Source organism: Roseateles chitinivorans (assembly GCF_050632145.1).
In the GTDB taxonomy this organism is placed as follows: domain Bacteria; phylum Pseudomonadota; class Gammaproteobacteria; order Burkholderiales; family Burkholderiaceae_C; genus Roseateles; species Roseateles chitinivorans_B.
The window spans coordinates 3,210,058-3,267,552 of record NZ_CP192577.1; the positions used below are offsets into that span (position 1 = coordinate 3,210,058).

Here is a 57,495-nt window from a genome sequence, read left to right on the forward strand (position 1 = left end):
ACGCGACTTGCCCCTGGCGCAGAAGCGCTCGATCTGGATCGGCATGGGCATGACCGAGAAGCAGGGCGGCTCCGACGTGCGCGCCAACACGACGCGTGCCGAGCCGGCCGCTCACGCGGGCGGGGGCGGCCGCGGCGCCGAATACCGGCTCACCGGCCACAAATGGTTCTTCTCCGCGCCCATGTGCGACGCGCACCTGGTCGTCGCCAAGACGCCGGACGGCGCACCGGGATGCTTCTTCGTGCCGCGCTGGCGGCCTGACGGGACGAAGAATGCCGTCCACGTGCAGCGCCTCAAGGACAAGGTCGGCAACCGCAGCAACAGCAGTTCCGAGGTCGAATTCCAGGACGCCTACGGCGTGCTGATGGGCGAGGAGGGCCGCGGCATCCCGACCATCATTGAGATGGCCACCTATACGCGGCTGAACTGCGTCGTCGGCAGCGCGGCAATGCTGCGGCAGGCGCTGGTGCAGGCGTTGCACTACGCGCGGCATCGCCGGGCCTTCGGCAGGCGGCTCGCGGAGCAGCCGTTGATGCGCGCGGTGCTCGCCGACCTCGCGCTCGAGAGCGAGGCCGCGATGCAGTTGAGCCTGCGACTGGCGCAGGCCTTCGAGCACCAGGACGATCCGCATGAGCGCACCTGGATGCGGCTGGTCACGCCGGCGGCGAAGTTCTGGGTCTGCAAGCGCGCGGTCGAACTCACCGGCGAGGCGATGGAAGTCCTCGGCGGCAACGGCTACATCGACGACGGCATCATGGGCCGCCTGTACCGCGAGGCGCCGGTGAACTCGATCTGGGAAGGCTCGGGCAACGTGATGTGCCTGGACGTGATGCGCGCCGTGGCGCGAGATCCGCAGGCCTTCCTGGCGCTGCTCGACGAGCTTGAGGCGACTGTCGGCGACGACCGCGTACCGCGCGCCGAACTCGACGCGCTGCGCGGCTTGCTGGCCACGCCGCCGCAGCAGTTGGAAGCGCTGGGGCGCCGCTTCGCGTCTCGCCTGGTGCTGCTGGCCCAGGCCGCGCTGCTGCGCCAGCATTCCCCCGGCTTCGTCGCCGATGCGTTCATCGCCAGCCGGTTCGACCCCCAATGGGGGCGGTCGCCGGAGTGCTCGATACGCGTACCGTCGACGTCGACGCCCTGTTGCTGAGAGCCTTCCCCGCGTGACCTAAACTTGCCCGCTTTCGTTGCTCTCTGGGCTTCTGGCCCGTCGCTGTTTTGGACAAGATCCTGCTTCAGATTGCCGCCGAACTGAAGGTTCGCCCGGCTCAGGTCAACGCCGCGGTCACGCTGCTCGACGGCGGCGCGACCGTCCCGTTCATCGCCCGCTACCGCAAGGAGGCCACCGACGGCCTCGACGACATCCAGCTGCGCGAACTCGAGGCCCGCCTGAGCTACCTGCGCGAGCTCGAGGACCGGCGCGAGGCCGTGCTCAAGAGCATCGAGGAGCAGGGCAAGCTCACGCCCGAACTCGCCGCCGCCATCGCCGCCGCGCCGACCAAGCAGGAGCTGGAAGACCTCTACCTCCCGTACAAGCAGAAGCGTCGCACCAAGGGCCTCGTCGCCCGCGAGGCCGGCCTGGAGCCGCTCGCCGACAAGCTGTTCGCCGATCCGTCGCTCGACCCGATGAGCGAAGCCGGTGCCTTCCTCAACCCCGACGCGGGCTTCGCCGACGCCTTCGCGGTGCTGGACGGCGTGCGGGACCTGCTGTCCGAGCGCTGGGCCGAAGACGCCCTGCTGATCGGCAAGCTGCGCGAATGGCTGTGGGAGGAGGGCCTCTTCAAGTCCAAGCTGATGGACGGCAAGGACGAGAACAACCCCGACATTTCCAAGTTCCGCGACTACTTCGACTACGCCGAGCCGATCCGCACCGTGCCGTCGCACCGCGCGCTGGCCGTCTTCCGCGGTCGCACGCAGGAGTTCCTCGACGCCAAGCTGGCGCTGGACGAGGAAGTCGTCCTCGGTCAGCCCTCGCTCGCCGAAGGCCGCATCGCCCGCCACCTCGGCTGGAGCCACGGCAAGCGCGCCGGCGACGAGCTGATCCGCAAGACCGTCGCCTGGACCTGGAAGGTCAAGCTCTCGCTGAGCCTGGAGCGCGACCTGTTCGGGCGCCTGCGCGAAGAGGCCGAGAAGGTCGCCACCAAGGTCTTCGCCGAGAACCTGCGCGACCTGCTGCTGGCCGCGCCGGCCGGCAAGCGCGTCGTCATGGGCCTGGATCCGGGCATCCGCACCGGCGTGAAGGTGGCGGTCGTCAGCGACACCGGCCGCGTGCTGGACACCTCGACCGTCTATCCGCATGAGCCCAAGCGCGATTGGGAAGGATCGATCCACGTGCTGGGGCGCCTGTGCGCGACGCATGGTGTCAACCTGATCGCGATCGGCAACGGCACCGCCTCGCGCGAGACCGACAAGCTCGCCGCCGACCTCATCAAGCGCATCCAGTCGATGGCGCCCGACACGGTCATCGAGAAGGTCGTCGTCAGCGAGGCCGGCGCCTCGGTGTACTCGGCGTCGGAATTCGCGTCGAAGGAACTGCCCGACCTGGACGTGTCGTTGCGCGGCGCCGTGTCCATCGCGCGTCGCCTGCAGGATCCGCTGGCGGAGCTGGTGAAGATCGATCCGAAGTCGATCGGCGTCGGCCAGTACCAGCACGACGTCAACCAGAGCGAGCTCGCGCGCACGCTGGACACCATCGTCGAGGATTGCGTGAACTCGGTCGGTGTCGACCTGAACACCGCCTCCGCGCCGTTGCTGTCGCGCGTGTCGGGCCTGTCGGCGAGCGTCGCCAATTCGATCGTGCGCTGGCGCGACGCCAACGGCGCGTTCCGCAATCGTCAGCAGCTGCTGGACGTCACCGGCCTCGGCCCGAAGACCTTCGAGCAGGCGGCGGGTTTCCTGCGCATCCGCGACGGCGACAACCCGCTGGACGTCAGCGGCGTGCATCCGGAAACCTATCCGGTCATCGAGCGCATCCTGACGCAGGTCCAGCGTCCGATCGCCGACGTCATGGGCAAGTCCGACGTGATCCGCGCGCTGAAGCCGGAGGCCTTCGCCGACGAGCGCTTCGGTGCGATCACCGTCAAGGACATCCTCGGTGAGTTGGAGAAGCCGGGGCGCGACCCGCGCCCCGACTTCAAGGTCGCGCGTTTCAACGACGGCGTCGAGGACCTCAAGGACCTGAAGGAGGGCATGGTGCTGGAAGGCACGGTGTCCAACGTCGCGCAGTTCGGCGCCTTCGTCGACCTGGGCGTGCACCAGGACGGCCTGGTCCACGTCAGCCAGCTGGCCAACAAGTTCGTCAACGATGCGCGCGAGGTCGTCAAGACCGGCGACATCGTCAAGGTGAAGGTGCTGGAGGTCGATCTGGCCCGCAAGCGCATCTCGCTGACGATGAAGCTCGACGCGCAGGCGCCGCGCGGCGGTTCGAAGCCGGACAACAGCTTCCGTCCGGCCGGCCGCAACGAGCGCCCGGGCGGTGCCCGCCCGTCCGGCGCGCGTGACGCCCAGCCGACCGGCGGCAACGCGATGGCGGCGGCGTTCGCCAAGCTCAAGCGCTGAGCGCTGAGCCATCCCGGCTGGGGCGATCAACGCCCCGGTGGTCCGTGATCGGCGCCGTCTGCGGCGCCGATCCGCGTTTGATCCCCCATTTTTCGCGGCTGGTCGCACCTGAGGTGTCGGAGCGCGCGGTGTACGGCTACGCTGCGCGCCGTTGACCGTCAAAGACAAAAGTCGACAGACCTACACGGTGTCGACACCAAATCCTCGGGAGCCCGTTTTGAAGACCCACGCCATCGCCAGGGCCTGCGCCCTTGTCTGTCTGTCCGCGCTCGCGCCCGCGACCGCCGTGCTCGCGCAGGACGCGCCCCCGGATTGGGGAACGAGCCGACGTCGGGCAAGCGGCTGGACCGCGTGGAGATCACGGGCCGCAACACCGATTCCGAGCTGCGCCGCCGCTCGCCGGTGGCCAAGCAGATCTACGGTCGGGACGAGCTCGACAAGTACGGCGACACCAGCGTGGCCGACGTGCTCAAGCGTCTGCCCGGCGTGAACGTCTCCGATGGTGCGCCGCGCATGCGCGGTCTGGGGTCCGGCTACACGCTGATCCTGATCAACGGCGACCCCGCGCCTCCGGGCTTCAAGCTGGATCAACTGGATCCCGCGCAGGTCGAGCGCATCGAGCTGACCAAGGGCCCCAGCGCCGACCAGAGCGCCCAGGCCGTCGCCGGTGCGATCAACATCATCCTGAAGGAAGCGCCGAAGCTCTCGCAGCGCGACCTGCGCGTCGGCGCCGGCTACAACATCAACCACCCGGTGCCGTCGGGCACCTTCACCTACGGCGAGCGCTTCGGGCCGGTCTCGGTGTCGGTGCCGCTGTCGGCGTTCCAGTGGCTGCAGGAGATGAAGTCGACGATCGAGCGCAACGGCACCGACCAGGACGGGGATCCGGTCGTCGCGTCGCAGCACGGGAAGATGCGCAACTGGGGTCACGGCTTCAACTCGGCGCCGCGTGCGAACTGGAAGATCAGCGACGACGAATCGGTGTCGCTGATCGGCTTCGCGCAGAAGGGCTTCTGGAACAACTCGGTCCGGCTCACCCCCGACGCCGCCTACGGCAACACCACGCGACTGGACGACGACGCCGACAACCAGGGCACCTGGCAGATGCTGCGCGCCAACCTGACGTGGAACAACCGGTTCAGCGAGACCCAGAAGTGGGAGCTGAAGGCCGGCGTGCAGGACGCCAGGAACCACATCGAGAACCACACGCTGACGCAGCGGCCGGTCGATGCGCAGCTCGACAGCCGCGACCGCAGCCTGACGCAGGCCGGCAAGTACAGCCACATCCTCGGCGAAGAGCACACGCTGACCGTCGGCTGGGACCTCGAGTTCCGCCAGCGCGACGAGATCCGCAACACCCTCGTCGGCGGCCAGGCGCAGGACCCCAGGCTCAACGGCGAGAACTTCGGCGCCCGGATCCGTCGCCAGGCCTTCTTCGTCCAGGACGAGTGGGAGATCAATCCGCAGTGGTCGACCTACTTCGGCCTGCGTCATGAGCGCATCGTCACCACCAGCCGCGGCATCGACGTCGACGAGCGCAACAGCTCCAGCGTGCTGTCGCCGCTGTGGCACCTGACCTACAAGCTGGATCCGAAGGGGCGCGACATGATCCGCGCCAGCATCACCCGCAGCTACAAGGCGCCGGAACTGACCCAGATGCTGGGCCGCTACACGCCCAACAGCAAGTTCCCCGAGCCCCGCACCGGCGAGCAGAACGAGGAGATCAGTCCCGACCGCATCGGCAATCCGGCGTTGAAACCGGAGCTGGCCACCGGCTTCGATCTGGCGTACGAGAAGTACCTGTCCGGCGGCAGTCTTTTCAGCGTGGGCCTGTTCCACCGCAACATCAGCCAGCTGATCCGCAACGTCGTGACGCTGGAGCCGGCCAATCCGCCGTTCTGGACCGCGCCGCGCTATGTGAACCGGCCGATGAATTTCTCCAGCGCGACCACCAGCGGCATCGAGCTGGAACTCAAGGGCCGGGCCGGGGAGCTGTTCCCGTCGCTGTTCGATCCCAAGCTGCCGTTGAACCTGCGCAGCTCCGTGAGTGTCTATCGCTCGCGGGTGAAGGCCGTGGACGGTCCGGACAACCGGCTCGACCAGCAGCAGCCCTGGACGGCCAACCTGGGCCTGGACTACCGGTTCAGCACCGTGCCGATGACGGCCGGCGCCAACCTGAACTACACGCCGGTCTACACGGTGCGCCAGACCGACACCCAGAGTGCCGAGTACTCACGCAACCGCGGCCTGGATGTCTTCGCCCAGTGGATGGTCAACCCGAAGACCTCGGTGCGTTTCTCGGCCAATAATCTGTTCCCGCTCGACTCGCGGGCCGAGACCACGTTCGCCAGCGGCGATTTCTACGCCTCCGGCCGTGGCATGAAGCCCTGGTTCCAGCTGAACCTGGAAATGAAGCTCTGATTCCCTCGGTCGGAATCGGCTTCGGCTGAGGGTCTGCCGCGTCGGGCGCCTCCGTTTTGAAAGGACGACCCGCCCGATGCAGGCCTTGCAGATCCTCGCCGGACCCCGTGCGCGCCAACGGCTGCGCGACCATGGCCTGCGCGCCGCCGACGTGCGCGTCGTGCCCGGCGCCGCCGGCGGTCCGAAGGGACTGGTGCTCAGCGCGCTCGACGCGCACCTCTTCGGCGAGTTCCTGCCGTCGGGCGGCCAGGAGGTGCACCTGCTCGGCGCCTCCATCGGCGCCTGGCGCATGGCCACCGCCTGCCTGACCCGCGACGCCGCGCAGGCGAATGCGGAGTTCGAGCGCCTCGCCCACGATTACGCCCATCAGGACTACGAGTCGGCGCCCGGCAAGCGGCCGACCGCTGCCACCGTGTCGCGCGCATTCGCCGGGAAGCTCGGCGAGATCTTCGGCGGCCGCGAGGCCGAGGTGCTGTCGCATCCGCAGTTCCGCCTGCATGTGTTCACCTCGCGCGGCAAGCACGTGCTCGGCCGGGAAGGGCGCTTGCGCACGCCGCTGGGTTATCTGGGCGCGTTCGCGGCCAACGCGATGTCGCGCCGCGCGATGGGCGCCTGGCTGGAGCGGGTGGTGTTCTCCGACAAGCGCTCGCCGCTGCCCATGCCGCTGGCCGACTACCGCAGCCGGCAGGTGGCGCTGGACGCGGGCAACCTCAAGCCCAGCATCCTGGCGAGCTGCTCCATCCCGTTCTGGCTGCAGGCCGTGCACGACATCGAAGGCGCCCCCGCCGGCGCCTACTGGGACGGCGGCATCACCGATTACCACCTGCACCTGAACTACGCCGCGATGGTCGGGGACGGTATCGCGCTCTACCCGCACTTCCAGGCCAGCGTCGTGCCGGGCTGGCTCGACAAGGCGCTCAAGCACCGGCACCGGACCAGCGCCTTCCTCGACAACGTCGTGCTGCTGACGCCCAACCCCGAGTGGGTGAAGACGCTGCCCAACGGCAAGCTGCCCGATCGCAACGACTTCCAGCGTTACCTGAACGACGTCCCCGGCCGCGCCCGCGACTGGCTGCGCGCCGTGCGCGAGGGCGAGCGGCTGCGGGACGAGTTCCGCGAGGCCTGCGCCCGTCCGACCCTCGACATCCAGGCGCTCTGAGCTACACTGGATGTCTCATTTTCTTTTTCCAACAAGGACCGGGAAAGGCGACATGGTTATGACACCGCGGACTACCACCTCCACTGCGAAGGTTTGAGCGACCGCGGCTCGTCACGTCTTTCATCAGCTGTCCGGAAAAAGTCAGCACCCCAGAAAAAGCGCGGCACGTGGTCGCGCTTTTTTGTTTTCTGGAGTTCCCCCTCATGTCCAACATCTCCATCCAACTGCCCGACGGCTCCAAGCGCGAGTTCCCGCAACCGGTGACCGTCGCCGAAGTCGCGGCCTCCATCGGCACGGGTCTGGCGAAGGCGGCGCTCGCCGGCCGCGTCGGCTCGGGCGACACCGCCAAGGTCGTCGACACCAGCTTCCTCATCGACAAGGACACGCAACTGGCCATCGTCACGGACAAGGATCCGGACGGGCTGGATGTCATCCGCCACTCGACGGCCCACTTGCTGGCCTATGCGGTCAAGGAGCTGTTCCCCGACGCGCAGGTCACGATCGGCCCGGTCATCGAGAACGGCTTCTATTACGACTTCTCGTACAAGCGCCCGTTCACGCCCGACGACCTGGCGGCGATCGAGGCCAAGATGGGCGAGCTTGCGAAGAAGGACGAGAAGGTCACCCGCTCGGTGCTGCCGCGCGATGAGGCCGTCGAGTACTTCAAGGGCATCGGCGAGGCCTACAAGGCCGAGATCATCGCCAGCATCCCGGCGGACCAGGACGTCTCGCTGTACGCCGAGGGCGCCTTCACCGACCTGTGCCGCGGCCCGCACGTGCCGTCGACGGGCAAGCTGAAGTTCTTCAAGCTGATGAAGGTGGCCGGCGCCTACTGGCGCGGCGACCACCGCAACGAACAGCTGCAGCGCATCTACGGCACGGCCTGGGCGACCAAGGACGACCTGGCGAACTACCTGCGCATGCTGGAGGAAGCGGAGAAGCGCGACCACCGCAAGCTCGGCAAGGACCTGGAGCTGTTCCACATCGACGAGCACGCGCCGGGCGTCGTGTTCTGGCATCCCAAGGGCTGGACGATCTGGCAGGAGGTCGAGCAGTACATGCGCCGCGTGTACCGCGACAACGGCTACCAGGAAGTGAAGGGCCCGCAGCTGCTGGACAAGACGCTGTGGGAGGCCACGGGCCACTGGGACAAGTACCGTGACAACATGTTCACGACGGAATCGGAGAAGCGTGACTACGCGCTCAAGCCGATGAACTGTCCCGGCCACATCCTGATCTTCAAGCACGGCATCAAGAGCTACCGCGACCTGCCGCTGCGCTTCGGCGAGTTCGGCCAGTGCCACCGCAACGAGCCCACGGGCGGCCTGCACGGGATCATGCGCGTGCGCGGCTTCACGCAGGACGACGGCCACATCTTCTGCACGGAAGACCAGATCCTGGCCGAGTGCGTGGCCTACACGGCGCTGCTGCAGAAGGTCTACAAGGACTTCGGCTTCGACAACATCATCTACAAGGTCGCGACGCGTCCCGATGCGCGCATCGGTTCGGACGAGGTCTGGGACAAGGCCGAGTTCGCGCTGATGGAGTCGCTGCGCGCCTCCGGCGTGGAGTTCATCATCGCCCCGGGCGACGGCGCCTTCTATGGTCCGAAGATCGAATACACGCTCAAGGACGCGATCGGCCGCCAGTGGCAGTGCGGCACGATGCAGGTCGATTTCTCGATGCCCGCTCGCCTGGGCGCCGAGTACGTCGCCGAGGACGGCGAGCGCCACACCCCCGTCATGCTGCACCGCGCGATCGTCGGCAGCCTGGAGCGTTTCATCGGCATCCTGATCGAGCAGCACGCCGGCGCGCTGCCGGTCTGGCTGGCTCCGACGCAGGTCGTTGTCGCCAATATCACCGACGCCCAATCGGACTACGTTTCCAGCATTGTGAAATCGCTGCAAAAACAAGGGGTTAGGGTTCAGGCAGATTTGCGCAACGAGAAAATCACGTATAAAATCCGCGAGCATTCACTGCAAAAGGTGCCGTTCATCCTGGTCGTCGGCGACAAGGAAAAGGCGAACGGCGCAGTCGCAGTGCGCGCCCGAGGCAACCAGGATCTGGGCGTGATGTCGCTGGAGGACTTCGTTTCGAAGCTCTCGACCGCCATCGCGGACAAGGCCTGAGTCGGGCGCTTTTTGCGTTGTACTGATCATTAACGGACCCTTGCCAAGGCCCGCCTAAAGGTAACCACCATCGCTACTTTTGCTGACCGTCGTGCGATTCCGGAGCGCAAGCACCGCCTGAATCGCGAAATCATCGCTTCTGAAGTCCGTCTCAATGGCCCCGAGAACGAGCCGATCGGCATCGTCTCGATCCAGGAAGCGCTCCGGATGGCCGGTGACCTGGACGTCGATCTGGTCGAAATTGCCGCCACTGCAGTCCCGCCGGTCTGCCGGTTGATGGACTACGGCAAGTTCAAGTACCAGGAGCAGAAGCGCGCCGCGGAAGCCAAGTCCAAGCAGAAGGTCATCGAGGTCAAGGAAGTCAAGTTCCGTCCGGGCACGGACGAAGGCGACTACCAGATCAAGATGCGCAACCTGCGCCGCTTCATCGCGGAGGACGGCGACAAGGGCAAGGTCACGCTGCGCTACCGCGGCCGCGAGATCACCCACCAGGACATCGGCATGCGCATGCTGGAACGCATCCGCGACGAGTTGTCCGACGTGGCCGTGGTCGAGCACATGCCCAAGCTCGAAGGCCGTCAGATGATCATGGTGCTGGCGCCGAAGAAGCGCTGAGCGTCTGAGAGAATCCCGGCGGGGCCGATGAGGCCCCGTCTCAGTTTCAGCCCGTCGATCTGGTCGTCGGCGGGCTTATTAGTCTCCTGCAGGCCGGTCAAGTACCGCGGTCACCCGCGGTCGCCTGGAGGGACGCCCATAGAAGGAGCAGTCATGCCCAAGATGAAGACCAAGAGCAGCGCGAAAAAGCGTTTTCGCGTTCGTCCGGGTGGCACCGTCAAGCGCGGTCAGGCGTTCAAGCGCCACATCCTGACCAAGAAGACCACGAAGAACAAGCGCCAGCTTCGCGGCGCCACGACCGTGCATGAGACCAACATGGGCCACATCGCTTCGATGCTGCCCTTCGCTGGTCTGTAATCCAGCAGTAGACAAGGAGATACAACATGCCTCGCGTCAAACGTGGTGTAACCGCACGTGCTCGTCACAAGAAGGTCCTGGCTCTGGCCAAGGGCTTCCGTGGTCGTCGCAAGAACGTCTTCCGCATCGCCAAGCAGGCGGTGATGAAGGCGGGCCAGTACGCCTACCGTGACCGCCGTGCCAAGAAGCGCGTGTTCCGCCAGCTGTGGATTGCCCGTATCAACGCGGCAAGCCGTGGCCTGGGTCTGAGCTACAGCAAGTTCGTGGCCGGTCTGAAGAAGGCCGAGATCGACATCGACCGCAAGGTCCTGGCCGACCTCGCCGTCAACGACCCTGCTGGTTTCGCCAGCATCTTCGCCAAGGTGAAGGCCGCTCTGGCTTGATAGCCAAGGTCCACCCGCCGGTGCTCGCCGGCGGGCGGACTGGCCGCTCCGGCCCTGCCGGGGCTGCCTCTTTCAAAGGCCGACACCCCGGTGTTCGGCCTTTTTCATTCCGGCGCAATGGTGCGCGATGGTGCGACGTTCGCCATCCCACCGCTGTGCCATCCGACTTCCGCCAACGCCGCCGACGCCCCGTCGACGCCCCGCGATGAACGACCTCGATCAATTGCTGCATCAGGCGACCGGTGAATTCGCCGCCGCCACGACTCCCGCCGACCTGGAGAACGCCAAGGCGCGTTTCCTGGGCAAGACCGGCCAGGTCACCGAGCTGATGAAGGGCATGGCCAGCCTGCCTGTCGAGGAAAAGAAGACCCGCGGCGCGCAGATCAACCAGCTCAAGCAGGGCATCGAGGCGGCGCTGACCGCGCGCCGCCAGGCGCTGGCGGACGCGGAGCTCGAGCTGCAGCTCAAGGCCGAGGCCCTCGACGTCACGCTGCCCGGCCGCCAGCGCGGCACCGGCGGCCTGCACCCGATCACGCGCGCGATGGAGCGCATCGAGGCGATCTTCGGCTCCATGGGCTTCGACGTCGCCGACGGTCCGGAGATCGAGAACGACTGGTTCAACTTCACCGCGCTGAACACGCCGGAAGACCATCCGGCGCGCTCGATGCACGACACCTTCTACATCGAAGGGGGTCATGTCTTGCGCACCCACACCAGCCCGATGCAGATCCGCTATGCGGTGCAGCACGTGAAGAAGCACCGCGCCGCGATCGACGCCGGACAGCCGATGCCCGAGATCCGCGTGATCGCACCCGGCCGCACCTACCGCGTCGACAGCGACGCGACGCATTCGCCGATGTTCCACCAGGTCGAAGGCCTGTGGGTCGGCGAGAACATCAGCTTCAAGGACCTGAAGTCCGTCTACGTGAACTTCATGCAGCAGTTCTTCGAGACGACGGACATGGAGATCCGGTTCCGTCCGAGCTACTTCCCGTTCACCGAGCCCAGCGCCGAGATCGACATGATGTTCGGCTCCGGTCCGCTGAAGGGCCGCTGGCTGGAAGTCTCCGGCTCCGGCCAGGTGCATCCGCAGGTGATCCGCAACATGGGCCTCGATCCCGAGCGCTACATCGGTTTCGCCTTCGGCTCGGGCATCGACCGCCTGGCCATGCTGCGCTACGGCGTCAGCGACCTGCGTCTGTTCTTCGACGGCGACCTGCGCTTCCTGTCGCAGTTCAAGTGAATCGAGTCCCCGGTCGCCTAGAGAGCAAGAGAGAACTTCATGCAATTCCCTGAGTCCTGGCTGCGGGCCTTCTGCAACCCCGCGCTGAACACCCAAGAACTGGCCGAGCTGCTGACCATGTCCGGCCTGGAAGTGGAAGAGCTGCGCCCGGTGGCGCCGCCGTTCCACGGCATCGTCGTGGCCGAGATCGTCGAGGCCGTCCAGCATCCCGACGCCGACCGCCTGCGCGTGTGCAAGGTCGACGCCGGCGGTCCGGTGCTGCTGCAGATCGTCTGCGGCGCGCCGAACGCGCGTGTCGGCATCCGCGTGCCGCTGGCCACGATCGGCGCCGAACTGCCCCCGGGCGAGGACGGCAAGCCGTTCAAGATCGGCAAGGGCAAGCTGCGCGGCGTCGAGAGCTTCGGCATGCTGTGCTCGGCCCGCGAGCTGAAGCTGGCGGAAGACCACGGCGGTCTGCTGGAACTGGCCGCCGATGCGACCCTCGGCGAGGACATCCGCAAGCACCTGAACCTGGACGACACGCTGTTCACGCTGAAGCTGACGCCGAACCTGGCGCATGCGCTGAGCGTCTACGGCGTCGCCCGCGAAGTGGCCGCGCTGACCGGCGCGCCGCTGCTGTCGCCCGAGATCCAGCCCGCCGCCGTCGCCACCGACGCGACGCTGCCGGTGCGCGTCGAGGCTGCGGACCTGTGCGGCCGCTTCTCCGGCCGCGTGATCCGCAACGTCGACACGACGGCGAAGACGCCGCAGTGGATGGTCGACCGCCTGGCCCGTTGCGGCCAGCGCTCGGTGTCGCCGCTGGTGGACATCTCGAACTACGTGATGTTCGAGCTGGGCCGTCCGTCCCATATCTTCGACCTCGACAAGATCCACGGCGAATTGATCGTCCGCTGGGGCCAGCCGGGTGAACAGCTCAAGCTGCTGAACGGCAACACGATCGAAGTCGATGCGAGCGTCGGCGTGATCGCCGATCGCGAGCAGGTCGAGTCGCTGGCCGGCATCATGGGGGGCGACGCCACCGCCGTGTCCGACGACACGAAGAACATCTATGTCGAAGCCGCGTTCTGGTGGCCGAAGGCGGTCATGGGGCGTTCGCGCCGCTTCAACTTCTCGACCGACGCGGGCCACCGCTTCGAGCGCGGCGTGGATCCTGCCGGCACCGTCGACCACATCGAACGCATCACGCAACTGATCCAGTCGATCTGCGGCGGTGACGCTGGACCGATGGACGACCAGACCACGCAGCTGCCCGAGCGCAAGCCGGTCGCATTGCGCGTCGACCGCGCCGCCAAGGTCATCGGCATGCCGGTGACACAGGCCGACTGCGAAGGCGTGTTCAAGCGTCTGGGCCTGGAATTCACGTCGGCCCCGGGCGTGATCACGGTGACGCCGCCGACCTTCCGCTTCGACATCCAGATCGAGGAAGACCTGATCGAGGAAGTCATCCGCGTGCTGGGCTACCCGAAGCTGCCGTCGACGCCGCCGCTGGCGCCGGTGGTCGGCAAGGTGGGATCGGAATCGCGCCGCGCGACGCACGCCCTGCGCCACGCGATGGCCGGCCTGGGCTACTTCGAGACGATCAACTTCAGCTTCGTCGAGGCGCGCTGGGAGCAGGAGCTCGCCGGCAATGCCAACCCGATCCAGCTGCTGAACCCGATCGCCGCGCCGCTGGCAGTGATGCGCACCTCGCTGATGGGCTCGCTGGTCCAGGCGCTGCGCAACAACCTGGCGCGCAAGTCGCCGCGCGTGCGCGTGTTCGAGATCGGCCGCGTGTTCCTGCGCGACGCGTCGGTGCAGGAAAGCGACACCACCATCGCCGGCATCGCGCAGCCGATGCGGCTGTCCGGCCTGGCCTGGGGCCCGGCCGACCAGCAGCAGTGGGCGCAGAAGGACCGCGCGGTCGACTTCTTCGACGTGAAGGGCGACCTCGAGGCGCTGTTCGCGCCGCGCGTGTTGAGCTTCGAAGCCGCCGAGCATCCCGCGCTGCATCCGGGCCGCAGCGCCCGGGTGCTGCTGGACGGCCAGGCCATCGGCGTGGTCGGCGAACTGCATCCGAAGTGGCGCCAAGGCTACGAACTGCCGAGCGCGCCGGTGCTGTTCGAACTGTCGCTGGACGCCGTGCTGGCGCGCACGCTGCCGCAGGGTCAGGGCGTGCCTCGCCTGCAGGCGGTGCAACGCGATCTGGCGCTGATCGTCAATGAGCAGGTCACCTATGACTCCCTCATCCGGGCGATCGAATCCAGCGGCGAAGCCCTGGTACGCTCTGCGCGTTTGTTCGACGTCTTCAAACCGGCGCAGCCGACGGCGGAACTGAAGGCCGGCGAACGCAGCCTGGCCGTGCGCCTGGCGCTGCTCGACGACGAAAACACGCTGACCGACGAACGCATCGAGCAGGCGGTGGCGAAGGTGGTGGCGCAGCTGGGCGAACGCCTCGGCGCGCGCCTGCGAGGCTGAGGGAGGGGAGGACACCCATGAGTGATGACGATCTGAAGGAGCAGGCGCGCGTGCTGCTCGGCAGCCTGGAGACGCCCACGCTGACCAAGGCCGAGCTGGCGGAACTGCTGTTCGACAAGCTCGGACTGAACAAGCGCGAGTCCAAGGACATGGTCGAGGCCTTCTTCGACATCATTCACAACAGCCTCTCCAGCGGCCGCGAAGTGAAGCTCTCGGGCTTCGGCAACTTCAACATCCGGCGCAAGGCGCCGAGACCCGGCCGCAACCCGCGCACCGGCGAAGCGATCCCGATCAAGGCCCGCAACGTCGTGACGTTTCATGCCAGTCACAAATTGAAAGAAGCCGTCCAAGGCAACACGCCTTCGGGTGGTGACTTCGAGTAGAGTCTGACCCTTCCCGCCGCCGCCGGAGCCGCTGATCCCCATGGACGTCCAGCTTCCCGCCATCCCTGCCAAACGCTACTTCACCATCGGTGAGGTGAGCGAGCTGTGCGGCGTGAAGCCCTACGTGCTCCGCTATTGGGAACAGGAGTTCACGCAGCTCAAGCCGATGAAGCGGCGGGGCAACCGACGCTACTACCAGCACCATGAAGTGCTGCTGATCCGTCGGATCCGCGATCTGCTCTACGACCAGGGCTTCACGATCAGCGGTGCCCGCAATCAACTGATCGATGTCAGCCATACCGGCGCCAGCGCACAGGAGTTCCGCGCTGAAGCGTTGGCGGCGGCGCAACTCGACGCCTACCGTGATCATCGCGAAGCGTCGCGCGCCTTGGCGGCGGACGTCGCGGACAGCGCCGCGCACACCACCGTGTCGCTCGAGAAGCTCACGCTGGAACAGGTCAGGGATGAGTTGCTGGCGATTCGAGAGAGTTTGCTTGCATAGCACTTCAAAATACGTATAGAATCGTAGGCTTAGTCGGGGCGTAGCGCAGCCTGGTAGCGCACTTGCATGGGGTGCAAGGGGTCGCGAGTTCGAATCCCGCCGCCCCGACCATTTATAAGAAGAATCAGGAAGCCCGGTATCGCAAGATGCCGGGCTTTTTGCTTTCCGGGCCCAGCCCCATCCACGGGCGCAGCACGCGGATGCGCATCGCCAGCAGCGCCCCCAGCAGGCAGCCCAGCGCGGTGATCGCGACGAGCGCGGCGGCCTCGACGGCAAGCGGCCATTGCAATGGCGCCAGCAGGTGCCCCGCGATCACTGTGACCGTCTGGTGGACCAGGTAGAACGGGAACACGGCCAGCGTCAGCCAGCGCAGCAGCGGCGAATCGCGGTCGGACAGCCACTGCCGGCCGAATCCCAGCACCGCCACGATCGGCAACCATTGCTTGCCCGCGTTGAGTGCGCGCAGCGCCATCAGCAGCCACTCCGGGAAGTCATCGCCATGAACGAGGCGCCATTCAGCGGTGAGCGTCTGCGAGAGCACCTGCACCACGATGAAGGCGACGAGTGCGATCCAGCGGAGTCGGCGAGCGGCTTCCCACGCGCCATGGCGATCGTCGCGGCTGCCGTAAAGCCCGAAGCCGAGCAGGAACACCGCGAAGTACACGCCGTGCTGGTACCAGTCGTGGACGAGATCGTGGGTGGCAGGGAAGCGCACCAGCAGCTGTTGACGCAGCAGCGCGAACAGGAGCCACGGCACCCACAGCAGGCGCCCGCCGCCCACGACTTGGCGCCAGCCTGGATGCGAGAAGAAGCTGCGCACGAGGGGAAGCCGCAGCGCCAGCAGCACGACCACGGTGTAGGCCCAGAGGTAGGGCAGGAACCACAGGTGATTCCAGGTCGGGAGCTTCAGGCAGTCGTCACCGCGGCAGAAGCCGTGATACGCCTGGAAGTAGAGCTTCAGGAAGTCGCCGTAGCTGCCGGCGTAGCGAAGCTTCTCGACGACTTCCAGATGCGCCTGCGGCGGCACGATCACCGTCATGCCGAACAGCAGCGGCAGCAGCAGCCGTTTGCTGCGCGAGGCGATCAGTCCTTCCGTGCCGTTGTTCCCGTTGTTGCCGTTGTTCCCGCTGGTCCCGTCGAGGCGCGCGGTCATCAACGCGGTCGCCGCGCCTGAGATCAGGAACAGCAGCGACATGCGCCACGGGTTCAGCCAGAGCATCCAGGACTCGAGCGCCGGGACCAGCCGCGGCGACTTCACGTGCCAGTCCCAGCTCACGTAGAACATGCCCGAGTGGTAGAGGATCAGCAGGCCGAAGGCGATGACGCGCAGCCAGTCGAGTTCGGTCAGGCGGGCGGTCGGAGCCGCGCTGTGCGCGGGGAGGGCGGTGGTGTTCATGGCATGCAGCTTCGTTCCCGCCGGGCCCCGCGCGACGTGAATGTGACGAACCGCCCCGTCCCGGTGACGACCCGCCCCGTCCCAGGGGCCGCTCGCGCGCGGCCTCGGCCTCGCGCACGCCTACACTGCGCCGCCATGACCGAGGACAAGTGGCTGGGGATCTATCTGAAGCGACGGCGGTGGGTCGAGCGCGCGATCTGGAGCGCGCTGCTGCTCGGCTCGGCGGCGGCGAACACGATCACGACGAACCTGGACATCCGCCGCGCCGGACTTCCGTTCGACCCCTGGGAGCCGGCGGTCTGGGAGTTCTCCAGTGCCCTCGTCTGGATGGTGCTGATCCCGTGGATCGTCCGCGCGGCGGATTCGAAGCCCTTGCGCTGGGGCCTGCTGCGGCGGCACCTGCCGTGGCACGTCCTTTTCGCGCTGGTGACCAGCCTCGCGCATGTCCTGGGCATGGTGACGCTGCGCAAGCTGGTCTATGCGACGCGGGGCGCCGTCTACGACTTCGGCAACTGGCCGCTCGAACTGTTCTATGAGGCCCTGAAGGACGTCCGCAGCTACGCCTTCATCCTGGTGATCGTCGGGGCCTACCGGCTGTTCGTGTGGCGCTGGCAGGGCGAGGCGAGCCTGCTGGCGGAGCCGCCGGAGCCTGCCCCGGCGCCGCCGGCCGCGTCCCTCCCGCCCGGACCTCCGCCCGGACCTCCGCCCGTCGCGGCGGCGGTCTCGCCCGCGTTGCCCGAGCGACTGCTGGTGAAGAAGCTCGGCAAGGAGTTCCTTCTCCCGATCGAGGAGATCGAATGGGTGCAGGCCTGCGGCAATTACGTCAACCTGCGGCGCCAGCAGCACGACTACCCGTTGCGCAGCAGCCTGGGCGCCTTCGGGCAACGCCTGGACCCGTCCGCGTTCGTGCGCGTGCATCGCGGCTACCTGGTGCGGCTGAGCCTGATCGAGGCCATCGAGCCGACCGAGGCCGGCGACGCCCACCTGCGCCTGCGCGACGGCAGCCGCGTGCCCTGCAGCCGCACCTATCTGGAGCGTCTGCGACAGCGTCTTGTCTGACTGGGCGAACTCCTGTCCGCCGGGTTCACCGGAGCGCCCTTGCGCGGCTATGCTCTGACCCCAATGGATGCTCCTGCGCAAACCCACGACGTCGCCGACCCGTCACCGCGCCTGATGCGCGAGTCCGGCGACGGCGGACGCGTCCAGGTGCGACTGGAAGGCGACTGGACGCTGCTCGCGCTGCGCGAGCGCGTCGAGGCGCTGCGGGGCGAACTCGGCGGCTTGTCGACCGCCAACGTGTCCTGGGACCTGAGCGCGGTGCGCCGGCTCGACCCGACGGGCGCCTTGCTGCTGTGGCAGGCCTGGGGCCGCCGCCAGCCGGAACAGCTGCGCTGGCCGCCGGCCCCGCTGGCGGACATGTTCCAGGCGCTGTTCGCGCGGCTGGGCAGCAAGCAGGGCAAGCCGGCCAGGCCGCCGCGCGCGCAGAACGTGCGCCAGTTCGGCCAGGGCCTGCTCAACCTCGCCAGCCATTTGCTCGACGCGACGGCGCTGCTCGGCCAGGTCACCCGCGACCTCGGCACGCTGGCCCGTCATCCCAACCTGATCGCGTGGAAGGACATCTCCGCCCACATCTACCGCAGCGGCGCGCAGGCACTGGGGATCACGGCGCTGGTCGGCGTGCTGGTCGGCATCACGCTGTCCTACCTCACCGCCAAGCAGCTGCAGAGACTACGGCGCCGACATCTACGTCATCAACATCCTGGGCATCAGCGTCTGGCGCGAACTGGGACCGCTGCTCGCGGCCATCCTGGTGGCGGGACGCAGCGGCTCGGCGATGACCGCGCAGCTCGGCGTGATGCGGGTGACGCAGGAGCTGGACGCGCTGTCGGTGATGGGGATCTCCCACACGATCCGGCTGGTGGTGCCCAAGATGGTGGCCCTGGCACTCTCGTTGCCCCTGGTCATGACCTGGACCAGCAGCATGGTGCTGCTCGGCGGCATGCTGGCCGCGCGGGCGACGCTGGGACTGGACTACATCCAGTTCCTGCAAGGCCTGCCGGCCGCGGTGCCGGTGGCCAACCTGTGGCTGGGACTGGCCAAATCGGCGGTGTTCGGGCTCATGATCGCGTTCGTGGCCTGCCATTTCGGGCTGCGGATCAAGCCGAACAGCGAAAGCCTCGGGACCGGCACCACCGATTCGGTGGTGAGCGCGATCACCGTGGTCATCATCGTGGACGCGATCTTCGCGGTGATGTTCTCTGACCTGGGGATCAAGGGATGAGCGATTGCGTCGATCCGACCTCGGCGGAAGCCACCGGGGAACTGAACGTCCAGCCGGGCGACCCGGTGATCGAGGTGCGCCACGTCGGCACGGTGCTCGGCGGCGTGCGCATCCACAAGGACCTGAATCTCGAAGTCACGGCCGGCGAGGTGCTGGCCATCATCGGCGGCTCGGGCAGCGGCAAGACGACGCTGCTGCGGCTGATGCTGGGCCTGGAGCGGCCCAGCGAGGGCGAGGTGCTGGTCTTCGGCCACAAGCTCGGCAAGTGCGAGGCGACCGATCTCGCGCAGGTGCGGCACCGTTGGGGCGTGCTGTTCCAGCAGGGCGCGCTGTTCTCGGCGCTGTCCGTGTTCGACAACGTCGCGCTGCCGCTGCGCGAGCTCAAGAGCCTGCCCAGGGACCTGATCGCCGAGCTGGTCATGACCAAGCTGCAGCAGGTCGGCCTCAAGCCGGAGGACGGCATCAAGATGCCGGCGGAACTGTCGGGCGGCATGATCAAGCGGGTGTCGCTGGCGCGCTCGCTGATCATGGATCCGCAGCTGCTGTTCCTGGACGAGCCGACGGCCGGTCTCGATCCGGCGAGCTCGAAGAACTTCGTACAACTGATCGAGAGCCTGCGGCGCGAGATGGCGCTGACGGTGGTGATGGTCACCCACGACGTGGACACCCTGTTCGCGATCGCCGACCGCGTGGCGGTGCTCGCGGACCAGCACCTGATCGCGCACGGGCCGCTGGAGCTCGTGGTGAAGCAGAAGCATCCGTTCATCCGCAACTTCTTCCTCGGCCACGCGGACCGCTGCGCCGCGGACAACCTGCGCAGCTACCGCGATGCGCTGCAGCACCGCGACGAGATGCCCGCCTGAACGGGGCGATCGACGGCGGACCGTACTGACGACAACGAACCAGCACAAAGGACTCGGGCGAGCACATGGAAAACAAGGCACATGCATTGGCCACGGGCCTCTTCGTGCTGCTGCTCGGGGCGGCGCTGGTGGCGGTCATCCTGTGGTTCCGCGACGACCGCGGCGACACGCAGAGCTTCACGGTGGTCACCACCTCGGGCGTGCCGGGACTGAATGTCAAGGCACCGGTGAAGCTGCGAGGCGTGCAGGTCGGCAAGGTCGACACCATCCGTTTCGACCCGGCGCAACCGAAGCAGATCCTCGTGGAGATCGAGGTCGACGCGGACGCGCCGATCGCGCCGGGGACGCTGGCCAAGCTCGGCTACCAGGGCATCACGGGGCTGTCGTTCATCGACCTGTACGACGGCCAGGATCCGGCGGATCCGAAGCAGAGCGTGCTGGAGACGCGGCGCATTGCGCTCGCACCGGGCTTCCTCGACCAGTTGCAGGACGCGGGACCGAAGCTTGCGGCCGGCGCGCTCGCGACGATGGACCGCATCCAGAAGGTGCTCAGCGACAGCAACCAGCAGCAGGTGAGCCAGACGCTGGCCCAACTGAACGAAGCCTCCGCCGGCCTCAACGAGCTGGTCAAGGAATTGCGCCCGACGGCCAAGGCGCTGCCCGGGCTGGTGAAGAACACCGATGGCCTCGTGGTCGCCGGGCGGAACACGCTGGGCAACATCGACACGCTCGCGAAGCAGGGCGGTGAACTCGCCGACGAGTACAAGGGCAAGGCCGCAGCGATCGATCAGCTGGGCGACGCGGCCGTGCAGATGCAGCGCACGCTGCGGCGCGTGGAGCTGTCGTTGGTCGGTTCGGCGGACAAGCCGCGTCAACGCGCGGTGCTGGACGATCTGTCCGCGGCGGCGCGCGCGCTGGAGCGCGCCGCGCAGAACATCGGCGACCAGCCGCAGAGCCTGATCCTCGGCCCGACGCCCGGTGCGCCCGGGCCCGGCGAAACGGGCTTCGAGGCGGGAGCGAAGAAATGAACGACAACACCCAACTTCCGAGGACCGGCGGCGCGCGCCGCGCGGCGCTGCTCGGTGGCCTGGCGCTCGCAGCGATGTTCAGCGCCTGCGGCAGTCGGCCGCCGGCGCCGACGCAGATGGACCTCGGTCCGTCGCCCGTCTGGCCGCAGCAGGCCGTGCTGTCCAAGCGCGTCGAGCTCCAGGCCGTCACCGCCCCGGAAACGCTGCAAGGCACGGGCATCGCGTATCGACTCGCCGATTCCGACCCTTATGCGCGGCGCATGTACCGCGACTCGCGCTGGGCCGCGCCGCTGCCGGTGCTCGTCGCCTCGCGGATGCGGCAGCAGATCGCGCGTGCGCCGGTCGCTGCCGGCGCCGACCCGCAGGTGGTCATCGGCGTGACGCTGGAGCTCGAGGAGAGCCTCCAGAGCTTCTCCACGGCCTCGCGCAGCGAGGTGCAGGTGCGGGTGATGGCGACCGCCGAGGACGGCACGCAGCGTGCGTTCGATCGGTCGGAACCCGCCGGCGCGAGCGCGGAGGGCGCCGTCAAGGCGACCGCGGCGGCGGTCGATGCGCTCGGCCCTGAGATTGCCGCGTGGGCAGCGACCTTGTCGCCGCGGGTGCCGCAAGGACGCGGCCGCCGTTGAAGCGAAACGGCGTCAGTGAGACGCCGCGATCCCGCCGCCCATCCGCTGCTGGCGTTGGCGCAGGAAGGCTTCGGCCATGCTCGACTCGGGCTGCAGGCGCTGGCCGATGTAGAGCTCCTGTCGACGCTCGGTGATCTGCGCGCGCAGGCGGTTGGCCATGATGCCGAGCGGATCCAGACCGCGCTTCTCGGCGCGCTCGATCGACTCGCCGAGCTCATGCATCGTGTGGCTCTTCAGCAGCGCCAGATGGGCCTGGACGACGCGCAGCCGTCCCTGCACCGAGCGCTCCGCGCTGCGCAGCCATTCCATGACCGCGTCCGCGTCGCCGCCGCGCACCTTCACCAGGCTCTCGCCCGCGGCCAGCAGCAAGGCCTCCAGACGATCCCGGTCGCTGGCCTCATAGGCCTCGTTGACCTCGGCCATCTTGCGTTCGCGGTGCACGCGCTCGGCGTCGTCCGGCGCCAGGTCCGGATGCAGACGCTTCGCGGCGCGGCGGTAGAGGGTCTTCAGCGGCGGCGGTCCGACCTGCACCAGGCCGCCTTCAGGCTCGGCGGGCAGCGGCGCACCGGCCGGCAGCACCGGCAGATGCGGCATCGCCGTGGCACGGGGCGAATCGGGCGCCCGGGCATCGAGCCCGTTGCGGGCCAGCGCGTCGTGCAGGTAGCGCATCGCGCAGTAGAGCTGCGATTCGAGCGCGTCCAGTTCCATGTACAGCGGCCCCAGCGCGGCGACGTAGCGGTCGACGAAGCGCTGCATGCGCTGGCGGCAGTCCGCATACTCGGTTTCCTGCGACGCCAGGTAGCGCTGGAGCTCGGCCAACTGCTCGCGGCGGCGTTCGAATTCGCGCGGCGTGATGGCCTGGCTGAGCATGTTGAGCGGGATCCCTGGATGTTCTGGTATTGACTGCCGATTCTGCCGTGTGCGCATGACCCTTCAAAGCGCAAACAGCCCCTCGCGGGGCTGTTTTTCTCAGCGTTTTCACCGAGGACCGGGCGAGCGTCGCCCAGTCGGCGTGATCGCTGCCTGCCGGTCAGGCCGTTTCCACGCGGTTCAGGGAGCGGACGCCGCGCTGGCCGCCTCCGTCGGGCCGCTGGCCACCGCATCCGGTACGCCGATGGGCGCGGAGACCGGCACGGACGCCTCGGGCGCCGGCGCGGTCAAGGCCGGCGGCGTGTGCGCCCCGGCCGCGGGTCCGCTGATGCCGGCCGCCGGCAGCAGCGGCACGATCAGCAGCGCGACGATGTTGATGATCTTGATCAGCGGGTTGACCGCGGGACCCGCCGTGTCCTTGTAGGGATCGCCGACGGTGTCGCCGGTGACGGCGGCCTTGTGGGCCTCCGAGCCCTTGCCGCCGTGGTGGCCGTCCTCGATGTACTTCTTGGCGTTGTCCCAGGCGCCGCCGCCCGTGCACATCGAGATGGCGACGAACAGCCCGGTGACGATCGTGCCCATCAGCAGTCCCCCAGCGCGGCCGGGCCGAGCAGCAGGCCGACCACGATCGGGACGATCACCGGCAGCAGCGACGGGACGATCATTTCCTTGATCGCCGCGGCGGTGAGCATGTCCACCGCGCGGCCGTACTCGGGCTTGGCGGTGCCTTCCATGATCCCCTTGATGTCGCGGAACTGGCGCCGCACTTCCTCGACGACAGAGCCCGCCGCGCGTCCCACCGCCTCCATCGCCATCGCGCCGAAGAGGTAGGGGATCAGCCCGCCGATGAACAGGCCGACGATGACCATGTGGTTGCTCAGGTCGAAGCTGACCGACAGGCCCTGCTGCTCGAGCGCATGGGTGTAGTCGGCGAAGAGCACCAGCGCCGCCAGACCCGCGGACCCGATCGCGTAGCCCTTGGTCACGGCCTTGGTGGTGTTGCCGACGGCATCCAGCGGATCGGTGATGTCGCGCACGCTGGCGGGCAGGTCGGCCATCTCGGCGATGCCGCCGGCGTTGTCGGTGATCGGGCCGTAGGCGTCGAGCGCCACCACGATGCCCGCCATGCTGAGCATGGCCGTGGCCGCGATCGCGATGCCGTAGAGACCGGCCAGCTTGAAGGCCACCAGGATCGCGACGCAGACGAACAGCACCGGCCACGCGGTGGAGCGCATGGACACGCCCAGCCCCGCGATGATGTTGGTGCCGTGACCGGTGGTCGAGGCCTGCGCCACGTGCTGCACCGGCTTGTAGTCGGTGCCGGTGTAGTACTCGGTGATCCACACCATCGCCGCGGTCAGCAGCAGCCCGACCAGGCAGGACAGGAAGAGGGCGGTCGCGCCGATGGTCTGTCCGCCGGGCAGGGTCAGGTCCTGCGGGAACAGCGCGCGGGTGATGAACCAGAACGCGATCGCCGAGAGCACGCCCGCGACGACCAGGCCCTTGTAGAGTGCCGGCATCACGTTCTTCATGCCCGGGCTAGCCTTGACGAAGCTGCAGCCGATGATGGAGGCGATGATGGACGCGCCGCCCAGCACCAGCGGATACACGATGGCCGCGATGGACATGCCGCCGAAGGTCAGTGCCGCCAGCGCCATCGTGGCGATCAGCGTGACCGCATAGGTCTCGAAGAGGTCGGCCGCCATGCCGGCGCAGTCGCCGACGTTGTCGCCGACGTTGTCGGCGATGACCGCGGGGTTGCGGGGATCGTCCTCGGGGATGCCTGCCTCGACCTTGCCGACGAGGTCGGCGCCGACGTCGGCCCCCTTGGTGAAGATGCCGCCGCCCAGCCGCGCGAAGATCGAGATCAGCGAGGAGCCGAAGGCCAGTCCCAGCATCGGCTTGAGCGTCTGGCTGTCGACGCGCGTGCCGCTGTCGCTGACCCACATGAAGAACAGGCCCACGCCGAGCAGGCCCAGCCCCACGACCAGCATGCCGGTGATGGCGCCGCCCTTGAACGCGACGTTGAGCGCCGGCCCGATGCCTTGCGTCGCCGCCTGCGCGGTGCGCACGTTGGCCCGGACCGAGACGTTCATGCCGATGAAGCCGCAGCCGCCCGACAGCACCGCGCCGATGAAGAAGCCGATGGCCGACTTCCAGTCCAGCGCAAAGCCGATCAGGAGGCCGAGCACGACGCCGACGATCGCGATGGTGCGGTACTGCCGCGCCAGGTAGGCCGCGGCGCCCTGCTGGATCGCGCCCGCGATCTCCTGCATGCGAGGATTGCCGGGGTCCTGGCTCAGGATCCAGCTGCGTTGGATAAAGCCGTAGAGCACCGCCGCCAGCCCGCAGGCCAGCGCGAAGTACAGCGCCAAACTCGTCGACATAAGGTTGTCTCCTCTCGCTGATTCTTTGATCCGTGAGACGGTTCCATCCAGCGGGCGCCGGGCCTGCGCGCACGCAACAGCAACAGTCCGTCGATCGATGCTAAGCCCGTGAATAGTGCATGGCATGAGCGTTTACCAGCGGATTCACGCGCTTTGCAAGGCGGGTGTCAGGCTTTGCAGGGGCGAGCGCCAGCAGCAGGGCAACAACTGGCCCCGGGCATGTCATCTGCCCCGTCAGCGCTTGCGACGTTCCTTGCGGGGATCGACCGGGCCCGCAGCGCTCGGGCCGATGTAGCGGCCGCGCGGACGGATCACCGAGTCGATGGCGAGCTGCTCCATGCTGTGAGCCAGGAGGCCGACGCTGCGCGCGATCGCGAAGGTCGCGAACCCGGCGTCCGGCGGCAGCTTGTAACGCGCGACGAGCGCGGCCAGCGCCACGTCCATCGACGGCGGCAGACCGGTCAGCGCGACGACGCGCTCGATCAGGCGGGCGATCGCGGCGGGCGGCTTGAAGTCCGCCATCAGCGACGCCGCACGCGGATCACCGTCCGGATAGATGTGGTGGCCGAAGCCGGGCAGCGGCATCGCTGAGGCCAGATAGCGGTCGACGACGGCATCGGCACCGTTGCGCTCGACCTCGTCGAACAGCGTGCGCACGCGCCCCGAGGCGTCGCCGTGCAGCGGGCCGGAGAAGGTCGTCAGTCCCGCGAGCAGGCACGCCGGCAGCGAGGCGCCGGTGGACGCGGTGATGCGCGCGGAGAAGGCGGAGCTGGTGATCTCATGATCCGCCGCCAGGACCAGCGTCTTGCGCAGCAACGCGGCCACCGCGCGCGGTTGGCCCCAACCGCGCGCGAGGCGCTCGTGCAGCGGCAGCGCCTCGTCGTCCGAAGCGCCGAAGGCGACGGCCAGACGACCGACCAGCGCTGACGCCTCCTCGATCAGCACGCGCGGCAGGCGGCCGCGCGTCGAATGTCCGGTGGCGGTGAGCGTCGCCAGCTCGGCGAACGCGCGGGCGCGGCCGTTCGGCAGCGCGGCGACGACGTCGAGCGCGGCGCGCGACGGCGAGCCCGATGTGACCGCAGGGCGCGGGAACGACGGCGGCCTCTCGACGTTCCACAGCAGCCGCGCCGCGTCCTCCAAGGTCGCGGTCTCGGCGAGTTCGACGACGTCGACGCCGCGGTAGAAGGGGCGTCCGCCCGAGAAGGTCGAGACCGCCGTCGGGATGCTGGGTTCGGCGCCGAACAGCGTCGTCGCCGCGAGCGTCTCGCGCGTGCGCCCCGTCTCCTTGCGGCGCACCAGCGCCTTCACGTCCTCGGCGCGGTACAGGCTGCGACGCGAGTCCTGCGGATCGGGTTCGACACCGATGCGCCCGCGGCTCACGTAGGCGTAGATCGTCTGCGCACGCACGCCCAGCGCGTCGCGTGCTTCATCCAGGGTCATCCAGGCAGCCATCGGGTGGAGTCTCGTGTCGTTGATGCAATCAATGTATTCATCAACATGAATCATGTCCACGTCCCGACGACCACCTGTCATGTGATCGATTCAGTCGAATGAGTAGCGAATCCGGTTTTCAGATTGATATTGATCATCAATATTGACCGGTTGTTTTCGCGCTGCCAGCATGAGTTCACGCGACATCGACGGAGACCGCCCAGAAGCCTCCGCGACGCCGCCCTCATGCCCCATCCATGGAGACAACCGCATGAACTGCATCCATCGCTTCCCGCCGGTACGACGCCGGACCCCGCTTGCCTTTGCTGGCGCCGCCGCCTTCGTGTTGGTCGCGTCCTCGTCGTCCTTCGGTGCTCTCGCGCAGGGCGAAGCCTTCCCGTCCAAGGCGATCACGCTCGTGGTCGGCTCCAGCCCCGGCAGCACCACCGACGGCCTGGCGCGCGCCATCGGCGCGGAGATCACCGCCGCGACCAAGGTGCCGGTGATCGTCGAGAACAAGGCCGGCGCCAGTGGCGGCATCGCCGCCCAGGCGGTGGCCCGATCGGCCGCCGACGGCTACACGCTGTTCATCACGACCAACACGACGCAGGCCGCCAATCCGCATCTGTTCCGCAAGCTCGCGTACGACCCGGTGAAGGACTTCGCGCCGGTGGGCGCACTGGTGAAGGGCTACCTGCTGCTGGTGACGAATCCGCGCATCCAGGCACGCAACGTCACCGAGCTCAGCGCGATCGCGAAGAAGCAGCAGCTCACCTTCGGCGCGGGCAGTTCGTCGGCGCGCGTGGCGGCGGAGCTGTTCCAGCAGATGACGCAGACGCAGCTGACCTATGTGCCCTACAAGGCCAATCCGCAGGCGATGGTCGACCTGGTCGGCGGTCAGGTCGATCTGATGATCGTGGACCTGACCACCAGCCTGCCGCAGGTGAAGGCGGGCAAGCTCAAGGCGCTGGGCGTGAGCAGCCCCAGGCGTTCGCCGCTGGTGCCTGACCTGCCGACGATCGCCGAGGCCGGCCTGCCCGGCTACGAGATCAGCTACTGGAACGCGGTCTACGCGCCCGCTGGCACGCCGGCGCCCGTCGTCGAGCGCATCAACGCGCTGATGCAGAAGGCGATGACCGCGGAGCCGGTCAAGCGCTTCGTCGAGCAGAACGGCATGGAGCCGTTCACGTCGACGCCGGCGGAACTCGCCAGCTTCCAGGCCGCCGAATACAAGCGCTGGGGCGCCGTCATCAAGACGGCCGGCATCCAGCCCGAATGACATCTTCCCGATCCTTCCTGAAGTAGAGAGCGCCATGAAGCCGAACATCCTCCAACTCAACCCCATCCTCGTGCCCGCGATCAACGCGGAGCTGGACACGCTGTACACGATGCACCGCCTGTTCGAGCAGACCGATCCGGACGCTTATATCGCCACGCATGGCGCGGCGATGCGCGGCGTGATCACCGGTGGCCATACCGGCATCTCGCGGTCGATGATGGAGCGGCTGCCGGCGCTGGAGGTCGTCGCGGTGAACGGCGTCGGCACGGACGCCGTGGACATCGAGTACGCGCGATCGCGCAAGCTGCCGGTGACCGGCACCTTCGGCGCGCTGACCGAGGACGTCGCCGACATGGCGCTGGCGCTGCTGCTGGCGACGGCGCGCAATGTCGCCTCGGTGGACCGCTTCGTGCGCGGCGGCCTGTGGCCGAAGTTCCCGCAGCCGAACGCGATCCCGTTGGCGCGACGCGTGAGCGGGATGCGCGTGGGCATCGTGGGTCTGGGGCGCGTCGGCCGCGCGGTGGCGGAGCGCGTCGCCGCCTTCGGCTGCCCGGTCCGCTACACCGATCTGAAGGAGTTCGCCGGCGTGCCATGGGCGTTCGAGGCCGATCTCGTCCAGCTGGCCCGCGACAGCGATGCGCTGATCGTCTGCGCCGCGGCGGACAAGGCCCGAGACCTGATCGATGCGCCGGTGCTGGAGGCGATCGGGCCGCGTGGCTTCCTGATCAACGTCGCGCGCGGACGTCTGGTGAAGGAGTCCGACCTCGTGAAGGCGCTGCAGGAGAAGCGCATCGCCGGCGCGGGGCTGGACGTCTTCGCCGACGAGCCGAACGTGCCGCCGGCGCTGCTGGATCTCGACAACGTCGTGCTGCAGGCGCATCGCGCCAGCGCGACCGAGGAGACCCGCGCCGCGATGGGCCGGATGGTGCTGGAGAGCCTGGCGCAGGCGCTGGCCGGCCAGCGGCCGGCGCACAGCCTGACGACCTGAGCCTGGCGTCAGGTCGTGGAATGGCGATGGCAGGCGTCCGAGGTCACGACGAGAGACCGCGATGGAAGAGGGCGTCAGGCCGTGTTCAGGCGACCCTCTAGAATCGCGGCTTCTCCGGATCGCTCCGGAATCCCTCGCATTCACCGCTGTCCACCACCATGAGCCTGCACAAAGTCACCCCCGGCGCGAAGGCGCCCGAGCAGTTCAACGTCGTCATCGAGATCCCGATGAACGCCGACCCGATCAAGTACGAGGTCGACAAGGAAAGCGGCGCGCTGTTCGTCGACCGCTTCATGACGACGGCGATGCACTACCCGTGCAACTACGGCTACGTGCCGCAGACGCTGGCCGACGACGGCGATCCGGTCGACGTGCTGGTGATCACGCCCTTCCCGCTGACCCCGGGCGTGGTGGTGACCTGCCGCGCCATCGGCGTGCTGCAGATGGACGACGAAGCCGGCGGCGACGCCAAGCTGCTGGCCGTCCCGACCACCAAGATCCTGCCGATCTACGAGCACTGGACCAAGCCCGAGGACATCAACCAGATGCGCCTGAAGGCGATCCAGCATTTCTTCGAGCACTACAAGGACCTCGAAGCCGGCAAGTGGGTGAAGGTCAAGGGCTGGGAAGGCCCGGAAGCCGCCAAGAAGGAAATCACCGACGGCATGGCCAACTACGCCAAGGCCGAGCAGGCCGCGAAGGCTTGATCATCCGGCCGCAACGCCCGGCCTGAGCGGGTCTCAGGCAGGCCCGCCGCCTCACGACAAGCGCCCCACAGGGCGCTTTTTCGTTTCTGACCGCAAGAATGTCCGCTTGGCAAACACGATGCCATGACGGTGCGTTACAACTGAGATGTCCCCGCTTTGGGGATTGACGTTGTGTGCTGGTGCGTGCGGCACCAAAATGGGCGACCTCACCACGGAAGTCTCGTCACGTGAAAGTCGCCTACCTGCTCAATCACTATCCCAAGGTCAGCCACACCTTCATCCGCCGGGAGATCCTGGCCCTGGAGCAGCAGGGCGTGCCCGTGATGCGGCTGGCGGTCCGGGGCTGGGACGATGCCGCGCCGGACCCCACCGACCAGGACGAGAAGTCCCGCACCCATTACCTGCTGCGCGGTGGTGTCGGTCCGCTGCTGAAGGCGATGGCGCGTCAGGCGCTGACCTCGCCGGCGAAGTTCCTGTCCGCGCTGGCCCTGACGGTCAAGCTCGGCCGCCGCGCCGACCGGCCCCTGCCCGTGCACTTCATCTACCTGGCGGAGGCCTGCCTGGCCGTGCCGCTGTTGCGCGCCGAGGGCGTGAACCACGTGCATGCGCACTTCGGGACCAATGCGACCGAGGTGGCCGCGTTGATCGAGGCGCTGGGCGGTCCCGGCTACAGCTTCACCTGCCACGGCTCCGAGGAGTTCGACCGGCCCGAGATGCTGCATCTGGGCGAGAAGATCCGCCGCTCGCGTTTCGTCGTCGCGATCTCGTCGTTCTGCCGCAGCCAGATCTACCGCTGGGTGGACCACTCGCACTGGTCCAAGGTGCCGATCGTGCCTTGCGGCGTCGAGCCCGCGTTCCATGAGACGGCCGCCGCGCCGGCCAGCGGACGTCGCCTGCTGGCCGTCGGCCGGCTGTGCGAGCAGAAGGGCCACCTGTTGATGCTGGAGGCGGCGGCGCTGGTCGCGGCGAAGGGCATCGATTTCGAACTGGTGCTGGCCGGCGACGGCGAGCTGCGTGAGCCGGTCGAGGCGCGCATCGATGCACTGCGTCTGCGCGATCGCGTGCGCATCACCGGCTGGATCAGCAGCGACCAGGTGCGCGAGGAGATGCTCGCGTCGCGGGCGCTGGTGGTGTCGAGCTTCGCGGAGGGCCTGCCGGTGGTGGTGATGGAGTCGATGGCCTTGAGCCGTCCGGTCATCAGCACCGCGATCGCGGCGATTCCGGAGCTGGTCCGCCCCGAGAACGGCTGGCTGGTGCCGGCGGGTGATCCTCAACCGCTGGCGCAGGCCATGATCGACTGCCTGCAGCTCGACGATGCCGAACTCCAGCGCATGGGCGAAGCCGCCCGCGTGCGCGTGCTGGCGCGGCACGACATCGACGATGCGGCGACGAAGCTGGCCAAGCTCTTCCGCGAGCATGCCGGCGAGGCCGTGCGGACGCAGCCTCGCCTGGTGACGTCGACGACCGGTTGAGCCATCGGGCCGCCGCGCCCGATTCGTGCGCCGACGCGTGCGCCGCGCGTGCGTCCTCCGCCGACCGCCCGACAAGCCCGTCAATCGACGGGCTTGTCGCTTTTGAACGGCTGATGCTGTTCCAGTTCGTCGATGTACTCGTTCATCGCCTCGCCCTCCTGCGTCAGGAAGTCGGCGACGGCCTCGCGGAACTGCGGATGCGCGAGCCAGTGCGCCGAGTACGTGGCGACCGGCATCAGCCCGCGGGCCATCTTGTGTTCCCCCTGCGCGCCGCCTTCGAAGCGGCGCCAGCCGTTCTCCAGGCACCACGTCAGCGGCTGGTAGTAGCACGCATCGAAGTGGAGGTTGGGGATGTAGCGTGTCGAGCCCCAGTAGCGCCCGTAGGCCGCGCGCTGCGATTCGTCGATCGCCACCAGTGACGCGGCCACGCGTTCGCCCGCGGCATCCCGCGCCACGAACATCAGCCAGTGCTCAGGCATGTCCGCAGCCATCCGCGCGAAGAAGTCGCGCGTCAGGTACGGCTTGTTGCGATGCGCCAGGTAGGTCAGCGTGTAGCACTCATAGAAGAAGTCCCAGTCCTCGGCGGTGATCGCCGCGCCGCGCAGCGGCTCGAAGCGGATGCCGGCCTCGACGACCTTGCGCTGCTCCTGCTGGATCTTCTTGCGCTTCTCGCGCTGCAGCGTTGCGAGGTAGTCGGCGAACGGACGCGGCACGCCGTCGCCGGTCCAGTGGAACTGCACCTGCTGACGCGCGAGCCAGTCGTCGCCGGTGAGCGCGCGCTGGTCCTGGTCGTCGCCGAACAGCACGTGCACCGAGGAGAGTTCCGAGCGCGCCGTCAACGCCCGCAAGGCCTTCACGAGCCACTCGCGGGCGGCGGCGTCTTTCGCCAGCAGGCGGCTGCCCGGCACCGGCGTGAATGGCACCGCGACCAGCAGCTTGGGGTAGTACGCGAGTCCGTGCCGTTCGTAGGCGTCGGCCCAGGCCCAGTCGAAGACGTATTCACCGTACGAGTGGCCCTTGAGGTAGGCCGGGCAGGCCGCGATCAGTTCGTTGCCGTCCCACACGCTGAGGAACTGCGCCTGCCAGCCCTTCTTCGGTACGGCGGAACCGGACGCGTGCATCGCCGCCAGGTACTCGAGCTTCATGAACGGCGACGGCAGTGGCGAGGCGGCGAGCAGCGCGTTCCATTGATCGCGGGGCAGCGCGGCGGGATCGTCGTCGACGCGGATCAGCGGCTGGGCGACGTCGTGCTCGTGCTCGTGCTCGGGGGCGTCGGCGGAGGGGAAGGCGAGGGCGGGGGAGTCATGCGCGGCAAATCTTAGGCGCAAGCTCAAACCCTTCGCTTTGATGGCAGGATGCTCCCCATGCAAGCGACGACGACTTCCTCCCCGACCGGCCCTGCGACCTTGCCTCAGGCCGCCCCGTCCTTCGACAACCTCTACGTCCACGACTTCGCCCGCATCGCCGTCGGCATCCCGCTGTGCCGCGTGGCCGATCCGGCCTTCAACGGCGAGCAGACCGCGCAGCTGCTGCGCGAGGCCGCCGCGGACGGTGCCGCGGTCGCGGCGTTCCCCGAGCTCGGCCTGGCCGCGTACACGAGCGATGACCTGTTCCATCAGCGCCCGCTGCTGGACGGCTGCGAGGCGGCGCTGGCGCATCTGCTGACGGTGTCCCGCGACCTGCCTACCGTCGCGATCGTCGGCCTGCCGCTGCGCATCGAGCACCGGCTGTTCAACTGCGCCGTCGTGTTCCAGCGCGGCCGGTTGCTGGCTGTGCTGCCCAAGACCTACCTGCCCAACTACGGCGAGTTCTACGAGGCCCGCCAGTTCAACGCCGCCGACGAGGCGATCTCCGAGGAGATCACGCTGCTGGGCCAGCGCGTGGCCTTCGGCACGCGGCTCGTGATCGCGGCGATCGACCAGCCGCTGCTGCGCCTGCACGTCGAGATCTGCGAAGACGTCTGGACGCCCATCCCGCCGTCGTCGTATGCCGCGCTGGCGGGCGCGACCGTGCTCGTCAACCTGTCGGCCTCCAACATCACGGTCGGCAAGTCGGGCTATCGCCATCAGCTCGTCGGCCAGCAGTCGGCGCGCTGCCTGGCGGCCTATGTCTACACCTCCGCCGGCGCGGGCGAGTCCAGCACCGACCTCGCCTGGGACGGCCAGGCGCTGGTCTACGAGAACGGCAGCTTCCTCGCCGAGAGCGAGCGGTTCCAGCGCCGCTCGCAGCTCGTGTCGGCCGACGTGGACCTGGAGCGGCTGTCGCGGGAGCGGATGCGGCAGACGAGCTTCGGCGATTCGGTGCGGCATCACGCGCCGTTGCTGAAGACCTTCCGCACGGTCGAGTTCGAGCTCGGCCTGGATCGCACGCAAGCGCTGCCGCTGCGCCGTCGCATCGAGCGTTTCCCGTATGTGCCGTCGGACCGTCAGCGCCGCGACGAGCGCTGCAACGAGGTCTTCCAGATCCAGGTCCAGGCGCTGGTGCAGCGGCTCGTGTCCAGCGGCATCCACAAACTGGTACTCGGCATCTCGGGCGGACTGGACTCGACGCATGCCTTGCTCGTCGCCGCGCGCGCGATGGACCAGATGGGCTGGCCGCGGACGAACATCCTCGGCGTCACGATGCCGGGCTTTGCCACAGGCACGCGCACACGCGACCAGGCCCTGCGGCTGATGCGCGAGATCGGCTGCGAGGCGCGTGAGATCGACATCCGGCCGAGCTGCGAGCAGATGCTCAAGGACCTCGGACACCCGTACGCCGCCGGCGAGCCGGTCTATGACGTGACCTTCGAGAACGTCCAGGCGGGCGAGCGCACCAGCCACCTGTTCCGCCTGGCCAACCACACCGGCGCGCTGGTGCTCGGCACGGGCGACCTGAGCGAACTCGCGCTCGGCTGGTGCACCTACGGCGTCGGCGACCACATGTCGCACTACAACGTGAACGCGTCGGTGCCCAAGACGCTGATCCAGTACCTGGTGCGGTGGGTCGCGGAGACGAAGCAGCTCGGGGCGTCGGGACAGGAGGTGCTGTTCGACATCCTGAACACGGAGATCAGCCCCGAGCTCGTGCCGCAGGATGCGCGCGTGGAGGGCTCTGGGCTCCAGAGCACCGAGGACAAGATCGGGCGCTACGAGCTGCAGGACTTCAACCTCTTCTACACGATCCGCCATGGCTACTCGCCGGCCAAGATCGCGTTCCTGGCGCGTCACGCCTGGGGCGACAAGGCGCGCGGCGAGTGGCCCGACGGCGAACACGTCCAGCGCAACGAGTATCCGCTGGCCGAGATCAAGCGCGTGCTGCGGATCTTCGTCAGCCGCTTCTTCCGCGGCAGCCAGTTCAAGCGCAGCTGCGTGCCCAACGGGCCGAAGGTGGGCAGCGGCGGGTCGCTGTCGCCGCGCGGCGACTGGCGCGCGCCCAGCGATTCCGAGCCGGCCGTGTGGCTGGCCGACCTGGACCGTATCCCGGATTGATGCGATGACTCCCTTCTCCAAAGGCGGGCGTCCGATTGAAACGATCCGTGCTTAAATCGAAACCAGACTTGCCCGCCAATCCCCTTTCCGGAGCCCTGTGATGAAACAGATCACCGCCATCATCAAACCGTTCAAGCTCGACGAAGTCCGCGAAGCCCTGGCCGAGGTCGGCGCGTCCGGCCTGACCGTCACGGAAGTGAAGGGCTTCGGCCGCCAGAAGGGTCACACCGAGCTGTACCGCGGCGCCGAATACGTGGTCGACTTCCTGCCGAAGGTGAAGGTCGAGGTCGTCGTGAAGGACGATGAGGTGGAACGCTCCATCGACGCCATCCTGAAGGCCGCCAAGACCGGCAAGATCGGCGACGGCAAGATCTTCGTCACCGCCGTGGAGCAGGTCATCCGCATCCGCACCGGCGAACAGGACGAAGCCGCGGTCTGACCGCGCGGGACCCCGACGGGTCCTCGAGATGCAGCAAGGGCGGACGCCGGTGGTGTCCGCCCTTTCTCATTCAAGCATTCATTCAAGCATTCATTCAAGCGTCCATTCAGGCGCTAGTGAGCGCCTTGGCCGCCGGGCCGTCGACGTGGCGTCAGCGCAGGTGCTGCCAGAGGGCCGCCGCCCAGATGCCGCCGGCCAGCACCAGCGACAGCAGCACGGCGGCGCTGGCGATGTCCTTGGCGCGCTTGCTGAGGTCGTGCAATTCGAAGGACACGCGGTCGACGACCGCTTCGACCGCCGAGTTCAGCAGCTCGACGATCAGCACCAGGATCAGCGAGCCGGCCAGCAGCGCGACCTGCACCCAGTCCCGTCCGACCCAGAAGGCCAGCGGAATGCCGATGATGGTCAGCCAGGTCTCCTGGCGGAAGGCGCTCTCGCCGCGGTAGGCGGCGCGCAGGCCGGCCCAGGAGTAACCGGCGGCGTGCAGGATGCGATCCAGGCCGGTACGGCCCTTGTGGGGGTTGCTCATCGTCGGAAGCGGCGCAGGAGATCGGAAGGGGTCGGGGCGGTCAGGAGTCGGCCGGCAGCGCGGTCGTCTGCTTCGGGCGAGGCGGCGGCAGCTGCGTGATCAGGCGGGTGCCGCAGATCACGTCGTGCAGGAACTGGCGCTGCGGATGCAGCCGGGCCAGCAGCAGGTAGCCGGCGATGCCGGCGAACATCGTGCCGAAGATCGCGCCGGTGCTCCGGTCCAGGCCCAGCAGGTGCACGCTGGCCAGCGCCGGCAGGAACCAGAGCCAGGCGGCGAGGTAACGCGCCGTGGCCCGTGCCTGCGTCAGCGGGCGACCGTGGGCGTCGACGACGCGCAGGTGCCAGGCCCGCATGGCCACGGTCTGGCCGCCGCGCGACCAGAACCAGATGAAATAGATGCCCAGCACCAGGAACAGGAAGGCTTGCAGGCCGTGTTGCCCGACCAGCGCGTTGCGCTGCTGGGTGAGGGTGGAGTACAGCCAGCCGGCAATGAAGACGACGCCGAACAGAACGACGCCTTCATAGATGAAGGCGGCGAGGCGGCGCATCAGGCCCGGCGGAGGGACGTCGCCGGCAACGGGTGCGGAGGTCATCCGGCCAGTTTAGCGGCTGGCCGGGTCGCGTCGGGGAGCAGCGTGTCCGGGTCGAGCTTCGCGTCGCGCGGCGAGCGGATCGGCCGGCCGGGGGCCGCGCTGGCGCCGGGCAGCGGCGGCTCGGCGCGCTGCGTCATCAGCACCGTGGTCGCGCCAGGCAGGGCCTGGACGATCGTCGGGCCGGTCGACGCGGTCAGCGGGGTGCGCTGGATCGGCGCCTTCGCCCGCATGGGGGCGGGGGAGCATCGCGGCCGGCCGCTGATGCCTTCTCGGCGGCGCGTTCAACCAGGCGCTGGCGCTTCTCCGGAGAGAGGGCCTGGTAGGCATCCCACTTCTCGCGCATCTTCGTTTCCTGTTCAGGTGTGCGAAGCTCGCTGGCATGCTGGTAACCGATGCGGGCGCGCTGGCGTTCCGACGGCGACATCCGGGTCCACTCGACCATGCGTTCGCGCAGGCGCTGCTGGTGCTCGGCCGGCAGCGTCGGATAACGGGCGGCGATCTCCAGCCACTTGCCCTTGCGGGCGCCGTCGAGCTGGTCCCATTCCTTGGCCAGGGGCGCCAGGGCTTCCTTCTGCGATGCGCTCAGCGAAGCCCAGGTCTGGCTGCTGATCAAGGTGCTGGACGGGGTGGTCGGCGCGATGGATCTCGCCGGCGACGAGGCGCGCGGCGCGGTGATCTTCGCGCCACCATCGACCGGCGCGGAAGCGGCGGAGTCCTGGGCCGAGACTGTCGTGGCGCCGGACGCGAGCGCGCCGCAGGCGACGACCAGACCCATGCGACGCACCCAGCGGCGCGAGGCGGAAAGATCAGAAGAAACGCCCGGATGGCCCGTCAGGAGCGAGAGAAGTCGGAGGGAACTGGCCACGCACCGCCTCACTGCGACGATTTGGCTTCGTCGGATTTCTCGCCGTCGGTCGCGCCGTTCGGGTTGTTGGGGTCGGTCTGGTCCTCGTTCAGGTATTCGCGGAAGCCCGGATCGCTGTACGCCGCCGGCGGCAGCGGCTTGGAGAGCATCTCGGTGTCGAGTTCGGCCGCGCTGCGGATCTGCTCGTACCACTGGCTGTGCTGGATCAGCAGCAGGCCGCCCAGCAGCAGGGCCAGCGGCAGCAGCGTCGCGGCCTTTCTCCAGCGCGGCGTCTTCTCCCCGCCGCCCAGGGCCAGCGTGCCGCCGCCCATCTGGCGGGCGTCGGAAGCAGTCTGCGCGGGCGCCGCGGCGCGCGCGGCCATCGCCTTGGCGAGCGCCTGCTCACGTGCGAAGCGCAGTCGTTCCTGGATATCGCCGGACAGGGTCTCGCTCTGCTCGGTCAGACCCGCGGCCACCCGAAGGCCGAAACGGGTCACGCGCGCGTCCGCTTCCAGCGGCAGCGGCATTCCTGGCGTGTTCTTCTTCATAGCGAGATTCCCTTGGCTTTCAGCGTTTTGGCCAGCGCATGCACGGCGCGGGAGCAGTGTGTCTTCACGCTGCCCTCCGAGCAACCCATGACCGCTGCCGTTTCGGCGACGTCGAGTTCCTCCCAGTAACGCAGCAGGAAGGCTTCCCGTTGACGTGCTGGCAAAGCTGCAACTTCCTGTTCGATCGCGGCCAGCACCTGGACGCGCGACACCTCGTCCGCAGCCGACAGCGCCCCCATGGATCCTTCCCGCGTCTCCAGCGATTCCAGCAGGTCGAAGTCGTCGCCGGGATCGGCGCCCTCGAAGTCCGACAGGTTGCTGAACAGCGCGTTGCGCACCTTCTGCCGCCGGAACCAGTCCATCGTCGCGTTGGACAGGATGCGCTGGAACAGCAGGGGCAGCTCCGCCGCCGGCCGGTCGAAATACTTCTCGGCCAACCGGATCATGGCGTCCTGGACGATGTCCAGCGCGGCGTCCTCGTCTCGAACCATGTAGACCGTGCGCTTGAAGGCGCGGCGATCGGCGGTCTTGAGAAAGTCGTTGAGTTCTTTGTCTGTGGCCAAGGGCTGGCGCCGTCAGAGGGCGATCTGGGTCGGGGTCGAAGACGGTCTAGCGGGCAAAACGGCGCGGATTATCGCATCAGCGCTACAGACTGCCATCGATTCCGGAGGCCTGCGGGTTTGCGTGCATAATCGGCGGCTCGCACACCGCATTTTCTGTCTCAAGTAGGCCGCCCAACCGGGGCGCCCCTGTTTTTGACGCGACGTTTCAAGTCCGCTTCACAAGAGCGAGAGGAGAAGCACCGATGGTTTTTCGTCAGAGAAAAAACTCAGAGGTTCGACATATGGACATGTCTGCCGCGGACATCAAACGTGCAGCGATCACGGAAGCTCGCTCACAACCGCACCCCCATTCCGTCAGTTCCGGTCAGGAACTGAATGGCTCCGAAATCCTGGTTCAGAGTCTTCAGGCCGAAGGCGTGAAGTTCCTCTGGGGCTATCCAGGCGGTGCCGTCCTCTACATCTACGACGCGCTCTACAAGCAGGACGCCATCCAGCACGTGCTGGTACGTCACGAGCAGGCCGCCGTCCATGCCGCCGACGGCTACGCCCGGGCGACCGGCGAAGTCGGCGTCGCGCTGGTGACCTCCGGTCCCGGCGTCACGAACGCGATCACCGGCATCGCGACGGCGTACATGGACTCGATCCCGATGGTGATCATCACCGGACAGGTCCCGACGCCCGCCATCGGCCTCGACGCCTTCCAGGAATGCGACACCGTCGGCATCACGCGCCCGATCGTCAAGCACAACTTCCTGGTCAAGGACGTGCGCGACCTCGCGACGACGCTGAAGAAGGCGTTCCACATCGCGCGCACCGGCCGTCCCGGCCCGGTCGTGGTGGACATCCCGAAGGACGTCTCGCTCAACCGCGCCGCGTTCCACTACCCGGAGCGCGTCGAGATGCGCTCCTACAACCCGGTGAAGAAGGGCCACAGCGGGCAGATCCGCAAGGCGGTCCAGCTGCTGATGGGGGCCAAGCGGCCTTACATCTACACCGGTGGCGGCGTGATCCTGGGCGAGGCCACGGCGGAACTGCGCCAGCTGGTCGAGCTGCTGGGCTACCCCTGCACGAACACGCTGATGGGTCTGGGCGCGATGCCCGGCAGCGATCCGCGTTTCCTGGGCATGCTGGGCATGCACGGCACCTACGAAGCCAACATGACGATGCAGCACTGCGATGTGCTGCTGGCCGTCGGTGCGCGCTTCGACGACCGCGTGATCGGCAACCCGAAGCACTTCTCGTCGGTCGATCGCAAGATCATCCACATCGACATCGATCCGTCGTCGATCTCCAAGCGCGTGCGCGTGGACATCCCGATCGTCGGCGACGTCAAGGACGTGCTGCAGGAACTGATCGCGCAGATCAAGGAAGCGCAGGCCAGACCCGACGCCGATTCGATCAACGCCTGGTGGAGCCAGATCAACGACTGGCGCAAGCGCGACTGCCTGGCCTACAAGCAGTCCAGCGAGGTCATCAAGCCGCAGTACGTCCTCGAGACGCTGTGGAACCTGACCCGCGACCGCGATGCCTACTTCACCTCGGATGTCGGCCAGCACCAGATGTGGGCGGCCCAGTTCCTTCGCTTCAACGAGCCGCGTCGCTGGATCAACTCCGGCGGCCTGGGCACGATGGGCGTGGGCCTGCCGTACGCGATGGGCATCAAGCTGGCGAAGCCGGAGTCGGATGTGTTCTGCATCACCGGCGAGGGCAGCATCCAGATGAACATCCAGGAACTGTCCACCTGCCAGCAGTACAAGACGCCTGTGAAGGTGGTCTCGCTGAACAACCGCTACCTGGGCATGGTGCGGCAGTGGCAGGAGCTGGACTACGGCAAGCGCTACTCGCACAGCTACATGGATGCGCTGCCCGACTTCGTCAAGCTGGCCGAGGCCTACGGGCACGTCGGCTTGCTGGTGGAGAAGCCCTCGGATGTGGAGCCCGCACTGCGGGAGGCGATGCGCTTGAAGGACCGCACCGTCTTCATCGACGTGCGCACCGATCCGACCGAGAACGTCTGGCCGATGGTGCAGGCGGGCAAGGGCATCTCCGAGATGCTGCTGGGGTCCGAGGACCTCTGAGACCGATGACGGCCCGAAGCCGTCCGGCGTGACGCGCGTTACCGCGCGCCTCGCGACCGGCGGCGGACGGCCCGAATCGCTCAGGGCGAACCGGCCTGATTCCTAGATCGAAGAGCGTGGCCAAGGGCCGACCGGTTACCGCCGGCGGTCTGAAGAGCGCGAAGGACGAGATTCCATGAAACACATCATTGCTTTGCTCATCGAGAACGAGCCGGGGGCGCTGTCGCGCGTCGTCGCGCTGTTCTCCGCCCGGGGCTACAACATCGAGAGCCTGACCGTGGCGCCGACGGAAGACCCGTCGCTGTCCCGGATGACCATCGTCACCAGCGGCAGCGACGACGTGATCGAGCAGATCACCAAGCACCTGAACCGGCTGATCGAGGTCGTCAAGGTCGTTGACCTGACCGAGGGCCGCTACATCGAGCGCGAGCTCATGCTGATCAAGGTGCGCGCCGTCGGCAAGGAGCGCGAGGAGCTCAAGCGCACCGCCGACATCTTCCGCGGCCACGTCATCGACGTCACCGAGAAGACCTACACGATCGAGCTGACCGGCGACGCCGGCAAGCTCGACGCCTTCATCGATGCGATCGACCGCAGCGCGATCCTCGAGACGGTGCGCACCGGCACCAGCGGCATCGGCCGTGGCGAGCGCATCCTGCGCGTCTGAGCGCCGCGACCACTGAACACCCTTCACCGAACAACCCCTGACCTGTTTTCCCCGGAGAGACCATCATGAACGTGTATTACGACAAGGACGCCGACCTCAGCCTGATCAAGGGCAAGAACGTCACCATCATCGGCTACGGCTCACAAGGCCACGCCCATGCCCAGAACCTGAACGAGAGCGGCGTGAAGGTCACCGTCGGGCTGCGCCGTGCCGGCGCGTCCTGGGCCAAGGCGGAAGGCGCCGGCCTGAAGGTTGCCGAGATCGCCGACGCGGTGAAGGCCGCCGACGTGGTCATGATCCTGCTGCCCGACGAGCAGATCGCCGACGTGTACAAGAAGGAAGTCGAGCCCAACATCAAGCAGGGCGCGTCGCTGGCCTTCGCCCACGGCTTCAACGTCCATTACGGCCAGGTGCAGCCGCGCGAGGACCTGGACGTGTGGATGGTCGCCCCGAAGGCCCCGGGCCACACGGTGCGCAACACCTACAAGCAGGGCGGCGGCGTGCCCCACCTGATCGCCGTCTACGCCGACAAGACCGGCAAGGCGCGTGACCTGGCCCTGAGCTACGCGGCCGCGAACGGCGGCGGCAAGGCCGGCATCATCCAGACCTCGTTCCGCGAAGAGACCGAGACCGACCTGTTTGGCGAGCAGGCCGTGCTGTGCGGCGGTGCCGTCGAGCTGATCAAGGCGGGCTTCGAGACGCTGACCGAAGCCGGTTACGCGCCCGAAATGGCCTACTTCGAGTGCCTGCACGAGCTCAAGCTGATCGTCGACCTGATCTATGAAGGCGGCATCGCCAACATGAACTACTCGATCTCCAACAACGCGGAGTACGGCGAGTACGTGACCGGCCCGCGCGTGGTGACCGCCGCGACCAAGGACGCGATGCGCCAGTGCCTGAAGGACATCCAGACCGGCGAGTACGCCAAGTCCTTCATCCTGGAGAACAAGGCCGGCGCCCCGACGCTGATCAGCCGCCGCCGCCTGACCGCCGAGCACCCGATCGAGCAGGTCGGCGAGCAGCTGCGCGCGATGATGCCGTGGATCAAGGCCAACAAGCTGGTCGACAAGTCCAAGAACTGATCCGCGCAGATCGCGTCAGATCAATCCAGAAGGCCGCGCGGGTCGCACCGCGCGGCCTTTTCCATTGATGCAGTGAGTTATCCTCGCGCCCCATGAATTCGACCGAAAACAAGAGCGTGGACCTGCTCGACGAGGATGAGGCGGACAGCCTCGACGCCCCGCAGCGCCCGCGCCACAAGGGCATCTACCTGTTGCCCAACCTCTTCACGCTGGCGGCGCTGTTCAGCGGCTTCTATGCGATCGTGATGGGCATCGGCGGCCGCTTCGAGCAGTCCGTCTACGGCATCTTCGCGGCGATGGTCCTCGACAGCCTGGACGGGCGCGTCGCGCGCATGACCAACACGCAGAGCACCTTCGGCGAGCAGATGGACTCGCTGTCCGACATGGTCTCCTTCGGCGCCGCGCCGGCGCTGATCATGTACTCCTGGGCGCTGCAGGGATTGGGCAAGTGGGGCTGGTTCGCCGCCTTCGTCTACATCGCCGGCGCCGCGCTGCGTCTCGCGCGCTTCAACACGAACATCGGGGTCGTGGACCGGCGCTTCTTCCAGGGGGTGCCCAGCCCGGCCGCTGCCGCACTGGTGATGAGCCTGATCTGGGCGCTCGACAGCGCCGGCTACAAGGACATCCACCACGACCCCGCGCTGGCGTGGCTGGCCTTCGGCTTCACGCTCTACGCGGGTCTGACGATGGTGACCAACGCACCGTTCTACAGCTTCAAGGACATCACCTTCAAGCGCTCGGTGCCCTTCATCGTGCTGGTCGTGATCATGCTGGCCATCGCGGCGATCAACATCGACCCGCCGCGGGTGCTGTTCGGCGTCTTCTGCGCGTACGGCATCTCGGGTTACATCGTCTACGCGGTCCGGCGCGCCAAGGGCAAGCCAGCCAGCGTGATCGCGATGTCCACCGATGAACCCGATGAAGCGGGCCTTCACCGATAGCGAATGCTTGGGGCGCGGTCATTCGTCCATGGGCGTTGACGTTCCCCGCGCCGCGCCCCTATATTCAACAGCTATGACGTCCCCGGCCCGAATTGCGCTGCTACTACTAGGTGACCTTCGGGTTCGCTAGATCGCGCACGTCCGTCCATCCAGACGCTCATCCCAGATCAACGGCCCGAATGCAACTCGCAACGGGCCGTTCCTGTTTCTGGAGAGTCTGCGAGTTGCGCCCCCTGAACCCACAGGAACGCTCTCATGCTCAAGCAACCGCAGACCAAGTACCGCGCCTTCGCCCCCATCGCCTTGCCGGACCGCCGCTGGCCCGACGTGCAGATCACGAAGGCGCCGCTGTGGCTGAGCACCGACCTGCGAGACGGCAATCAGGCCCTCATCGAGCCGATGGACCCCGAGCGCAAGCTGCGCATGTTCCAGATGCTGGTGAAGATCGGATTCAAGGAGATTGAGGTCGGTTTCCCATCCGCGTCGCAGACTGACTTCGACTTCGTGCGGCTGCTGATCGAGCAGGGCCACATTCCCGACGACGTGACGATCCAGGTCCTGACGCAGGCGCGCCAGCCGTTGATCGAACGCACCTTCGAATCACTGGTCGGCGCCAAGCGGGCGGTCGTCCACCTGTACAACGCCGTCGCGCCGGTGATGCGTCGCGTCGTGCTGGGCATGAGCGAGGACGAGATCGTCGACCTGGCCGTCACCCATACGCGGATGATCCGCGAGTTCGCCGACAAGCAGCCGGAGACGGACTTCCGCTTCGAATATTCGCCGGAGATGTTCTCCAGCGCCGAACTGAGCTTCTCCAAGCGCGTCGTCGACGCAGTGACGGCAGCCTGGGGCGCGACCCCGGAGCGCAAGATCATCATCAACCTGCCGTCGACGGTCGAGCACTCCACGCCGAACCTGTTCGCCGACATGATCGAGTGGATGGGCCGCAACGTCGCACAACGTGACTGCATCGTGCTGTCCGTGCATCCGCACAACGACCGCGGCACCGGCACGGCTGCCGCCGAGCTGTCGATCATGGCCGGCGCGGATCGCCTTGAAGGCTGCCTCTTCGGCAACGGCGAGCGCACCGGCAACCTGGACCTGGTGAACGTCGCGCTCAACCTGTACACGCAGGGCGTGCATCCGGCGCTGGATTTCTCCGACATCGACGAGATCCGCCGCTGCGTCGAGCACTGCAATCAGCTGCCGGTGCATCCGCGCCATCCGTACGTCGGTGAGCTGGTCTACACCTCGTTCTCCGGCTCGCACCAGGACGCGATCAAGAAGGCCTTCGCCGCGCGCAAGGAAGGCGACGTCTGGGAAATTCCATACCTGCCGATCGACCCGAAGGACTTGGGCCGCAGCTACGAGGCGGTGATCCGCGTCAACAGCCAGTCGGGCAAGGGCGGCATCTCCTACCTGCTCGAGGCTGAATATGGCATCGAACTGCCGCGCCGCCTGCAGATCGAGTTCAGCCAGATCGTCCAGGGCGTGATGGACACGAACGGCAAGGAACTGGGCGCGGCCGACCTGTGGCGGATCTTCGACCGCGAGTACGGCGTGAAGCAGGCGCCGTCGCTGCACCCGCAGATCGACACCGCCGAGGACGGCCAGACCCGCGTCCAGGCGCAGGCCGACCTGTGCGTGCGCATGGTCAAGATCGACGGCCAGGGCAAGGGACCGATCGACGCGTTCGTCGAGGGCCTGAACAAGCTGCTGAAGACGCAGGTGCGGGTGTTGGACTACCACGAGCACGCGATGGGCAGCGGCGCCGACGCGCAGGCGGTGGCCTACCTGGAGCTGCGGGTGGGCGAGGCGACGCTGTTCGGCGTCGGCATGGACGGCAACATCGCCTCGGCCTCGCTGAAGGCGATCGTCTCCGGACTGCGTCGCGCCTCGCAGCGCGGTGTGCTGAAGCTCGCCGACCGCGTCGCGGTGTGACGTGCCGCGGCGGCCCGCCGGGGTCGCCGCGACTGCGTCATCGCGCCACCGTTGCCCACCTAAACTCGCTCATCGGGCCGCTCCGGCCCGCGGCCCGCCACCGCAAGGAAGCCCCGTCATGTCCGACCATCTGATCATTTTCGACACCACGCTGCGCGATGGTGAGCAATCGCCCGGCGCGTCCATGACCAAGGACGAGAAGCTGCGCATCGCGCGGCAACTGGAACGGCTGAAGGTGGACGTGATCGAGGCCGGTTTCGCGGCGGCGAGCCAGGGCGACTTCGAGGCGGTCAAGGCGATTGCCGACGCCGTCCGTGACAGCACGATCTGCTCGCTCGCCCGGGCCAACGACCGCGACATCGCCCGTGCCGCCGAGGCGCTCAAGGGCGCGGCGCGCGCCCGCATCCATACGTTCATCGCCACCAGCGAACTCCACATGGAGAAGAAGCTGCGCATGACCCGCGATCAGGTCCTGGAGCAGGCGACCCAGGCCGTGCGTTTCGCCCGCAACCTGACCGACGACATCGAGTTCTCGCCCGAGGACGGTTACCGCTCCGACCCGGAGTTCCTCGCCCGCGTGGTCGAGGCGGTGATCCGCGAGGGCGCGCGCACCATCAACATCCCCGATACCGTCGGCTACGCGATCCCGGAGCTTTACGGCCAGTTCATCAAGACGCTGCGTGAGCGCGTACCGAACTCCGACCAGGCGATCTGGAGCGTCCACTGCCACAACGATCTGGGCATGGCGGTGGCGAACTCGTTGGCCGGCGTGAAGATCGGTGGCGCCCGCCAGGTGGAATGCACCATCAACGGCCTGGGCGAGCGGGCCGGCAACTGCTCGCTGGAGGAGGTCGTGATGGCGGTGAAGACGCGCCGCGACTATTTCGGGTTGGATGTGCGGGTGGATCCGTCGCAGATCGTGCCGGCGTCGAAGCTGGTCTCGCAGACCACCGGTTTCGTGATCCAGCCGAACAAGGCGGTGGTCGGCGCCAACGCCTTCGCGCATGCGTCCGGCATCCACCAGGACGGCGTGCTGAAGGCGCGCGACACCTACGAGATCATGCGCGCCGAGGACGTCGGCTGGAGCGCCAACAAGATCGTGCTGGGCAAGCTGTCGGGGCGCAACGCGTTCAAGCAGCGGCTGCAGGAGCTGGGCGTGGTGCTGGAGTCGGAGGCCGAGATCAACGCCGCCTTCGTCCGGTTCAAGGACCTGGCCGACCGCAAGTCGGAGATCTTCGACGAGGACATCATCGCGCTGGTGATGGATGAGTCGGTCACCCAGGTCCAGGAACATTACCGGTTGGTGGCGCTGGCGCAGCGCTCGGAAACCGGCGAGCGGCCCCAGGCGCAGGTGGTCTTCGCCGAGGGCGAGACGGAGCATCGCACCGAGAGCGACGGCAACGGTCCGGTGGACGCGGTGCTCAAGGCCATCGAGAGCAAGGTTCAAAGTGGGGCGGAAATGCTGCTGTATTCCGTCAGTGCGATCACCAGCGGCAGCACAGAATCGCAGGGCGAAGTCACGGTGCGCCTGCAACATGCGGGGCGCGTGGTGAACGGCGTGGGGGCAGATCCCGATATCGTGGTCGCTTCCGCCAAAGCATATTTGAGCGCTCTGAACAAGTTGCAGAGCAAGACGGAGCGGGTCGCCGCCCAAGGTTGACAGGACAGCGCACGCGGCGCCCATGGCCGCGTCGGATGGCACGGATTCAGGTACTTTAAGAGCCTGCGTTAAGTCATTGATCTTGCCGGTCTTTCAGCGATCCCCTAAACTCGCGCCCACTGACCTGGGGACTGGATTGAAGACCATTGCGACATTGCTGTCTGGTGCCGCGCTCAGCGGCGTCATGTTGCTGACGGGCTTGACCGCCAGTCTCGCGCCGATCCAATCGGCGCAGGCGGCCACCTCGTCGTCCTCCAAAGCCAAGGTGAAGAGCGTGCGGCAGGCCAAGCCGGCCCCGCGCTCGCCACGCAAGGTGGCTGCCCGCGCGGCGGCCCCGGTCCGGGAAGTCGTCCCGTCCAAACCGTCCTTCGGGACGATGTACGGCCTGCACGACACCGAAGACCCCCTCGACCTGAAATCCAGCGTCGCCTACGTCGTCGACCAGGACACCAACGAGGTCCTGTTCTCGAAGAATCCGTCGGCGGTGCTGCCGATCGCGTCCATCACCAAGCTGATGACCGCGCTGCTCGTCGTGGAGGCGAACCAGTCGCTCGACGACAAGATCGAGATCACCGACGACGACAAGGACACCGAGAAGTTCACCGGGTCCCGCCTGGCCGTCGGCACGACGCTGACGCGCGGCGAACTGCTGCACCTGGCGCTGATGTCGTCGGAGAACCGGGCGGCGCATGCGCTCGGTCGCAACTATCCGGGCGGCCTGGAAACCTTCGTCGCGGCGATGAATGCCAAGGCCCACATGCTGGGCATGATGGACACGCATTACGTCGAGCCGACCGGGCTGTCCAGCCGCAACCAGTCCAGCGCCGCCGACCTGGCCAAGCTGGTCAAGGTCGCTCACTCGTTCCCGCTGATGCGCGAACTGTCGACCTCGTCCGAATACACCGTCGCGCTGGGCCGCAAACAGGTCCGATTCGGCACGACCAACGGCCTGGTCCGCAAGGGCGACTGGGACATCGGCCTGCAGAAGACCGGTTTCATCAACGAGGCCGGCCAGTGCCTGGTGATGCAGGCGCAGCTCGCCGGCCGCAAGCTGATCATGGTGTTCCTGGATTCGGCCGGGAAGTACTCGCGCATCGGCGACGCCGAGCGCGTGCGCAAGTGGCTGACCGGTGCCGCGTCGCCGCTGGCGGCCGTTGCGACGCCGGCGACCGTCGGTGCGACGGCCCTGACGCCCGTGGTTTCGGCCAAGTAAGCCGGGTTGCCCCTGGAATGAAAGAAGCGGGCCTCGTGCCCGCTTCGTCGTCTTCGCTTCGTCTTTTCTTTTCCGGCGTCCTGTCGGGGCGGAATGCGGCGGGCGAGGGCGCGCGAGTTCAGCCTCGGAAGCCCAGCGATGCCGAGATCCGCGTCGCCGTTTCCTTGAGACGAGGCAGCCAGCCTTCTTCCAGCCGGTCTGCAGGCGCCGAGATCGACAGCCCTGCTACCAGCTTGCCCTGGTCGTCGTAGATCCCGGCTGCCATGCAGCGCACGCCCAACTCGAGTTCCTCGTCGTCGCGCGCGACGCCGCGCTGGCGGACCAGCGCCATTTCGCGCTCGAGGAGGTTGATCTCGGTCAGGCTGTTGCGCGTGTGGCCGGAGAGTCCCGTGCGCGTCGCATAGGCCCGCACGCGCTGTGGATCGTCGCTGGCGAGGAAGAGTTTGCCGACGGACGTCAGATGCAGCGGCGCGCGGCCGCCGACCGCGCGAACGACCTGCATGCCACTGCGTTCGGAGTAGGTGCGCTCGATGTAGACGATCTCGTCGCCTTGCCGGACCGACAGGTTGACTGGCTGATGCGTCAGCTTGTGGAGCTCGCGCATCGGGCCGATCGCGGCCTCGCGCACGTCCAGGCGGGCCTTCACCAGATTGCCCAGCTCCAGCAGGCGCATGCCCAGCCGGTAGCTGCCGGCTTCGGGCCGGTCCACATAACGTCCCAGCGCGAGGTCGTTCAAGATGCGGTGGGCGGTCGACGGATGCAGGCCCGTGGTTTCGCTGATGAGCTTCAGGGACACCGGATCCTGATGCTGGGCCAGGACATCCAGCAGCGCGAATGTGCGCTCGAGGACCTGGATGGCGGGGGTCTGCAGCTCCTTGGACTTCATGGCGGACGATTGTGAAGGATTTCTCACGGGTTTTGCATGGCGAAACCGAGAGAGGCATCTAGCGGGCGCAAACCGTCGTTTCCGCCCATCAGCGGTGCGTGGCGCGGTCAGCGGTGAGCGTCAATCGGACATTCCGCCCAAAGGTTGCCGCATTGCGGAACGGGCAGCGGCCAGCCCGCTGCGTACGGCGCCTTCCAGCGTGGCCGGGTAGGGGCCGGCGAGATAGTCGCCGGCGGCCCAGATCCCCGGCACGACCAGCGGATCCGGGCGGCGCAGATTCGGCGTGCAGGCGAAGGTCGCGCGCTTTTCGCTGAGCACGCGCACGATGCGCGGGGGCGTCGCCCAGTGGAAGTGCTGCTGGGCCTGTGCCAGCGCGGCAGCGCCGGTGATGTCGAGTCCTCGCGCGACCCATGGCGCGGCGCCGCTGACGACCAGGCTGAAGAGCCCCGCCTGCTGCCCGAGTTGTCCCAGGTCGAAGGCGAATTGGGCAGGCGCGGTCGACGATTCGCGCAGCGCCACCATCGGCGCGGGCAATGCCGAACCTGCGCTCTCCAGGTAGATGGTGACGATCGGCTGGAACTCGAACGCGCCGGCGGCAGCGCTCCAGTGCGGCGCCAGGTCTCTCGTGAGTCGCGAAGCTTCGACGGAACTGCAGGCGACGATGAGGGCGTCGAAGGCGTCGCCGTCGATGGCCCACTGTCGGCCTGCCGCTTCAAGTCGCTGGACGCGCCGGGGGCGGATCTCCGCACCGCGGGACTGCAACCAGGCGCTCGTCGGGGTCGGCAGCAACGCGCTCAGTCCGCGCCGCGGCAGCAGGAGGTCGGCACTGCCCGGGCCGCTGAACAGCGCGTCCTTGAGCACCCGCAGGAACACCTGGGCACTGGCCTGCTCCGCCGGCGTGTTGAGCGCGGCGACGCACAGCGGGTCGATCAGGTCGTCGCGCACCGCGCGCGGCAGACCGGCGCAAAGCTCGGCGACCGTCAACGCCGGATCGCAGCGGAACCCGCGCATCGTCCACAGGCTGCTCGTCACCAGGAAGCGCAGCCGGTCGCGCCTCGACCATGCGGTGCAGCCCAGCACGCCGCGCAGGAAGGCCAGGGTGGGCGGCCCCGGCGGCAGTCGGAGCGTCTCGCGATCGGGATAACGCAGCCGCAGCGGCATGCGGAGCAGGTCGGCGTCGGGATCGCCCCCCACGCGGCGCATCAGCGCCAGCGTCTCCGTGTAGGCGCCGATCAGGATGTGCTGGCCGTTGTCGAGTACCGGCTCGATGCCCTCGAGACTGCGTGCCCGCCCGCCGAGGGTCGGCGCCATCTCGAACAGCGTGACGGTGGCGCCCAGCGACACCGCCTCCACGGCCGCGGCGAGCCCCGCCCAGCCGCCGCCGATGACGGCTACCCGCTTCACGTCAGCGCCCGCGCCAGTTCGTCTTCATCGCGATCCACAGCTTGCGCAGCGGCGTCAGCGCGATACGCTGGTGCAGGACCTGGAAGTTTTCCGACTCGATCTCGCGCAGCAGCGTGCGGTAGATGTTGGCCATCATGAGTCCAGGCTTCTGCGCCTTGCGGTCGGCGTCGGACAGCAGTGCCACGGCCTCGTCATAAAGCGCGTGCGCGCGCTCCGCCTGGAACTTCATCAGCGCGGTGAAGCGGTCGCTGTAGCCCCAGGGCGCATCGCGCTTGAGGATTTCATGCGCCTTCACGTCGAATTGCTGCAGTTCGCTGACGGGCAGGTAGATGCGACCGCGCCGCGCGTCGTCGCCGACGTCCCGGATGATGTTGGTGAGCTGCATCGCCTGGCCCAGCTTGTGGGCATAGGCGATGGTGCGCGGATCGGTGCGGCCGAAGATGCCCGAGGCCACCTCGCCCACGACACCCGCCACCAGGTGGCAATAGCGCTGCAGGCCGGGGTAGTCGAGGTAGCGCGTCTGCTCCAGGTCCATCTGGCAGCCGTCGATGACGGCGAGCAGATGCTCCAGGCGGATGTCGTAGTCCTTCACGTGCGGCATCAGTGCCTTCATCGCCGGATGCGACGGCTGGCCGCTGAAGGCGCTCATCGCTTCCTTGCGCCACCAGGCCAGCTTGGTCGCGGCGACGCCCGGATCGGACACCTCGTCGACCACGTCGTCGACCTCGCGGCAGAACGCATAGAAGGCGGTGATCGCCGCGGCGCGGCGGCGGCAGGAAGAGGAAGGCGTAGTAGAAGCTCGAGCCGCTCGCGGCGGCTTTCTGCTGAACGTACTGCTCGGGCGTGGAAGTGCCAGCGGCGGTCGTCTTGTCGGAGGCCTTGTCGGCAGTCTTGTCAGTATTGGTGCTCATCGCGCCGTCCCTTCGCGGCGTGGGTTCGTAGGGTCCGCCGGCATCGTCACGGCGCGCCACAGCAGCAGCGGCGCGTCGGACGCGACGATCGTCGGCCGTCGCAGCAGGGCATCGAAACGGTTCGATGCCAGCTTGTCGAGGATGTGGAGGCCGCCTTGTACCACCAAGCGCAGCTCCCAACCGGCCCGGCCCGGAATCCGGCGGGCCAGCGGGGCGCCCTCGGCCATCAGGTCGCGGGCCCAGTCACAGAGTTCCGAGATCAGCGCACGGGCCGCCGGACTGTCTTCCAGCGACAGCAGGGCCTGTCCCTCGACGCCGTGACGTCGGCGGTCCTCCTGAGGTGCATAGATCCGACCGCGTGGGCCGTCGACGGTGAAGTCCTGCCAGAAATTGATCAGTTGCAGCGCGGAGCAGATCGCGTCCGAGCGCCGCAGCGATTCGGCGTCGTCGATGCCGTACAGATGCAGCAGCAGGCGTCCGACCGGGTTGGCCGAACGGCGACAGTAGTCGATCAGCTCGGCGCGGGTGGCGTAGTCGGTTTTCACGAGGTCCTGCTCGAAGGCATCGAGCAGATCGTCCAGGAGCGGCACCGGCAGCCGGTGCTCCGCGAGGACGCGTCCCAGCGGCACGAACACCCGCGACGCCCAGCGAGTCGACGGCGCCTGGCCGGCCGCGACGGCCCGCAGGTCGGTGCGGTAGTCGGCCAGGTCGCGCAGCCGCTGCGCAGGCGTGGCGTCGCCTTCATCGGCCAGGTCGTCGGCCGTCCGCGCGAACCGGTAGATCGCCATGATCGCGGGACGCAGCGCCGGCGGGCTCAGCCAGGAAGCGACAGGAAAGTTTTCGTAGTGCTCTATGCTCACGGGCGGCATTCTCCGCTGAGCGGGCGATGCCGTTTGCGTCAACCTGACGTCCCGGACCACCAGCGGTTCCGCGACGGACGTCAATCTCCGCAAACCACGAGCAGTACCCCAGCGAACCGTACGCCGTCGGTTTGACACGTTCGGACACGCTGAATACATTACTGACCGGTCAGTCAGTTACTCCGATGCCCAAGGTCGGGCGTCGTGGCTTTGTCGAGGTGTTCATGCCCCAACGGTCTCTTGTGTCCCTGCCCGCCGGCGCTTCCGGCGCCATCTCCGAACCTGCGCTCGCCGGGTCCTGGGGGCGCGCCTTGAAGTGGCTGGCGGCGACCGCCGCCGTGGCCTTGCTGGCCGCCTGCGGCAAGCAGGAGCCGCCGCCCGAGCCGGAGCGCTACGTGCGCACCCTGGTGCTGGCGCCGCAATCGGCCGGCCTGCAACGCGAGTTCGCTGCCGAAGTGCGGGCCCGTCTCGAATCGCGACTGTCCTTCCGCGTTGCCGGAAAGATCCTGGAACGCAAGGTGGACCTCGGATCGGTGGTCAAGCCCGGGCAGGTGCTGGCGCGGATCGACAGCTCGGATCTGGTGCTCGCCCAGGAAGCCGCGAAGTCCACCGTGCTGGCCGCCCGCGTGAATCGCGACCAGCTCGGCGCCGACTACCGGCGCTATATCGATCTGCACCGCCAGGGCTTCATCAGTGCGGCGGAACTCGATCGCCGCGACGCCGCCTTCAAGGCCGCCCAGGCCCAGTTCGAATCGGCGCGCGCCCAGTCCGACGTGCAACGCAACCAGGCGCAGTACTCGAGCCTGATCGCCGACGCGGCAGGGGTCGTGACCGGCATCGACGCGGAGCCCGGCATGGTCGTGGCGGCGGGCACGCCCGTCGTGCGAGTGGCCAACGACGGTCCGCGCGACATCGTGTTCTCCGTCTCCGAGGACCAGGTCGCGCTGGTGCGCGCCGCCGCGGCCCGTCCGGACGGCCTGAAGGTCCGCCTCTGGACCGATGCCAAGTCCGAGGCGCAGCCGATCAAGCTGCGCGAACTGGCCGCTGCTGCCGATCCCGTGACCCGGACCTTCCTGGTGAAGGCTGAGCTGAACGATCCCAGCGTCCATCTCGGCCAGACCGCCACCGTCGTCCTCACGGGCGTGCCGTCGGACAACGCGATCAAGCTGCCGCTGAGCGCGGTGATGGAATCGCAGGGCAAGAGCGCGGTGCTGCTGCTCGACCCGAAGACGATGGCGGTGAGCCCGCGGTCGGTGACCGTCGTTGGCGCCGAGGGCAACGAACTGGTCGTGCAGGGCCTGTCACCCGGCATGGAAGTCGTGGCCGCAGGCGGCCACGTGCTGACACCGGGGCAGAAGGTCCGGCGCTTCGTCCCGCCGGGCACGCCGACCGAGGGCACCGCGCCCACGCCCGCGCCCGCCTCGGCGACCGCATCGCGCTGAGCCTCGGGAGCCCCTGAATGAGCAATCCGAGCCGCGCCGGTTTCAACCTCTCGCGCTGGGCGCTGGAGCATGCCCCGCTGACGCGCTACCTGATGGTGGTGCTGATGGTGCTGGGCTTCGCCGCCTACTTCCAGCTGGGCCAGGACGAAGACCCGCCGTTCACCTTCCGTGCGATGGTCGTGCAGGCCTACTGGCCCGGCGCGACGCCGCAGCAGATGGCCGAACAGGTCACCGACAAGATCGAGCGCACCCTCCAGGAGGTGCCGCACGCCGACAAGATCCGCAGCTACACCAAGCCGGGGGAGTCGCTCACCATCTTCCAGGTGAAGGACAACACGGCCGGCGGCGAGGTGCCGCAGCTCTGGTACACGGTCCGCAAGAAGATCGGCGACCTGCGGGCCACGCTGCCTCAGGGCGTGCTGGGACCGTTCTTCAACGATGAATTCGGCGACGTCTACGGCTCGATCTTCGCGCTGTCGTCGGACGGCGGCTTCTCCATCGAGGAGCTGCGTCAGCAGGCCGAGGCGGTCCGCTCCGAACTCCTGCGCGTGCAGGACGTGGCCAAGGTCGACCTGTTCGGCGTCCAGGCGGAGAAGCTGTTCATCGAGATCTCGCAGAAGCGCCTCGCCGAACTGGGCCTGGACTTCAACCAGGTCGTGTCGCAGCTCAACGCGCAGAACGCGGTCGAGAGCGCCGGCACGATGAACGCCGGCAGCGCCAACGTGCAGATCCGCATCGAGGGCCAGCTCAACTCGGTCCAGGCGCTGAGCGAATTCCCGATCCGCGGCACCAACACGCAGACCGGCGCGGCCAGCAGCATCCGCCTGGGCGACATCGCCAAGGTCCGCCGCGGCTACGTCGATCCGGCCACGACGATGGTCCGTTTCAACGGCAAGCAGGTCGTGGCGCTGGGCGTGTCGATGGGCAAGGGCGGCGACATCATCGCGCTGGGCAAGGCGCTGCAGGCCAGCGTCAAGCGTCTGCAGCAGCAACTGCCCGCGGGCATCTCGCTGCAGCAGATCCAGGACCAGCCCACCGCCGTGAAGAGCTCGGTGGGTGAGTTCGTGCACGTGCTGATCGAGGCCGTCGTCGTCGTGCTCGGCGTGAGCTTCATCGCGCTGGGACTGCACACCAAGCCGCTGCGCATCGACGTGTGGCCGGGTCTGGTGGTCGGCATCACGATCCCGCTGGTGCTGGCGATCACCTTCGTCGTGATGCTCTACGCCGGCGTGGGACTGCACAAGATCTCGCTCGGGTCGCTGATCATCGCGCTCGGCCTGCTGGTGGACGACGCCATCATTGCCGTCGAGATGATGGTGCGCAAGCTCGAAGAGGGCTACGACAAGATGCACGCGGCGACGTATGCCTACGACGCCACCGCCAAGCCGATGCTGACCGGCACGCTGATCACCGCGGTGGGTTTCCTGCCGATCGGCCTGGCGAAGTCCACTGTGGGTGAGTACACGTACGCCATCTTCGCCGTGACCGCGGCGGCGCTGGTGATCTCCTGGCTGGTGTCGGTCTACTTCGTGCCGTATCTGGGCGCGCTGCTGCTCAAGACCCGCGCCGGCCACGAAGGCGAGGCGCACGAGGTCTTCGACACGCCGTTCTACAACCGCTTCCGCCGCTGGGTCGCGTGGTGCGTGTTCAACCGCTGGAAGACGATCGGCCTGACGATCCTGGTGTTCGTGCTCGGCCTGGCCGGCATGGGCAAGGTGCAGCAGCAGTTCTTCCCGGACTCGAGCCGGCCGGAGATCCTGGTCGACCTGTGGCTGCCCGAGGGCGCAACGATCGAGGAGAGCAACGTCATCGCCAAGCGCTTCGAGGCCCGCATGGCCAAGGAGCCGCTGGTGGGGAGCATCGCCACCTGGGTGGGCTCGGGCGTGCCGCGCTTCTACCTGCCGCTGGACCAGATCCTGCCGAACACCAACGTCAGCCAGGCCATCATCCAGCCGAAGACGCCGGCCGACCGCGAGACGCTTCGCCACAAGCTGCCGCAGATCCTGGCGCAGGAGTTCTCCGAGGTGCGCGGCCGCGTGAAGCTGCTGCCCAACGGGCCGCCGGTGCCGTACCCGGTGCAGTTCCGCATCGCCGGCGACGATCCTGCGCAGCTGCGGATCTACGCCGACCGTGCCAAGGAACAGATGCGCGCGAACCCCAACATGGTCGGCGTCAACGACAACTGGAATGAAGCCATCAAGGTCCTGCGCCTGCAGGTCGACCAGGACAAGGCGCGTGCGCTGGGGGTGACCAGCCAGAGCATCGCGCAGGCGGCGCGCATCCTCGTGACCGGGACGACGGTGGCGCAGTACCGCGAGGCCGACCGGTTGATCGACATCGTCCTGCGCCAGCCGGTGCAGGAACGCGACACGCTGTCCGAACTCGCCAATGCCTACGTGCCGACGGCCTCGGGCCGCTCGGTGCCGCTGACGCAGATCGCCAAGCCCCAGTTCACCTGGGAGCCCGGCGTGATGCACCGCGAGAGCCGCCAGTTCGCGATCACCGTCCAGGGCGACGTCATCGAGGGCCTGCAGGGCGCGACGGTGACGAACCAGCTCTGGCCCGCGCTCGATGCCATGCAGAAGGAGATGCCGCCCGGCTATTCGATCTCGATCGCTGGCGCGGTGGAGGAGAGCAGCAAGGGCACGGGCTCGATCGCGGCCGGCGTGCCGATCATGCTGTTCATCACCTTCACGCTGCTGATGCTGCAGCTGCACAGCTTCTCGCGCGCCATGCTGGCCTTCCTGACCGGCTTCCTCGGCATCGCCGGCGTGTCCGCGGCGCTGCTGCTGCTGAACCGGCCGTTCGGCTTCGTCGCGCTGCTGGGCGTCATCGCGCTGATGGGCATGATCCAGCGGAACTCCGTCATCCTGATCGATCAGATCGAACAGGACCGCAGCCGCGGCGTGCCGCCGGCACAGGCGATCGTCGAATCCGCCGTGCGCCGTCTGCGCCCGATCGCGCTGACCGCCGCCGCCGCCGTGCTGGCGATGGTGCCGCTGTCGCGCAGCGTGTTCTGGGGCCCGATGGCCGTCGCCATCATGGGCGGCCTGATCGTCGCCACCGTGCTGACGCTGCTGGCCTTGCCGGCGATGTACGCCGCCTGGTTCCGGGTCGAGCGCGACAAGGACGCCGGCATCGCGCCCACGACGCATTGATCGCGCACGGACCCCGCAGGGTTTCCCCGCCCGGGACGGGCGGGGTGCGTCGGAAAGCGTCGATTCCTTGATTACAATCGCCGGTTTTCCGGATCGCGGAGGGCAGGGGCCTGGGCTCCTCCTTCGCATCATGAATTACCAAGGGGCCGTCGCGCAGGACTGCATGCAGCGATCGCGACGACCTCAGTTCACCCGGCGCGGGTGGCGAAATTGGTAGACGCACCAGGTTTAGGTCCTGACGCCTTCACGGGCGTGCCGGTTCGAGTCCGGCCCCGCGCACCACACTCTCAACTGATTCCGAGTCCACTATGGCTGTCACCGTCGAAACTCTCGAAAAGCTCGAACGCCGCATCACGCTCACGCTGGCGGCCACTGACATCAACTCCGAAGTCCAGTCGCGCCTGAAGAAGCTGGCCCGCACGGTCAAGGCCGACGGCTTCCGCCCCGGCAAGGTGCCGATGTCCTTCGTGGAACAGCGCTACGGCGCCCAGGTCCAGTACGAAGTCGTCAACGACAAGCTGGGCGAGGCCTTCAGCGTCGCCGCCAACGAGGCCAAGCTGCGCGTCGCCGGCATGCCCAGCATCGCCCAGAAGGACGATGCCGCCGAGGGCCAGCTGGCCTTCGACGCGACCTTCGAGGTCTATCCGGAAGTGAAGATCGCCGACCTGGCCGAAGCCGAGGTCGAGCGCGTCGCCGCTGAAGTCACCGAAGAAGCCATCGACAAGACCGTCGAGATCCTGCGCAAGCAGCGCCGTTCGTTCGCCCAGCGCGGCGCGGCGGACGTGGCCGCCGACGGCGACCGCGTCAGCATCGACTTCGAAGGCAAGATCGACGGCGAACCCTTCGCCGGCGGCAAGGCCGACGGCTTCCAGTTCCTGCTGGGCGAGGGCCAGATGCTCGAAGCCTTCGAGAAGGCCGTGCGCGGCATGAAGGCCGGCGAGTCGAAGACCTTCCCGCTCGCGTTCCCTGCCGACTATCACGGCAAGGACGTCGCCGGCAAGGAAGCCGACTTCCTGGTCACGGTCAAGAAGATCGAGGCCCAGCACCTGCCCGACGTGAACGAATCGTTCGCCAAGGCCCTGGGCATCAAGGAAGGCACGGTCGAGGCCCTGCGCGCCGACATCAAGAAGAACCTCGAGCGCGAAGTGAAGTTCCGCGTGCTGGCCAAGAACAAGGGCGCCGCGATGGACGCGCTGGTCGGCAAGGCCGAGCTGGACGTGCCCAAGTCGCTGGTCGCCGGCGAAGCCGAGCGCATGGTCGCCAACGCCCGCGAAGACCTGAAGAAGCGCGGCATCAAGGACGCCGACAAGGCCCCGATCCCTGCCGAGCTGTTCAACGACCAGGCCGAGAAGCGCGTGCGCCTGGGCCTGGTGGTCGCCGAGCTGGTCCGTTCGCAGAACCTGCAGGCCAAGCCCGAGCAGCTGCAGGCCCACATCGAAGAGATCTCGCAGAGCTACGAGAAGCCGGCGGAAGTCGTGCGCTGGTACCTGTCGGATCGCGAGCGCATGGCCGAGGTCGAAGCCGTCGTGATCGAGAACAACGTCACCGACTTCATCCTGGGCAAGGCCAAGATCAGCGACAAGCAGCTGCCGTTCGACGAGCTGATGGCCACGGCCTGATCGTCGGCAAGCAGTCCTGGCGCAGGGTTTTTCGGCGGTGCTCTTGATTCGCCGCAGACCCACCGCCAAGCAAGGCGCCAGGCCGCGAGGCCGGCGCCTTTTTCTTTCCCCGGCGCTAC

45 protein-coding genes, 2 tRNA genes and 4 pseudogenes (1 of these 51 only partly in view) are annotated in these 57,495 nt (G+C 67.7%); 35 read left to right on the forward strand and 16 right to left on the reverse strand.

Annotated elements, in window-relative coordinates:
• From ACQ86G_RS14810 to ACQ86G_RS14870, 13 genes and pseudogenes are all read left to right on the forward strand, one after another.
• Window positions 1–1,164: pseudogene (locus ACQ86G_RS14810) on the forward strand (acyl-CoA dehydrogenase family protein); it begins 497 nt to the left of the window's first position.
• A gap of 51 nt (window positions 1,165–1,215) precedes the next feature.
• Complete coding sequence (locus ACQ86G_RS14815) at window positions 1,216–3,555, forward strand: Tex family protein (protein ID WP_431261238.1); 2,340 nt, start codon at window positions 1,216–1,218, stop codon at window positions 3,553–3,555.
• Between the two features lie 312 nt (window positions 3,556–3,867).
• The gene (locus ACQ86G_RS14820) at window positions 3,868–5,976 is read left to right on the forward strand and encodes a TonB-dependent receptor plug domain-containing protein (RefSeq protein ID WP_431261239.1); all 2,109 of its coding nucleotides are present in this window, start codon (window positions 3,868–3,870) and stop codon (window positions 5,974–5,976) included.
• A gap of 76 nt (window positions 5,977–6,052) precedes the next feature.
• On the forward strand, window positions 6,053–7,135 hold the full coding sequence (locus tag ACQ86G_RS14825) for a phospholipase (protein ID WP_431261240.1): 1,083 nt from the start codon (window positions 6,053–6,055) through the stop codon (window positions 7,133–7,135).
• A 203-nt stretch (window positions 7,136–7,338) separates the two neighbouring features.
• Window positions 7,339–9,264, forward strand: coding sequence for a threonine--tRNA ligase (gene thrS / locus ACQ86G_RS14830; protein WP_431261241.1), 1,926 nt, complete (start codon window positions 7,339–7,341; stop codon window positions 9,262–9,264).
• 69 nt (window positions 9,265–9,333) lie between these two features.
• Window positions 9,334–9,879 (forward strand): translation initiation factor IF-3, encoded by a 546-nt coding sequence (infC, locus tag ACQ86G_RS14835; RefSeq protein WP_082938615.1) that lies wholly within the window; start codon window positions 9,334–9,336, stop codon window positions 9,877–9,879.
• Window positions 9,880–10,032: 153 nt separating this feature from the next.
• Window positions 10,033–10,236 (forward strand): 50S ribosomal protein L35, encoded by a 204-nt coding sequence (gene rpmI / locus ACQ86G_RS14840; RefSeq protein ID WP_088403518.1) that lies wholly within the window; start codon window positions 10,033–10,035, stop codon window positions 10,234–10,236.
• Between the two features lie 26 nt (window positions 10,237–10,262).
• The gene (gene rplT / locus ACQ86G_RS14845) at window positions 10,263–10,619 is read left to right on the forward strand and encodes a 50S ribosomal protein L20 (RefSeq protein ID WP_067275752.1); all 357 of its coding nucleotides are present in this window, start codon (window positions 10,263–10,265) and stop codon (window positions 10,617–10,619) included.
• A 205-nt stretch (window positions 10,620–10,824) separates the two neighbouring features.
• Complete coding sequence (gene pheS, locus ACQ86G_RS14850; RefSeq protein WP_421035907.1) at window positions 10,825–11,862, forward strand: phenylalanine--tRNA ligase subunit alpha; 1,038 nt, start codon at window positions 10,825–10,827, stop codon at window positions 11,860–11,862.
• Window positions 11,863–11,901: 39 nt separating this feature from the next.
• Window positions 11,902–14,316, forward strand: a complete 2,415-nt coding sequence (gene pheT / locus ACQ86G_RS14855; RefSeq protein WP_431261242.1) for a phenylalanine--tRNA ligase subunit beta — start codon at window positions 11,902–11,904, stop codon at window positions 14,314–14,316.
• Between the two features lie 17 nt (window positions 14,317–14,333).
• Window positions 14,334–14,699 (forward strand): integration host factor subunit alpha, encoded by a 366-nt coding sequence (locus tag ACQ86G_RS14860; RefSeq protein WP_431261243.1) that lies wholly within the window; start codon window positions 14,334–14,336, stop codon window positions 14,697–14,699.
• Window positions 14,700–14,739: 40 nt separating this feature from the next.
• Window positions 14,740–15,201, forward strand: a complete 462-nt coding sequence (locus ACQ86G_RS14865; protein WP_431261244.1) for a MerR family transcriptional regulator — start codon at window positions 14,740–14,742, stop codon at window positions 15,199–15,201.
• Window positions 15,202–15,235: 34 nt separating this feature from the next.
• A tRNA-Pro gene (locus ACQ86G_RS14870) sits at window positions 15,236–15,312 on the forward strand.
• Between the two features lie 13 nt (window positions 15,313–15,325).
• Here the strand turns inward: ACQ86G_RS14870 and ACQ86G_RS14875 are convergent.
• Window positions 15,326–16,597 carry an acyltransferase family protein gene (locus tag ACQ86G_RS14875; protein WP_431261245.1) on the reverse strand — a complete coding sequence of 424 codons (1,272 nt, stop codon included), beginning with the start codon at window positions 16,595–16,597 and terminating at the stop codon, window positions 15,326–15,328.
• A gap of 135 nt (window positions 16,598–16,732) precedes the next feature.
• Between ACQ86G_RS14875 and ACQ86G_RS14880 the strand changes: the two genes are divergently transcribed.
• The 5 genes and pseudogenes from ACQ86G_RS14880 to ACQ86G_RS14900 all read left to right on the forward strand — a co-directional run bounded on the left by ACQ86G_RS14880 (window position 16,733) and on the right by ACQ86G_RS14900 (window position 21,395).
• Complete coding sequence (locus tag ACQ86G_RS14880; RefSeq protein ID WP_431261246.1) at window positions 16,733–17,656, forward strand: LytTR family DNA-binding domain-containing protein; 924 nt, start codon at window positions 16,733–16,735, stop codon at window positions 17,654–17,656.
• 114 nt (window positions 17,657–17,770) lie between these two features.
• Window positions 17,771–18,878: pseudogene (locus ACQ86G_RS14885) on the forward strand (ABC transporter permease).
• Window positions 18,875–19,741 carry an ABC transporter ATP-binding protein gene (locus tag ACQ86G_RS14890; protein WP_431261247.1) on the forward strand — a complete coding sequence of 289 codons (867 nt, stop codon included), beginning with the start codon at window positions 18,875–18,877 and terminating at the stop codon, window positions 19,739–19,741. Before ACQ86G_RS14885 ends, ACQ86G_RS14890 begins: the two are co-directional and overlap by 4 nt.
• 65 nt (window positions 19,742–19,806) lie before the next feature.
• Complete coding sequence (locus ACQ86G_RS14895; RefSeq protein ID WP_431261248.1) at window positions 19,807–20,769, forward strand: MlaD family protein; 963 nt, start codon at window positions 19,807–19,809, stop codon at window positions 20,767–20,769.
• Window positions 20,766–21,395 carry an ABC-type transport auxiliary lipoprotein family protein gene (locus ACQ86G_RS14900; protein WP_431261249.1) on the forward strand — a complete coding sequence of 210 codons (630 nt, stop codon included), beginning with the start codon at window positions 20,766–20,768 and terminating at the stop codon, window positions 21,393–21,395. Before ACQ86G_RS14895 ends, ACQ86G_RS14900 begins: the two co-directional genes overlap by 4 nt.
• 12 nt (window positions 21,396–21,407) lie before the next feature.
• On the opposite strand, the gene ACQ86G_RS14905 is transcribed toward ACQ86G_RS14900, so the two are convergent.
• From ACQ86G_RS14905 to ACQ86G_RS14920, 4 genes and pseudogenes are all read right to left on the reverse strand, one after another.
• Window positions 21,408–22,265 carry a hypothetical protein gene (locus tag ACQ86G_RS14905; protein WP_431261250.1) on the reverse strand — a complete coding sequence of 286 codons (858 nt, stop codon included), beginning with the start codon at window positions 22,263–22,265 and terminating at the stop codon, window positions 21,408–21,410.
• Between the two features lie 180 nt (window positions 22,266–22,445).
• Window positions 22,446–24,652, reverse strand: a pseudogene (locus ACQ86G_RS14910) (sodium-translocating pyrophosphatase).
• A gap of 234 nt (window positions 24,653–24,886) precedes the next feature.
• Window positions 24,887–26,104, reverse strand: coding sequence for a citrate synthase family protein (locus tag ACQ86G_RS14915; RefSeq protein ID WP_431261251.1), 1,218 nt, complete (start codon window positions 26,102–26,104; stop codon window positions 24,887–24,889).
• Between the two features lie 90 nt (window positions 26,105–26,194).
• On the reverse strand, window positions 26,195–26,365 hold the full coding sequence (locus ACQ86G_RS14920) for a hypothetical protein (RefSeq protein WP_431261252.1): 171 nt from the start codon (window positions 26,363–26,365) through the stop codon (window positions 26,195–26,197).
• Here ACQ86G_RS14920 and ACQ86G_RS14925 point away from each other — a divergent pair.
• The 4 genes from ACQ86G_RS14925 (at window position 26,355) to ACQ86G_RS14940 (ending at window position 30,529) form a co-directional block, all read left to right on the forward strand.
• Window positions 26,355–27,362: a Bug family tripartite tricarboxylate transporter substrate binding protein gene (locus ACQ86G_RS14925; RefSeq protein WP_431261253.1), complete on the forward strand. Its 1,008-nt coding sequence runs from the start codon at window positions 26,355–26,357 to the stop codon at window positions 27,360–27,362. The two genes, ACQ86G_RS14920 and ACQ86G_RS14925, sit on opposite strands and share 11 nt — an antisense overlap.
• Before the next feature lie 34 nt (window positions 27,363–27,396).
• Window positions 27,397–28,350 carry a 2-hydroxyacid dehydrogenase gene (locus ACQ86G_RS14930; RefSeq protein ID WP_431261254.1) on the forward strand — a complete coding sequence of 318 codons (954 nt, stop codon included), beginning with the start codon at window positions 27,397–27,399 and terminating at the stop codon, window positions 28,348–28,350.
• 158 nt (window positions 28,351–28,508) lie between these two features.
• The gene (gene ppa, locus ACQ86G_RS14935; protein ID WP_067275699.1) at window positions 28,509–29,057 is read left to right on the forward strand and encodes an inorganic diphosphatase; all 549 of its coding nucleotides are present in this window, start codon (window positions 28,509–28,511) and stop codon (window positions 29,055–29,057) included.
• A gap of 227 nt (window positions 29,058–29,284) precedes the next feature.
• Window positions 29,285–30,529, forward strand: coding sequence for a glycosyltransferase (locus ACQ86G_RS14940; RefSeq protein ID WP_431261255.1), 1,245 nt, complete (start codon window positions 29,285–29,287; stop codon window positions 30,527–30,529).
• An 80-nt stretch (window positions 30,530–30,609) separates the two neighbouring features.
• Here ACQ86G_RS14940 and ACQ86G_RS14945 read toward each other — a convergent pair whose 3' ends face one another.
• Window positions 30,610–31,731: a GNAT family N-acetyltransferase gene (locus tag ACQ86G_RS14945; RefSeq protein WP_431261406.1), complete on the reverse strand. Its 1,122-nt coding sequence runs from the start codon at window positions 31,729–31,731 to the stop codon at window positions 30,610–30,612.
• Between the two features lie 162 nt (window positions 31,732–31,893).
• Between ACQ86G_RS14945 and ACQ86G_RS14950 the strand changes: the two genes are divergently transcribed.
• A complete protein-coding gene (locus tag ACQ86G_RS14950) occupies window positions 31,894–33,999 on the forward strand; it encodes an NAD(+) synthase (protein WP_431261256.1) in 2,106 nt (701 codons plus the stop codon).
• Window positions 34,000–34,099: 100 nt separating this feature from the next.
• The gene (locus ACQ86G_RS14955) at window positions 34,100–34,438 is read left to right on the forward strand and encodes a P-II family nitrogen regulator (RefSeq protein ID WP_067275693.1); all 339 of its coding nucleotides are present in this window, start codon (window positions 34,100–34,102) and stop codon (window positions 34,436–34,438) included.
• A gap of 151 nt (window positions 34,439–34,589) precedes the next feature.
• On the opposite strand, the gene ACQ86G_RS14960 is transcribed toward ACQ86G_RS14955, so the two are convergent.
• From ACQ86G_RS14960 to ACQ86G_RS14985, 6 genes are all read right to left on the reverse strand, one after another.
• Entirely contained in the window at window positions 34,590–34,967 is a 378-nt protein-coding gene (locus ACQ86G_RS14960; RefSeq protein ID WP_431261257.1) for a diacylglycerol kinase, read from the reverse strand.
• 40 nt (window positions 34,968–35,007) lie between these two features.
• On the reverse strand, window positions 35,008–35,559 hold the full coding sequence (locus ACQ86G_RS14965) for an RDD family protein (protein WP_431261258.1): 552 nt from the start codon (window positions 35,557–35,559) through the stop codon (window positions 35,008–35,010).
• Window positions 35,556–35,789 (reverse strand): hypothetical protein, encoded by a 234-nt coding sequence (locus tag ACQ86G_RS14970; protein WP_431261259.1) that lies wholly within the window; start codon window positions 35,787–35,789, stop codon window positions 35,556–35,558. Before ACQ86G_RS14970 ends, ACQ86G_RS14965 begins: the two co-directional genes overlap by 4 nt.
• Window positions 35,753–36,334, reverse strand: coding sequence for a DUF3106 domain-containing protein (locus ACQ86G_RS14975; protein WP_431261260.1), 582 nt, complete (start codon window positions 36,332–36,334; stop codon window positions 35,753–35,755). Before ACQ86G_RS14975 ends, ACQ86G_RS14970 begins: the two co-directional genes overlap by 37 nt.
• 98 nt (window positions 36,335–36,432) lie before the next feature.
• Entirely contained in the window at window positions 36,433–36,951 is a 519-nt protein-coding gene (locus tag ACQ86G_RS14980; RefSeq protein WP_431261261.1) for a DUF3619 family protein, read from the reverse strand.
• On the reverse strand, window positions 36,948–37,514 hold the full coding sequence (locus ACQ86G_RS14985) for an RNA polymerase sigma factor (RefSeq protein WP_067275679.1): 567 nt from the start codon (window positions 37,512–37,514) through the stop codon (window positions 36,948–36,950). The genes ACQ86G_RS14980 and ACQ86G_RS14985 overlap by 4 nt, the downstream gene beginning before the upstream one ends.
• A 281-nt stretch (window positions 37,515–37,795) precedes the next feature.
• Between ACQ86G_RS14985 and ACQ86G_RS14990 the strand changes: the two genes are divergently transcribed.
• The 7 genes from ACQ86G_RS14990 (at window position 37,796) to pbpG (ending at window position 47,096) form a co-directional block, all read left to right on the forward strand.
• A complete protein-coding gene (locus ACQ86G_RS14990; RefSeq protein WP_431261262.1) occupies window positions 37,796–39,592 on the forward strand; it encodes an acetolactate synthase 3 catalytic subunit in 1,797 nt (598 codons plus the stop codon).
• 175 nt (window positions 39,593–39,767) lie between these two features.
• The gene (gene ilvN / locus ACQ86G_RS14995) at window positions 39,768–40,259 is read left to right on the forward strand and encodes an acetolactate synthase small subunit (protein ID WP_431261263.1); all 492 of its coding nucleotides are present in this window, start codon (window positions 39,768–39,770) and stop codon (window positions 40,257–40,259) included.
• Window positions 40,260–40,324: 65 nt separating this feature from the next.
• A complete protein-coding gene (ilvC, locus tag ACQ86G_RS15000; RefSeq protein ID WP_331614336.1) occupies window positions 40,325–41,341 on the forward strand; it encodes a ketol-acid reductoisomerase in 1,017 nt (338 codons plus the stop codon).
• A gap of 92 nt (window positions 41,342–41,433) precedes the next feature.
• The gene (pssA, locus tag ACQ86G_RS15005; RefSeq protein ID WP_431261264.1) at window positions 41,434–42,282 is read left to right on the forward strand and encodes a CDP-diacylglycerol--serine O-phosphatidyltransferase; all 849 of its coding nucleotides are present in this window, start codon (window positions 41,434–41,436) and stop codon (window positions 42,280–42,282) included.
• A gap of 255 nt (window positions 42,283–42,537) precedes the next feature.
• A complete protein-coding gene (gene leuA, locus ACQ86G_RS15010) occupies window positions 42,538–44,223 on the forward strand; it encodes a 2-isopropylmalate synthase (protein WP_431261265.1) in 1,686 nt (561 codons plus the stop codon).
• A gap of 118 nt (window positions 44,224–44,341) precedes the next feature.
• Window positions 44,342–45,883 (forward strand): 2-isopropylmalate synthase, encoded by a 1,542-nt coding sequence (locus ACQ86G_RS15015; protein WP_431261266.1) that lies wholly within the window; start codon window positions 44,342–44,344, stop codon window positions 45,881–45,883.
• 184 nt (window positions 45,884–46,067) lie between these two features.
• Window positions 46,068–47,096, forward strand: a complete 1,029-nt coding sequence (gene pbpG, locus ACQ86G_RS15020; RefSeq protein WP_431261407.1) for a D-alanyl-D-alanine endopeptidase — start codon at window positions 46,068–46,070, stop codon at window positions 47,094–47,096.
• A gap of 118 nt (window positions 47,097–47,214) precedes the next feature.
• Here pbpG and ACQ86G_RS15025 read toward each other — a convergent pair whose 3' ends face one another.
• The 4 genes and pseudogenes from ACQ86G_RS15025 to hpnC form a co-directional block, all read right to left on the reverse strand.
• On the reverse strand, window positions 47,215–47,982 hold the full coding sequence (locus ACQ86G_RS15025) for an IclR family transcriptional regulator (protein ID WP_431261267.1): 768 nt from the start codon (window positions 47,980–47,982) through the stop codon (window positions 47,215–47,217).
• Window positions 47,983–48,102: 120 nt separating this feature from the next.
• Complete coding sequence (gene hpnE / locus ACQ86G_RS15030; RefSeq protein WP_431261268.1) at window positions 48,103–49,386, reverse strand: hydroxysqualene dehydroxylase HpnE; 1,284 nt, start codon at window positions 49,384–49,386, stop codon at window positions 48,103–48,105.
• 1 nt (window position 49,387) lies between these two features.
• Window positions 49,388–50,231 (reverse strand): annotated as a pseudogene (gene hpnD, locus ACQ86G_RS15035) (presqualene diphosphate synthase HpnD); the annotation flags it as partial.
• A 62-nt stretch (window positions 50,232–50,293) separates the two neighbouring features.
• Entirely contained in the window at window positions 50,294–51,166 is an 873-nt protein-coding gene (gene hpnC, locus ACQ86G_RS15040) for a squalene synthase HpnC (protein ID WP_431261408.1), read from the reverse strand.
• A gap of 215 nt (window positions 51,167–51,381) precedes the next feature.
• Between hpnC and ACQ86G_RS15045 the strand changes: the two genes are divergently transcribed.
• The 4 genes from ACQ86G_RS15045 to tig all read left to right on the forward strand — a co-directional run bounded on the left by ACQ86G_RS15045 (window position 51,382) and on the right by tig (window position 57,376).
• Window positions 51,382–52,599: an efflux RND transporter periplasmic adaptor subunit gene (locus tag ACQ86G_RS15045; protein ID WP_431261269.1), complete on the forward strand. Its 1,218-nt coding sequence runs from the start codon at window positions 51,382–51,384 to the stop codon at window positions 52,597–52,599.
• Window positions 52,600–52,616: 17 nt separating this feature from the next.
• Entirely contained in the window at window positions 52,617–55,757 is a 3,141-nt protein-coding gene (locus ACQ86G_RS15050) for an efflux RND transporter permease subunit (RefSeq protein ID WP_431261270.1), read from the forward strand.
• Between the two features lie 195 nt (window positions 55,758–55,952).
• Window positions 55,953–56,039 (forward strand) — tRNA-Leu (locus ACQ86G_RS15055).
• Window positions 56,040–56,065: 26 nt separating this feature from the next.
• Window positions 56,066–57,376 (forward strand): trigger factor, encoded by a 1,311-nt coding sequence (gene tig / locus ACQ86G_RS15060; RefSeq protein ID WP_431261271.1) that lies wholly within the window; start codon window positions 56,066–56,068, stop codon window positions 57,374–57,376.
• Window positions 57,377–57,495: the final 119 nt, after the last annotated feature.

Coding starts and splice junctions, on each gene's coding strand:
- ACQ86G_RS15015 (WP_431261266.1), top strand. CDS start 44,342: ATGTCCGACCATCTGATCATTTTCGACACCACGCTGCGCGATGGTGAG.
- pbpG (WP_431261407.1), top strand. CDS start 46,068: ATGTTGCTGACGGGCTTGACCGCCAGTCTCGCGCCGATCCAATCGGCG.
- ACQ86G_RS14905 (WP_431261250.1), bottom strand. CDS start 22,265: ATGCTCAGCCAGGCCATCACGCCGCGCGAATTCGAACGCCGCCGCGAG.
- ACQ86G_RS15045 (WP_431261269.1), top strand. CDS start 51,382: ATGCCCCAACGGTCTCTTGTGTCCCTGCCCGCCGGCGCTTCCGGCGCC.
- thrS (WP_431261241.1), top strand. CDS start 7,339: ATGTCCAACATCTCCATCCAACTGCCCGACGGCTCCAAGCGCGAGTTC.
- ppa (WP_067275699.1), top strand. CDS start 28,509: ATGAGCCTGCACAAAGTCACCCCCGGCGCGAAGGCGCCCGAGCAGTTC.
- ACQ86G_RS14930 (WP_431261254.1), top strand. CDS start 27,397: ATGAAGCCGAACATCCTCCAACTCAACCCCATCCTCGTGCCCGCGATC.
- ACQ86G_RS14955 (WP_067275693.1), top strand. CDS start 34,100: ATGAAACAGATCACCGCCATCATCAAACCGTTCAAGCTCGACGAAGTC.
- ACQ86G_RS14960 (WP_431261257.1), bottom strand. CDS start 34,967: ATGAGCAACCCCCACAAGGGCCGTACCGGCCTGGATCGCATCCTGCAC.
- ACQ86G_RS14890 (WP_431261247.1), top strand. CDS start 18,875: ATGAGCGATTGCGTCGATCCGACCTCGGCGGAAGCCACCGGGGAACTG.
- pssA (WP_431261264.1), top strand. CDS start 41,434: ATGAATTCGACCGAAAACAAGAGCGTGGACCTGCTCGACGAGGATGAG.
- hpnC (WP_431261408.1), bottom strand. CDS start 51,166: ATGCCGCCCGTGAGCATAGAGCACTACGAAAACTTTCCTGTCGCTTCC.
- ACQ86G_RS14980 (WP_431261261.1), bottom strand. CDS start 36,951: ATGAAGAAGAACACGCCAGGAATGCCGCTGCCGCTGGAAGCGGACGCG.
- tig (WP_431261271.1), top strand. CDS start 56,066: ATGGCTGTCACCGTCGAAACTCTCGAAAAGCTCGAACGCCGCATCACG.
- ilvC (WP_331614336.1), top strand. CDS start 40,325: ATGAACGTGTATTACGACAAGGACGCCGACCTCAGCCTGATCAAGGGC.
- ACQ86G_RS14825 (WP_431261240.1), top strand. CDS start 6,053: ATGCAGGCCTTGCAGATCCTCGCCGGACCCCGTGCGCGCCAACGGCTG.
- ACQ86G_RS14880 (WP_431261246.1), top strand. CDS start 16,733: ATGACCGAGGACAAGTGGCTGGGGATCTATCTGAAGCGACGGCGGTGG.
- ACQ86G_RS14970 (WP_431261259.1), bottom strand. CDS start 35,789: ATGCGGGCGAAGGCGCCGATCCAGCGCACCCCGCTGACCGCGTCGACC.
- ACQ86G_RS14895 (WP_431261248.1), top strand. CDS start 19,807: ATGGAAAACAAGGCACATGCATTGGCCACGGGCCTCTTCGTGCTGCTG.
- ACQ86G_RS14975 (WP_431261260.1), bottom strand. CDS start 36,334: ATGGGTCTGGTCGTCGCCTGCGGCGCGCTCGCGTCCGGCGCCACGACA.
- leuA (WP_431261265.1), top strand. CDS start 42,538: ATGCTCAAGCAACCGCAGACCAAGTACCGCGCCTTCGCCCCCATCGCC.
- ACQ86G_RS14900 (WP_431261249.1), top strand. CDS start 20,766: ATGAACGACAACACCCAACTTCCGAGGACCGGCGGCGCGCGCCGCGCG.
- pheT (WP_431261242.1), top strand. CDS start 11,902: ATGCAATTCCCTGAGTCCTGGCTGCGGGCCTTCTGCAACCCCGCGCTG.
- ACQ86G_RS14965 (WP_431261258.1), bottom strand. CDS start 35,559: ATGACCTCCGCACCCGTTGCCGGCGACGTCCCTCCGCCGGGCCTGATG.
- ACQ86G_RS14865 (WP_431261244.1), top strand. CDS start 14,740: ATGGACGTCCAGCTTCCCGCCATCCCTGCCAAACGCTACTTCACCATC.
- ACQ86G_RS14875 (WP_431261245.1), bottom strand. CDS start 16,597: ATGAACACCACCGCCCTCCCCGCGCACAGCGCGGCTCCGACCGCCCGC.
- pheS (WP_421035907.1), top strand. CDS start 10,825: ATGAACGACCTCGATCAATTGCTGCATCAGGCGACCGGTGAATTCGCC.
- ACQ86G_RS14920 (WP_431261252.1), bottom strand. CDS start 26,365: ATGCAGTTCATGCGGTTGTCTCCATGGATGGGGCATGAGGGCGGCGTC.
- ACQ86G_RS14860 (WP_431261243.1), top strand. CDS start 14,334: ATGAGTGATGACGATCTGAAGGAGCAGGCGCGCGTGCTGCTCGGCAGC.
- rplT (WP_067275752.1), top strand. CDS start 10,263: ATGCCTCGCGTCAAACGTGGTGTAACCGCACGTGCTCGTCACAAGAAG.
- ACQ86G_RS14950 (WP_431261256.1), top strand. CDS start 31,894: ATGCAAGCGACGACGACTTCCTCCCCGACCGGCCCTGCGACCTTGCCT.
- ACQ86G_RS14915 (WP_431261251.1), bottom strand. CDS start 26,104: ATGGCTGCCTGGATGACCCTGGATGAAGCACGCGACGCGCTGGGCGTG.
- ACQ86G_RS15050 (WP_431261270.1), top strand. CDS start 52,617: ATGAGCAATCCGAGCCGCGCCGGTTTCAACCTCTCGCGCTGGGCGCTG.
- ilvN (WP_431261263.1), top strand. CDS start 39,768: ATGAAACACATCATTGCTTTGCTCATCGAGAACGAGCCGGGGGCGCTG.
- ACQ86G_RS15025 (WP_431261267.1), bottom strand. CDS start 47,982: ATGAAGTCCAAGGAGCTGCAGACCCCCGCCATCCAGGTCCTCGAGCGC.
- ACQ86G_RS14990 (WP_431261262.1), top strand. CDS start 37,796: ATGGACATGTCTGCCGCGGACATCAAACGTGCAGCGATCACGGAAGCT.
- rpmI (WP_088403518.1), top strand. CDS start 10,033: ATGCCCAAGATGAAGACCAAGAGCAGCGCGAAAAAGCGTTTTCGCGTT.
- ACQ86G_RS14925 (WP_431261253.1), top strand. CDS start 26,355: ATGAACTGCATCCATCGCTTCCCGCCGGTACGACGCCGGACCCCGCTT.